Raw genomic sequence first — 43,313 nt, 5'->3', positions numbered from 1 at the left:
TAAGCTTACCAGCAGGAAGGATTACCCGTTACTTAGATAAACTGGCCGAATATAATGGGTATCCATTAAAAATACGAGTCGATAATGGACCAGAATTCACCGGAAACACGTTTACTAATTGGGCAAAAACACATGGTATAACTATAGATTACATCAAACCCGGTAGCCCTTATCAAAATGGTTACATTGAACGATTTAATCGGACTTATCGAACTGAAGTGTTAGATTTATATCTTTTTAACAACCTAGCGCAAGCAAGGAGAATAACCGAAGAATGGTTAACGATTTATAACACCGAAAGGCCTCATGAAGCACTAAATAATATGACGCCGATCAAGTATAAAACATTAAAACAGGCAGCTTAATTTTCTACGTGAGTTGTGTATTAAGTTTGGGGTATTTACAAAATCAACAGTATGTTTTGAAAGGTATTTATCTTTATTACCCAGATTTTCACTCATCTAAAAGTTATTATTTTCCTAAAATAGATACAGTTAAATATATTCCTATTTTTTATAATAAAATCGATATAAATAAACTAACAGGTTATAAAGATAGATAGATAGATAGATAGATAGATAGATTTATTTACGTTGAACCTTTAAAACTTGATATTGAAACAGATAGGTTTGTTGACTCTTCTTCTAAAAAACTGTTAGTCAAAAATAGAGTTTTCAAAACAAGTGTCTGGTTTAAAAATGATAATTTTTTAGAAAAAAACCGCTAAGTGAGGAGGGAAAAACTGATCTTTTTGATCAATTCACTGTAGAAAAATCTAAATATTATAATAAGATAACCATTCAAGACTCGATGCTAAACTGGGCTAATATTGATGATACATCTGGTTCTTATTATAAAGGTAAAACATTTGAAATTTTAGAACTGAAAGGGAGTCTGTCAACATATGGTAGCTGTGAGAAATGGGTAAAACAAGATGAAAAGTTAATACATATAACACATGATTTTTTGTCTATTTCATGTCTATATTTTTCCCTTCTACAAAATGTTAAAAAATAATTTTTTAAAAATTATGATCAACTTAATTATGTTTTTCAACTAGATAGGCTACATTAATTAATACCAGTTTTATAAGGTCATTGGTTAGTTTTGTTTTTTATGTATATTCATTACATTAGTTTCTCAAATTACTTTAAACAACACGAGTAATTCCTACAATTTAACAATTCAAAAGATAAAAAATAAAAGTTTAAGGATTTTATGTAGCGATAAAAAAACATCAAAGATGGTACACCGTTTTAAAACTAGAAGTTTGAAATAAAATGATTTATGATAATAAATAGTGACAAAATTAAGTGTCACTTATAATAAAAATACACAAATACAGGATGAGGATATATTTTATGAAATTATGTAGGACAAAAAGAATTCTTCCCTTAATTTTACTGTTATTGGTTTATACATTTATCTGCACTGTCTTGTCTTATTACTATAGTAATAGTATTTATAGTATGTCTGCCAAATCTATTTTAGGAAATGTTTTTTTCTATATATCAACAACGACAACTTTATTTTTTATCATAATAATACATAATTGTATTTGTAGCAGTCATAAGCTTATTGTTGCCTTTGGCTTTTCATTATTATTCCTTTTTTTATCCGAAATCAACTATTTCATTTTTTATGGCGAAATGATATCAGACGGAGTACTCGATTCCATTGTCGAGACAAATTCTTACGAAGCCTTATCAATGTCTAAACAAGTTTTAATCATAACTGGTCCTGCATTTATTGTGGCTTTTCTTATTTTATTTATTCTTAAAAAACTTGTTCGTATTAAATTCAGACTTTTTATTCCCATAAGCATTTATCTATTTACGTTGCTCGCCCTTATTCATTTTCTAGTAAATTACACAGCATTAAGGCATGATTTTAAGCAAGGCTTCTATAAATCTGCTGCTAGCGTAATTCGTAACTTTTATCCTGCTGTAGTTGCTAATTTATCCTATATTTTGCTTAGTTATACTACAACAGATATCTATTCAGATACCCATGAAATTGAAAAATTTAATGAAGCTGTTCTTTTACCACCTAATAAACCTGATAACGATCTGATCATATTTATCATGGGCGAATCTTCTTTTGTAAACCGCTATAGCACATATGGTTATCATAAACATACTACGCCTTTTATGACCAATATTTTTAGTCAAAATGGAGGATGTATTATACCAAATAGCCACTCAGTTGCAGCCTTCACTCGGGATTCTATACCAATGACACTTTCATTCAATGTACCCGAAAGCGATAATAACTTATTCAATAATAAATCGATTATTGAAATGGCTAAGTTTAATCATTACAAAACCTATTGGTTAGCATCAGCTGCGCAACAAATTCAAGGTACATTTAATACTAAATTTGGTTTTATTGCACATAAAAACGATGTTATTTCTTTTTCTGATACCACTCTTGATATCAGTTTAAGCCAGCTATTAGAAGAAACTCTTCAAAAAGATAATTCGTCTAAAAAATTTATTTTGGTTCATTTGCATGGTAGTCATAAACCTTATAACAATTATGATGAAGTAGATAAACAAGCTTTACCTGATGCCGAAGAATATGATCTAACTATTCATCACACCGACCGTACAATCAAATCATTATATGATGTTATCAATAAATATAGTAACAACTATACCATTATTTACACTTCGGATCATGGCGAAATTGTGAATGTTGGGCATGGTATAGGTGACAACGTTGACCAATTTCTAATCCCTTTTATGTTTATATCAACCAATCAGCGATATAATTGCCAATTTATTGAATCATTTCGTGGACCAAATGGTTATTTAAGTGGGCTTATGAATAAATATATTCTTTCTAATCTTTTAGGGTATGAGATTGATCTGGCTATCCTTGACAAAGAAAAAAATAATGATCGAGTTTTTATGCCAAACAGTAGTGTCATGCCTTTTTCAAAATTACTTAACAAGCATTAATTTATTGCTTACTATATGTTGAGTAATTGATAGGAATCTATTATAGATTTTATACAACAATATTATAAGGGGGCGCATAAAATGTCCCCGTTTTGCCATTACATACTAGCCTATATTTTAAATTATTAAAGACATAACCTAAAAAAATTAATAGAAGAAAACATAATTATAGAGAAATGTTATAAATAATTTGTTTAAATTTGAATAAATAATATTCTTTATAATCAATTGTGATTATTTAATTTATCTCAATAAGAAATCAATATTTTACCTCATATATCGTTTGTAAAACGAGTTAATAACCAATACAATTAGTGACATATTTTTATTAGCAATAATAGATAGGACATTAATTCGTCATGCAAGAACAATATCGCCCAGATGAAATAGAAGCCATAGTACAAAAACATTGGCAAGAAAATAAAACCTTTCACGTTACTGAAGATTCGTCAAAAGAAAAATATTACTGCTTATCGATGCTACCTTACCCTTCTGGGCGTTTGCATCTTGGTCATGTTCGTAACTACACCATTGGTGATACCATTTCACGTTACCAACGTTTAAATGGTAAAAATGTACTACAGCCAATCGGTTGGGATGCGTTTGGTTTGCCTGCTGAAGGTGCTGCAGTTAAAAACAATACTGCACCTGCAAAATGGACCTATGAAAATATTGCTTATATGAAAAAGCAATTACAACTTTTAGGATTTGGTTATGATTGGGATCGTGAAGTTACTACTTGTCGTCCTGAATATTATAAATGGGAACAATGGTTTTTTACTAAGTTATATGAAAAAGGCTTAGTTTATAAAAAAACATCGGCAGTTAACTGGTGCCAAAATGATCAGACCGTACTTGCTAATGAGCAAGTGGTTGAAGGTTGTTGTTGGCGTTGTAGTACCCCTGTTGAACGCAAAGAAATCCCACAATGGTTTATTAAAATCACCGAATATGCCGAAGAACTACTTAATGATTTGGATACGCTTGAAAGTTGGCCAGAACAAGTTAAAACCATGCAACGTAACTGGATTGGTCGTTCTGAAGGGGTTGAGTTTGATTTTGCTGTTGAAAATTATGCTGATAAGTTACGCGTCTATACAACTCGTCCTGATACATTAATGGGTGTTAGTTTTGTCTCTGTTGCCGCAGAGCACCCTCTTGCACAATTAGCAGCTCAAAACGATCCTAAAATTGCTGAATTTGTTGCTGAATGCAAAAATACCAAAACAGCCGAAGCTGATATGGCAACCATGGAAAAGAAAGGTATTGCCACAGGATTTTATGCTATCCATCCTTTAACAGGTAAAAAAGTTCCTGTTTGGATTGCTAATTTTGTGTTAATTGAATATGGTACAGGTGCAGTAATGGCTGTGCCTGGGCACGATGAACGTGATTATGAATTTGCTTCAAAATATAACTTACCAATTAATCCTGTTATTTTAACTCAAGACGGTAACGCACCAGATCTTTCTGAAAAAGCATATACTGAACATGGCAAGTTATTTAATTCAGGCGAATTTGATGGTCTTGATTTTGATCAAGCATTTAATGCTGTTGCTGATAAGTTAATTACATTAGGTATTGGTAAACGTAAAGTTAATTACCGTTTGCGTGATTGGGGGGTTTCACGTCAACGTTATTGGGGTGCACCAATCCCAATGGTGACGCTTGAAAATGGTACAACCATACCAACACCAGAAGACCAATTACCAGTTATTTTACCTGAAAATGTTGAAATGAATGGTATTACCAGTCCAATTAAAGTAGATCCTAACTGGGCTAAGACAACCGTTAACGGTCAACTTGCACTACGTGAAACCGATACGTTTGATACTTTTATGGAATCTTCTTGGTATTATGCTCGTTACACTTGTCCAAACTACGACAAAAGTATGTTAGACAAAAAGGCGGCAAACTACTGGTTACCTGTTGATCAGTATGTTGGTGGTATTGAACATGCCATTATGCATTTACTTTATTTTAGATTTTTCCATAAATTAATGCGTGATTTTGGTTTAGTATCGTCAGATGAACCTGCAAAACGTCTACTTTGCCAAGGTATGGTATTAGCTGATGCATTTTATTATACCAGCCCAACAAATGAACGTATTTGGGTTTCGCCAACTGAAGTCAATATTGAACGTGATGATAAGGGTCGCATTGCTAAAGCTGTCGATAGTCATGGCAATGAGCTAGTTCATGCCGGTATGACCAAAATGTCAAAATCAAAAAATAATGGTATCGATCCGCAAGAAATGGTTGAAAAATATGGTGCTGATACCGTTCGATTGTTTATGATGTTTGCTTCACCTGCTGATATGACACTAGAATGGCAAGAATCTGGCGTTGAAGGTGCAAACCGATTTATTAAACGTGTATGGCGTTTAGTTTATGAGCATACCCAAAAAGGTGTAGCGGCAAAACTAGACGTTAAAGCTCTAGATAGTGAACAAAAATCATTGCGTCGTGAATTACATAAAACCATTGCGAAAGTGAGTGATGATATTGGCCGCCGACAAACGTTTAACACCGCTATTGCCGCTGTGATGGAATTTATAAATCGCTTACAAAAAGCATCGCAAGAAACTGAGCAAGATCTCGCTCTAATGAATGAAGCTTTAAATGCCATTGTTCGATTACTTTACCCAATGATGCCTCACGCTTGTTTTGTTATGTGGCAAGCTTTAGGTCACAACGAACCGATTGATAATACAACTTGGCCTGTTGCTGATCAATCGGCAATGGTTGAGAACGAGAAACTCATTGTCGTACAAATCAATGGCAAAGTCCGTGGTAAATTTATTGTACCTGCCGATGCCGATCAAGATTTTGTTTTGTCACAAGCAAAACAAGAGCCTAACATCCAAAAATATTTGAGTGATGTTGCTATCCGTAAAGTGATTTATGTACCGGGTAAATTATTAAATCTTGTTGTTGGTTAATATTGTTTGATAACTAAATTTAGGCGGTTATTGATATGAAAAAATATTTAGCATTAATTATGTTATTAACAATATCCTTAACAGGATGTGGATTTCACTTACAACATGAGACAGAAGTGCCAGAAAGTTTTAAAACGATGTCTTACATAAGTTATGACCCTTATGGCAGGTTGTCTCGCAATATTAAAGAGTTATTACACGATAATGATGTGACAATAACGAATAATAATACTTCCGGTCAGGTACCATTGTTAAAAATGGTAAGTGAAAATCTAAGTCGCAATACCATCTCGATTTATCAAGATGGTAAAGCTGCCGAATATCAATTAGTGTTAACGGTTGAAGCACAAGTTATTGTTGCTGGTCAACAGACTTATCCAATAAGCGTACGCGTGTTTAGAACGTTTTTTGATAATCCTGCTGAAGCTTTGGCTAAGACGGTTGAACAAGACTTGATTGAAAACGAAATGTTTAAACAAGCGGCTAAACAAGTCATCCGTAAATTAAAATCGATTCATACAGTAAATTAACGTTGACATGATTAAAATTAGCGCCGATCAAATTAACCATAAAGTGGGGTCACCCTATTATTTAATTTTAGGTAGTGATCCCTATTTACAGCATTATGTGCAAACTGAGTTACGCAAATCCTTTTTACAAAAAGGATTTGACGATCAACTTACTTTTGTAATTGATTATCAAACCGATTGGACAGCGATTTATGATAGCTGTCAGGCTATGAATCTATTTTCTGCAAATACTCTAATTTTTCTTGATTTTGGTGAGGGTTCATTAAACGCAGCTATCACTACCAAACTCAATACACTAAGTGAGGTTTTAACCCCTGGTATTGCGCTGGTTATTACACTTAACAAAATTACGAAATCGCAAGAAAATGCTACTTGGTATAAAGCGTTATCTGATAAATTGGTGGTTGTCAATTGCACTACACCCGATACTTTACAGTTGCCACAATGGATTAAAAATCATTTGCAACAACAACAAATGACCATTGAACCAAAGGCAATTGAACTGCTTTGCTATTGTTATGAAGGCAATTTACTAGCATTAACACAAATTATTGCACAACTTAAGTTGTTGTATCCTAATCAGAGCATTTCTTATGATGAAGTCGAAAATAATATAAATGATTCGGCAATATTTACACCATATCATTGGACTGATGCGATGATTGCCAATAAAACAAAGCGAGCCATTCATATTTTACAACAGTTAAAAATAAATGAATTTGAGCCGTTAATTTTATTGCGGATTGTTCAACGTGAATTGATATTGATGATCAATTTAAAAAAAGGATTGCAACAAAAATCATTAAAACAAGTTTTTGATGAATATAAGGTTTGGCAAAATAAAAGAACGATATATACCAGTTATCTAAACCGTTGCGATATTAATGACCTATTTAATTTATTAGCCAAATTGACAGAGATCGAAATCAGTTTAAAGCATAATAACCAAGCACGAATATGGGACGCAATGTTTAATTTATCGATGCAATTTATGGGATTAGATAAATGTTAACTGCATTATTAGGAGGAACTTTTGATCCGATCCATTATGGACACCTTCGCCCTGCTATTTCGTTAGTAAATGAAGTTGGATTAAAGCAAATTAGTTTATTGCCTAATCATGTCCCTCCTCATAAACCACAACCAGAAGCGAGTACTGAACAACGCTTGGCAATGTTAAAATTGGCTATCGAAGGTTTACCATTATTTGCGTTGAATGTAAGAGAGATCTTACCTGAAACTTCAACACGTCCTTCTTATACTATCGAAACGCTTCAAGCCTGGCGACAAGAAAATGGGAATAGTGAAGGATTGGCATTTATTATGGGACAAGATTCATTATTGAGTTTACCGACTTGGAATAAATGGAAAACGTTGCTTGATTATTGCCATTTACTAATTTGCCGTAGACCAGGTTATGCCCAAAAAACTGATAACATTGAGTTACAACAATGGATTGATGTGCATAATACCACAAATATTAAAGATCTACACAATTCACCACATGGTTATATCTTTTTTGCACATACACCACTTGAGGATATTTCAGCTACTGAGATCAGGCAAAATATTAACAACCAAGTCAGTTGTGAAAATTTGTTACCACCCAAAGTGTGGCATTATATTCATCAGCAAGGCCTTTATACTGCAAAGAAATAGTAGAAAGGGCTTTACATCTGACAGTTTTTTCGGCATTATTTCGCCGCTGTGTTTATTTATTTTAAACTCAGCTTTTTGTGTTTATACTTAATTTAACTTTACTTTGTCATCGAATAAAATACTTTCTAGGTGACATAAAAGCGCAACGCTATACCTTTGCATTATATGCATGCTTAGACGAGGAAAGTTGGTTGAGTATATTTAATTTGTACTTATTATTAAGAGGCCCCAATGGCAAAAGAAGATAACATTGAAATGCAAGGAACTATACTTGATACTCTTCCAAATACGATGTTTCGTGTTGAACTTGAAAATGGTCATGTCGTTACTGCACATATTTCTGGTAAGATGCGGAAGAACTATATTCGTATTTTAACTGGTGATAAAGTTACTGTTGAAATGACACCTTACGATCTATCTAAAGCACGCATCATCTTCCGAAGTCGCTAATATCGTTATCAGAATAAACTGTTATCGCTATATAACTGTTTATTTCTCTCTTTTTTAATAAAAAAACCGTCGACAAAAGTCGACGGAGAAGTGAGATATTCAAACTAAGCTAGTGAGTTAATCATCTTTAGAAAAGTTCATTTGATCGTATTTAACCCATCTTGTTTTTTTAACTATTTTATAGCCAAAGTAAATCATTAAAAATAATGGTAAACCGATATAGGTTGCAATTACACTATTCCAATCAATAGTATCTTGTAGGAAGGCTTCGTAATTTTGGCCAAGTGTTATTATTAAACATAATACGAAAGCAAAAACAGGGCCAAATGGGAAGCAGCTTGATTTATATGGTAATTGATTAACATCATGACCTTGCATAAGGTAACCCTTTCTAAAACGATAATGACTAATTGCAATTCCTAACCAAGCAATAAAACCAGTCATACCGGACATATTGAGCAACCACAAATAAACAACCTGATCTTTATACATCGACGTTAAGAAGCAAAGCATAGCCACAAATGTCGTTGCTAACAACGCTGCACGAGGTACGCCTGATGATGATAATTTTGCAAAGATTTTAGGTGCTTTACCTTCTTTAGCAAGAGCATAAAGCATACGGGTCGAAGCATAAAGTCCTGAGTTACCCGCAGATAAAACTGAAGTCAGTATAACTGCATTCATTAATGCCGCAGCTGATAATAATCCTGCATGTTCAAATACTAGGGTAAATGGACTAACACTTATATCGGTTTCATCATTACGTAGTAAATTAGGATCAGTATAAGGAATAATTAAACTGATGACTAAAATCGCAAAGATATAAAATAACAGTATTCGCCAAAAGACTTGTCGCATTGCTTTAGGAATATTTTTTTCTGGATCTTTTGATTCACCAGCTGCAATTCCAATTAATTCGGTACCTTGAAATGAAAATCCAACTACCATTGCTACACCAATCATTGATGAAAATCCACCTGCAAAAGGCGCTTCTTTGATGGTCCAATTTTGCCAGCCCGCACCTTCTGCACCATGGAAAATACCAATAATCATTAATAAACCAACAATAATAAAAACAATAACGGTGACGACTTTAATTAATGAAAACCAAAATTCAGCTTCACCAAAACCTTTAACTGAAATATAGTTTAAACAAAAGATGATACTTAAAAACAATAAACTCCATAACCAGCTATAAGAACCGGCATCAAACCAATAAGAAATAACTAGCTGAGCGGCAACTAGGTCAACCGCAACCGTAATTGCCCAGTTATACCAATAGTTCCAGCCAATGGCAAAACCAAACGCTTCATCTACATAACGTGAACCATAAGTTGCAAAGGTGCCTGAAACAGGTAAATATGCAGCAAGTTCCCCTAAGCTAGTCATTAAAAAGTACACCATTACACCTATAATGGCATACGAAAGCAAAGCTCCACCGGGACCTGCCTGAGCAACAGTTGCTCCTGAGGCAACAAATAGCCCAGTGCCAATTGAACCACCAATGGCGATCATGGCTAAGTGACGCGCCTTCAAATCTCGTTTTAATTTGTTTTTCATATCAATATTCTTCTTTGTTAAGGAGAGTAAATCTTATGGAGCATAACTTTTTATACTCCACATTATTTAACAGCCAAGTAGGCAGCTAAAAACTTATATTAATCATTACAGATAAATAAAATGAGTGAAAGTGTATCAAAAAAAAATGATGGCGAGATAAATAATTCTAATAATCGAACTGTTTTGTTAACTATATACAATAATTAACCTTTAGTTAGCTGTTCTAATTGAGTTAAATAATTCAATGCTTGCGAACGGTTATTACCACACATTTTGATACAAGGTTTTAATCGACCACAAACTGTCGGTCTTGATGGGTGAAAAAACAATTTACATTGATAATTGTTATCTAAATGAATACAAGCAATACCAGCTGGTTTGCCCTTAGGCATATCAGGGATAGCTGATGAAATTGAAGGAGCAATACAACAGGCACCACAGTTTTTTCGACATTGGAGTGAATCTGTCATGGTATTTCCTTTATTTTAAGTTTATTTAATAAATTTTGATGGTGACAATAGCAAGTTGGCGGTAAAATAGCGAGCTAATTTTTTAACCTTTTTTATTAATCATGAAGAATATATATTATGGCTAAAGCAAATGAAATAAAACGTGGTGACGCGGTCACCTATAATGGTAAATTATTACTTGTTAAAGATATTGATGTTCAAAGTCCAAGTGCACGCGGTGCCAGTACACTTTATAAAATGCGTTTTACCGATGTAAAAAATGGTGGGAAAGTTGAGGAACGCTTTAAAGGTGATGATATCCTCGAAACAATTGAACTATCCCGTCGACCTGTTAGTTTTTCGTATATTGATGGTGATGAATATGTGTTTATGGATAATGAAGATTTTACCCCTTATATTTTCAAAAAAGAACAAATTGAAGATGAATTATTGTTTATCCCTGAAGGCGGTATGAATGGTATTCAAGTACTAATGGCTGATGGTGAAGTTCTTGCCTTGGAATTGCCACAGACTGTTGAACTTGATATTGTTGAAACCTCGCCAAGCATTAAAGGCGCTTCAGCAAGTGCACGAACCAAGCCTGCCACCTTATCAACAGGGCTTGTTATTCAGGTTCCTGAATATATTGATAACCACGAAAAAGTCAAAATTCATATTGCTGAACGTCGTTACATGAGCCGTGCCGAATAACAAATAAAATTGTGATGAATACATATAATCAAAATAAACTACATAAACGATTGCGTCGCTTAACTAGCGAGGCAATCGCTGACTTTAATATGATCGAAGAAGGCGATCGTATTATGGTTTGCTTGTCTGGCGGTAAAGATAGTTATACTTTGCTTGATATTCTTATTAACTTAAAAATCAGTGCACCAGTACATTTTGATCTAATAGCGGTTAACCTAGATCAAAAACAACCGGGATTTCCTGAACATGTATTGCCTGAATATCTAAATTCGTTAGGCATTGAATATAAAATTGTGCAAGAAAACACCTACGGTATTGTCAAGGATAAAATCCCTGAAGGTAAAACAACTTGCTCGCTTTGTTCACGGCTACGCCGTGGCATTTTATATCGCACAGCGACCGAACTTGGTGCAACAAAAATTGCCCTTGGCCATCATCGTGATGATATTTTAGAAACACTATTTTTAAATATGTTCTATGGTGGCAAACTCAAAGCAATGCCTCCAAAGCTAATGAATGATTCAGGTGAACATATCATTATCCGGCCACTAGCTTATTGCAAAGAAAAGGATATCGCCAAATATGCTGAAATTAAACAGTTTCCGATTATTCCTTGCAATCTTTGTGGTTCACAACCAAATCTACAAAGACAAGTGATTAAAGAGATGCTAAATGGATGGGATAAAAAACATCCAGGGCGTATTGAGACCATGTTTCGTGCAACAAAAAATATCACCCTATCTCATCTGTGTGATACCAATTTGTTTGATTTCAAAGGAATTAAAAAAGGTGATCTTGCCGTTAATGGTGGCGATATTGCTTTTGACCGCGAAGATATCAAACCGATTGTAGGCTTTGATAGTTCAGATCTTAAAAATCAAGATTTGATTTTATGGAAAGAAGTTAAATAATTAAGCTTGTTAAAATATTAAAAACGCCGTTCTAGTCGGCGTTTTTTAATACTATTATTTCAGCCACTTTTGCCAACTTTGATTGACTATTTCTGTTTCTTGCTTAAACTGCGTGCTATCCACCGTACTTGGTAATAATTGCAATGCAAGTTGATGGATTTTATTACGCATATCAATATAAGCTTGCGTTAGTTGCTCTGCTTCGTGAATATCAATAATTTGATAATTTGTTGCTAGCTCTAAAATACGCACATTATCACTCCATTTTGTCATTTGAGGGTGCTGGTAAGCATAATTAAGTACCAAATATTGTGATAAAAATTCAATATCACCAATTCCGCCCTCATCAATTTTTAAATTGAATAAATTATCTTGAGTGCTACCTAAATGTGAGCGCATTTTTTTACGCATTTCACGCACTTCTTTCTTTAATACAACTTCATCACGCTTTTTACAAAGTACATTATGGCGAATTTGATTAAAACGATCGATTAATTCGACTTCACCATATACAGCTCTGGCTCGTACTAAAGCTTGGTGTTCCCATGTCCAAGCCTCATTTATTTGGTAATCTTCGAATGCATCTAAACTACAAGCAAGAAGCCCTGCATCACCTTGAGGGCGAAGTCTTACATCAACTTCATATAAAATACCAAAGCTAGTGCATACATTAAATAAATGAATAATACGTTGTACAAGGCGCAAATAAAATTGACGACTATCGATCTGCTTGTCACCATCGGTGACGCTATTAACAGGACAATCATGTAAAAAAACCAGATCGAGATCCGAACCATAACCCAGTTCACAACCGCCTAATTTACCATAGCCAATTACCACCAAGCCTTTATGATTATCAGCCAAATGCTCAGGCTTGCCATAGCGAGCAATCATTTGATTCCATGTCATTTGTACGACAAAATCTAATAAAGCTTCGGCTACATAAGTTAGATGATCGCTAACTTTCATAGTAGTTAACACATGCTCAACATCAGCTGCGGCAATATGCAGTAATTGCATCTGCTTAAATTGACGTAAAGCTTCAAGTTGTTGTTCTTCGCCATCAACTTCAATACGCAATAAATATTGATAAAGCTGGCTTTTATATTCATTTGGAGCAACAGTTTGATAAAGCGAATTGATATCAATAAGCTCATCTAACAATATAGGGTAATGAGCCAGCTGATCGCTAATCATTGGTGAAGCACTACATAAGCGAATCAATTGCTTCAAAGCAGTTGGATATTCAAGTAACAGTTCTAAATAAGTGGTACGACTAACAATATTAACAAGTAACGGCAAAATTCTTGATAACACGATTGTTACTTGCTTTTCACTACAGATAAATTCTAATAAACGTGGCATTAATTGATCGAGTATTTCACGCCCTCTTACACCAATTGTACGTTTACCAATATCATCACGAAATTGTATTAGCATTTGATGGATCTGTGCGATTTGTGTTTCTGAATAATTGGGTAGCACTGCGCTGACATCACTGATTTGAAGATCTGGCACCCAAAGATCATCAAATTGATCATTATAAGACTTGGTTGTTGAAGTAGATTTTGATTCGTTTTCGCCAATAAGTTCATTAAAAATTTGGCGATTATGTTGCATTCGTACTAATAACGCTTGTTCAAAATCATGCCAATGATTAAAGCCCATGCTTGTCGCTAAACGGGCTTGTTCCAGTGCATTATCTGGCAAGGTTTGGGTCTGTTCGTCAGCAATAGCTTGTAGAAGATTTTCACAACGGCGTAAAAATAGGTAATTTTCTCGTAATAACGATACTTCATTCGATGCAAGTAGCGATTCTTGTTCAATCACATTAAGCGCATTTAATAACGAACGAGTTTGCAACCCCACTACTCTTCCACCACGAATAAGCTGAAAAACTTGTACAATAAACTCTATTTCACGAATCCCACCAGCACCAAGCTTAATGTTATTTTTTAAACCACGACGACGCACTTCACGTTCAATCATGCTTTTCATATTACGCAATGATTGTAAAACACTAAAATCAATATAGCGACGATAAACAAAAGGCTTCAACATTTGATACAGTTCGCCTACATAAGGAGCATGCTGATCACCAAGAACTTTGGCTTTAACCATAGCATAACGTTCCCAATCTCGACCTTGCTCTTGATAGTAATCTTCCATAGAAGAAAAGCTCAGAACTAAAGGCCCCCCATCACCAAGCGGACGCAAACGCATATCCACACGATACACAAAACCATCTTCGGTAATTTGATCGAGCGCTTTAATTAAGCGTTGGCCTAATCGAGTAAAAAAGACAGCATTATCTAATTCTCGCCGACCACCTTTTGTTTGCCCATGCTCTGGATAAGTAAAAATCAAATCAATATCGGACGAAAAGTTCAGCTCCCCACCGCCCAATTTACCCATACCTAAAATCAGCAGTGGCTGCCCCTGACCTTGAGCATTACAAGGTGTTCCCCACTCTTTGCAACTAAGCTCATAAAGCCAATTACGAGCTGTAACAATAATCACCTCGGCCAATTCGGTCAATTGCAATAAAATCTGCTCATCATGACTTATTTTCGCCAATTGTGACCACTCAAGGCGCACTAGCATAAAATGCCGAAACAGCCTAAGCGTTTTCATAAAAATAGCTTCATCGGTCACATCTGTTAATTGCGCATCTAACCAAGATTGATAAAATTGCCGTTCATCGGCTCGCGGTGGGTTTTGTATTATGTCGGAAAACCAATTAGGGAATCGACAAAACGCATCGACCAAAAAGTCACTCTGTACCAAAATATCAAGGTGAGCTTGCACTTGAGCCAGATTGCATTGGTCAAGTTGAAGGGCGACTTTTTGCTTTTGTTGTTCAAGCAAAGAAGAAAACGACGAGTTAAATTCTGACATAGGCAAGCTCTCTTAGAATTCATTAACAATAATAAAAATCAGTGCTAGCTAATAAATAATTACATTTAGACTTAAATATTTTGATAATTTTTATCCATTTTACCAAATAGTTGTTTAACCGCTATTCTCACCAATACACAGCTTAAAATAAATAAAATTACTACCATCATAAAACAAATCATTATTATTTTTAAGTCACTTATTCTTCTCCAATATTGAAAATAACGTATTAATGAAATACTAAAAATTACTAATACGATCAATAATAAACAATTTAATAGAAGAATACCTATTGAACTAAAAACGAGCTTTTTAAAAGCGATAGTTTCCGTTACACCAGTAAAACATCACCTTAACAAAAAATAACCATGTAAATTCACAATTGATAAAAATATAGTTAAACCAACTATAGCAATAATGATTTTTTTAAAACTGTAATAAAATATAGGTGTAACAATACAATCGGCCAACAATATCGCCTAATGTAATTAATGCGGCAAATATAAACTATTAACAATATTTTTTTGATTGATTTGATTAATATTATATTTGTTCAATAACAATACGGAAATCGTAAATAGCACAAGTGTGCTAGGTAGCTGTAAAAAGAAATTGAGTAATATTTGCTTAATAAATTTTATAATAATCTGATGGGTTGTCATATCTGACGATATAAAAAAATATATCATCAAATCTAACGCTATAAGTAATAACAAAAACAATATTAAATATCCAATAAAATAAAACTAATGATAAAGATAATTTAAAAAATGACTTTTTCATCTATATATCCTTATATTTATATGTTAATTTTATTTATTGCAACAATTAGCATTAGTTTTAGCTTCGTATTTATCTCACTAAAAGCAAATTCTTTTACAGAATTAATAACCAACAATGTCGCTTGCCATTGAGCAAACTCTAGCTCGTTAGAAAGCGGTTTATTGGTTAACTGATCATTTACCTGATTTAAAGTTTGCTTGTAGTATTCTAAATCATCCACTTCTAACGCATATTCTTCGTTTTGTTGCCAAAACTCAAGCAATTTAGGCAAATCACATTGACTTGAAAGCGCATAATTGCACTTTTTAAGTGCCAAATTATTCAGTAAACGATACCCTCTAGAAGCTTTGCTTTGTGAAAAAAGATGCAAATTAAATCGACTTAGCTCAATAGCAAAATTAAGTAAATCGTGTTTATTGCCTTGCTTGATTTCAAGTTCAACTTCTTTAAAAGGAATAGATTGATTATTTGAACTAATTTGCCCTTGATCTAACGCAACTTCAATTTCACTACTTGCAAACGAAATTAACCACGCTTGCCGCTCAAAATTGGTGGTAAATAGAGGCTGTAAATCCCGTTGTAGCTGAGCAACATCACAGCTATTTGGCAATGCATGGCAAGGTAATACGGTTAAATCGGGGACTGAATTAGGTAAATCGACATTAAATTCTGCACGCTCATGCAACCCCGCAATCGATTTTTTGTCACGCTTTAATGTGATTTCAAAACGTTTTGCGAAATTATCATCACACCCTCTTACACGCAGCCCACAACCATGATTACGCAGGTAATAATCACTAGTATCGTAATAAGTATTGGTCAAGTTTTGTTTAGTAACATTACGTTTTGTTGATGATAATGCTAATGATGCCGAAAATTCGGCCTCGTCACAATCCGCCCATTGATCTAAATAATATTTTAAACTGGCAATATCATTGGTATTGATTTCAAATTTTAATTCGATTTCGTTACTCATTGTTCTGTTTTGTATTGGTTATTTTGCTATATCATATATTGAATATTTGAAGAAATACACTTAAACATGTATTAAAGTAGGGAGGGATAGGTGTTTATGGTTTGGGTGTTCAAAATAGAAATAGTGGTTATATTTAGATTGGGGAATTAGCGATTGACTAATGATCCATACTTTGGCTATTCGATACCAAAATAAGACAAATGATATAAATATTAGGTGGTTTTATAATATTAATTGTTATTAAAAACTGGCAAATAAAATCAATTAATTTTCTGATTACTTTTTACTACAAATGAAGTTAGTTATTTGAAATGAATAACACTTTTAGGTAGTTAACCACAATAACATTTCTCTAACCTAACTGACTTGGCTTAATGTTGAGGGGCTTCACTTATTGGTTGATTGACTTTCCAATTTGCACAATTAGCTCCCTACAGACAAAGAATTAAGAACTAAACGTTAAAAACTAAGGTACGGTGCAAACAGCATAGCCACCTCCAAAGGTGCCCCACTGATCCACATAACCATTACGGTGAATATATAAGTGAGTTGTATTTGATACCGCATCATTCGTCCAAATATCACCACGACCAAAACCTGCCACATCACCATAATAGGATACATCACTCCACTCACTTAAAAATCCTGCCCCTATTTGACGTTGGTAATATAGACTACCGGACGACGGTGTGGAGCCATCTATGTCGCTTATACATGGAAAATAAGCATTATCCACACCACATTTCGCATTGCTTAAATCTCTTATCTTCGAAAAACGATAACCCAAACTACTACACCAAGTTGCTTGCTCAGGAACAGTAGTATATTTCTCTCCCCGATGGACAAACCACTGCTTTAGCTCAAATCCATATTTAACAACCACACCACTACTATTCTTCCCTTCCAACACAAATAGTTGCGGCAAAGATGGCACAGTAAGTAGACTAGGATTACTTGATTGTATTTGGGTATTATTCGCCCTAGGGCCATTTAACGTTACTCGCGTTACGTTTTTGGATTTATCTGTAATCCAATCATCATATGTAGTAGTGCCCGTGCAACTTCGGCATGGAATGGTGAATGAGTCTGAACGAGGTTTTACCCAATTCACTGTTGCTGTTATCCCTCCGTGAGTTTGTGAAGACCACGTCAATTGACTTACATCCACCCCACCTATATCCAAATCAAAATATAATCCATCAGCCCCCGTAGTGGGAAAATTAAGGCTATAAGAAGATGGATTAATTGACTGTGTTAAAAAACCTTTAGTAGGATCCCATATGCTAGATGGACCCGCAAAGCGAGGATTATCTCCAGCAAAATTAGTACCGCCAAATATCAAACGAGGCCTTACATAGCAAACTTTAGGTTGCTGTGAATTTGGGTTGATATAATATGACACCATATTTCCGCTAAAAGTAATTCTATTTGGCACACCATACTTTGTTGCTAAAGTAGCATCCGTACTACTTAATGTTATCCTATAAGGTGCATTACAAATATCTAATATATCACTGCGACTAACGGCATTACCATTTTTATCAGTAAACGATACTGATATATTCCCTGTCGCAGTGACACTATTAGCTCCCTGTCCATCTCCATCATCATCTCCCCAATTACCTTGAGTTACTAAACTACTTGTACTTATCAAGTTAGTTGATGGGGGAACTATCATTTCAATATTAACAAGGGTATCACCGGCATTAGGTAACTGGATTGGAGTCATCGCTGAGTTATTATGTTGTGGACTGAAAACTTGACCGTTTGATAATTTAATACTTAATAAGTCATTAGTTGTAGCTAATTTGGTAACTCCACCATCAAGTGTCAAATATGGCGACGAGCCATGAATGACCTGAGATGTATGAGTGGACAATGCTTGTAAATCTACTGAATAGAGCAATAACAGTGGCGGTACAAAAGTTAAAGATGATTTGGATAACAAGTTAAAAATTAGCGACAACCTTGGCGGTTTCGTTTGACCTGAAGATAAAAATAAGAATGGAATCTGTTTTTGATTGCAGTCAAACTTAAATAGGTTTAGGGTACAGAAATACCAACACTTTTTATTATGATAACACACAATTTCTAATCTCCAATTAATTTGTTGTTTTAATTTTATAATTGCTCATTTTTTAATGAGATATATTTTGTCAAAAAACAGTCAAAATTATAGTTAACCAAATACTAAAACGTCAATTTTAGTTAATTAATTGTAAATTATTTTTAAATAATGTATTAAACTTTAACTTGAAAATTTTATAGCGGCATTTTGTTAGCGGTTTTGTTTTAGCTAGAAATTGTCATATAAAAAACATGATAAAATCAATATTTTTTTCTAGTTAGCTTTTAAACGAACCACTACAATACCTTGATTTAATATCGATTCGCGTTACAAACACATCGCTATTAGCAAATGAATTTAGCTCTAATCTCATCGTATTAGCATCATCAAAGACACAAACTGCCAGCAATTAGGTTCTTAAAAAGCACCTTATCAAATAATAAAAAAACGCTATTTAACAACTCGAAATGGATTAGGTTTTGGTTTAGATTGTTCAAGTTGTTGAGATGAAGACTCACGCTGTGCCTGATATTTAGGCTCATCTTCAAATCCCATACCAACACCGTTTTCACGAGCATAAATTGCCTCAATCGCTGCCATTGGTACCACAATATGTTGTGGCACACCAGAAAAGCGAGCATTAAATTCAATTTGTTCGTTAGTAGCCAAATATTGACCAACGGATTGTGGGGCTATATTCAGTATAATTTGATTGTTTTGGATAAATTCCTGCGGCACTAACACCCCATATACAGAAGTATTAACCACAATGTAAGGTGTTAAATCATTATCCAAAATCCAGTCATAAAAAGCCCTAAATAGATAAGGGCGACGTGGCGTCATTTGTTCAAGTTCCATCAAGGCTACCTTGGCTAAAATTATCGTAAATAAAGATAAATTTAATTGTTTATGATCTTATCTTTTTTTCTGCTTCAGTTAATGAATTAATAAAAGCAGGGCGTTCAAAAATTCTCGCCATATATGCTAAATAATTCTTTTCAGCTACTTTTGGTAATTCAATACCAAGCAATGGCAAACGCCAAAGTAACGGCGCAAAATAACAATCACATAATGTAAAATCATCACTCATAAAATAATCTTTTTCTTTAAACATAACCGAAACTGAAATAAGATCATCAAGAAGGTTTTTTCGTGCTGTTTTAGCCGCATCACTATTAGGATCAGCAATAATTGTTTCATATGCACTATACCACTCTTTTTTAATACGGTACATTGTTAATCGTGAATTAGCACGAACGATAGGATAAACAGGCATTAATGGTGGGTGCGGAAAGCGTTCATCCAAATATTCTAACGCAATATGTGGTTCATATAACGTAAGATCACGATCAATTAAAGTTGGAATTGAACTATATGGATTAAGATCCAATAATTCCTGTGGTAAATTATCTGCCGTTACAAACTCTATTTCCGCAGTTACCCCTTTTTCTGCCAGAACAAAACGAATCTGATGCCCGTAAATATCTGTTGTATCACAAAATAATGTCATTACAGAACGTTTATTAACAGCAACAACCATATCCACTCCAAATTTATAAAATTAAAATAAGTCTAGTTGCCGTCTATTCTAACAAATTGGATAACAAAATTGTTAAAAAAAATAAATTTTCTTTAATTCTTTTCCTCAAGCCCTAATCTTGACAAGCAGTTTCATAAAACATGTGCTTAAGTATAGGATTTATTAAATTAGTTAACCTAATAATATTAAATAATATTTATTTCCTAAATAATCTTAATTCTTAAAAATATTTAACCTACGTAGTTTAGCTTTTTAATTAACCAAATCAGCATAAAAAAACCCAGCATTCGCTGGGTTTTGAAACAAAATTGTAACGTTTTTGTAATATTGCTACTAACGTTTGCTGAATTGAGGACGACGACGAGCTTTGCGTAGACCCACTTTTTTACGTTCAACTTGACGTGCATCACGAGTAACAAAACCTGCTTGACGTAACGCAGAACGTAAAGTTTCATCATATTCCATTAACGCACGAGTAATACCGTGACGAATCGCACCAGCCTGACCTGAAATACCACCACCTTTAACAGTGATATAAAGATCAAGTTTATCAGTCATTTCAACTAACTCTAACGGTTGCATAACAACCATACGAGCTGTATCACGACCAAAGTATTGCTCTAAAGAGCGCTTGTTAATAACGATGTTACCACTACCTGGTTTGATAAATACACGAGCCGCAGAACTTTTGCGGCGACCTGTACCGTAATATTGATTATCAGCCATCTTTTATCCCCTTAAATATCTAATACTTGCGGTTGTTGTGCCGCATGATTGTGCTCACTACCAGCATAAACTTTTAGTTTACGGTACATTGCACGACCAAGAGGACCTTTCGGTAACATGCCTTTTACAGCAATTTCGATGACTTGTTCAGGATGACGTTCAATCATCTCTTTAAAAGTCGCTTCTTTAAGTCCACCGATGTAGCCAGTATGACGATAATAGATCTTATCAGTGCGTTTTTTGCCTGTTACAGCAACTTTTTCTGCATTGATAACGATAATATAATCACCTGTATCAACATGTGGTGTGTATTCTGCTTTGTGTTTACCACGCAAACGGCTTGCGATTTCAGTAGCTAAACGACCTAACGTTTTACCTGCTGCATCAACAACATACCAGTCGCGTTTAACTGTTTCTGGTTTAGCTGAAAAAGTACTCATTCGTAATTATCCAATTTTTAATTAATCTCACGTTAATAAATCATTTGATTTATTTACACTTTTTGATTGTTACCATTAATTAACTCACCCCTTCGAGCGGTTATACTAATATTGACAACCGAAAACAACGTTGGGAAGAACGTTGTCGTAACGTGGGTGGCAATATTATACAGAAATATTATAAAAGCGCTAGAGTAAAAATAAAAAATCATAGCGAGAAGGAATGCTTACTGATAAACTAAAATCAACATTAAATAACAAAATATTTAAATAAATGAACAATACAATTCAACTTTCAATAGAAGATTATATTAGCAGAGGATTGCACCGAAAATGTTATCGTCATCCAAATGATCCCAATAAGTGTATCAAAGTGAATTATAATGTTGGTGCTGAAGATGAGACTAATCGAGAAATTTCTTATTATAAACATCTAATTAGACGTAATGTTTCATTCGATGCAATAGCAAAATATTACGGCCCAGTTTCAACCAATTATGGCAAAGGTCATGTTTTCCAACTCATCCGAGATTATACCGGAGAAATAGCTACACCACTTGAAAAATACCTTGCTGATACAAAATTAACTAAGCAATATTACGATGATTTAGTTACTTCATTAAGAAATTTGAAATCAGCCCTATTAAAAGATCGTATTATTACAATGACAATAAAAAGCAAAAATATTTTGTTTCAGCACTTAAGTGCAGATAACAGTCGCTTAATTATTATCGATAATATCGGTAATTCAACTCTTATTCCTATTGCCAATTACATTCCTTTTTTTGCTAAAGCCAAAATTGAACGAACTTGGCAACGTTTTTTAACATCCATTATTAAAGAAAATAGCAACAACAAATTAATCACTCGTTTAGTTGACGAACTGAATCAGTAATTCTCAATTGTGCAATGGCAGCTTTTACATTATTAGGTCTATTTTTTAAGGTAAATAGACCTTGATGTAATTTAGCAATACGGTTCACTATACTTAAACCAAGCCCAATACCATTATGCTTGCGATCCATACGAAAAAAGGCTTGGATCATTTTTTCGCTTTTAGACTCATCAATGCCATTACCTTCATCTTCTACAGTAATAATGATATCTTTTTTAATTTTGTAACAACTTACCACGATTTTAGTGTTCTCAGGACTGTAGCGATAACTATTTTCAACTAAATTACGTACTAATAGTCTTATTAAGGTTGCATCACCATTAAAAATAAGATCTTTATCAGTCAAATGCCATTCAAGCTGTTGCTGTTTTTGTGAAGTCAATTCTGTTAGTTCATCAGACAGCGGAATCATAATATCATTATAAAAATTAATATGTTGATACTTTCCTACAGTAAACTTTTGACTAGTTCGAGCAAGCATTAATAGCTGTTCTACAGTATTGACTAATCGATCTATACGATCAATTAACTCTGTGCAATCAATGTTATTTTTATTTTCTAACAATTCTAGATGTAAACGAATGCCTGCTAAAGGTGTCCTCATTTCATGCGCTACGTCGGCGGTAAAAAGACGTTCTTGAGATAATGTTGTACTCAGTCTAATAAAAAGATTATTCAATACAGATGTAATCGATTTAATTTCACGCATATTGCTGATTGGCGCAATGGGTTTTAGGTTCTCCTCGGTACGTTGATTAAGATCTTTCTCTAAAATTTCCAACGGTTTTGTGATCCACTTGATCGCTTTGTACGCTAAAATTAGTGTTACTGCCATCATAGAAAAAGCAGAACAAAACAAAACGAAAATCGCTTCTAATTCTTCTTCTTCAACAACTTCATCAATTTTATTTTGACTTAGAGTCAAATTAACCAATACATCTATTTGTTCTTTACTTTCGTGCCATAACCAAAGAACAGTAATAATCTGACAAACCAACATGATAGAACCCAAGGTAAAAAATAGGTTCCAACTAATACTGTGGCGTATATTACTAAGTGATTCTGAAATCATATTTTAATTATCTAATTTAAATTAATCGATTTATCAACATCCATCATTAAGTTGATAACCATAACCTCGTATTGTGCGAATGAAATTTTTACCCAATTTATTACGTAACCCGTAAATATACACTTCTAAAACATTTGAGCTAGGGTCACTTTGCCAATCATAAAGATCATTTTGCAATAAGTCACGGTGGACCTTTTCGCCAGCTTTTAGCATTAATCGAGATAATACAATAAACTCTTTTGGTGTTAACACTACTTCTTGGTTATTAACAGTCGCTTTTTGTTGTTTTATATCAATAGTAATAGGACCATAACTGATAAGATTATCTGCGGTACCTTGATCTCGACTAATTAACGCTCTTACTCTAGCTAATAATTCAGTTAAAGCAAAAGGTTTAATCAAATAATCGTCGGCACCATTATCTAAACCTTCTACTCTATCTTCTATGGTATCGCGTGCAGTTAAAATCAAAACTGGCGTTGAAATATGATTTTTTCGCCAGCGAATCAGTAAGTCCAGTCCATCACAATCAGGTAATCCTAAATCGAGTATAATTAAACTAAACTGCCCAAATTGAATATAATCTTCAGCTTGTTTACCATTTGTAGCAACTTCACAAACATAACCATTTGACGTTATACCATCGTATAAACCTTTCTGTAGCAAGCTATCATCTTCAACAATTAATATTTTCATTGATGATTTACCTTATATAAATGTTGGAATCACTAAGAATTCTCAATCGTATAATTATCAGTAATTATATACTTCACGTTACATATCTAAAGCTATTAATTGCGCTCAATAAGAACATACTTATTAAGAAACTTGTTAATACTTATCCAATTTTTATTAATTAAATACGCCGATAATATACTTAAAATAAATCCGACAATAATATCTAATGGCCAATGAATCCCTAGATATATACGACTCCAACATACAAGTACAGCAATTAAAGCCAATAAATATAGATCTGTTCTAAAGCGATATGCATTATCAAAAAAAACAGCAAAAAACATCGTCCACACAAATACCGCATGTTGGCTCGGTAAAGAACTTGTTTTGTCATGAAAAAGATAATTAGTACCAACTTCAACCTCAAAAGGGCGTGGAGAATAAAAACAATAACGAATAACAAAAGTAACTAATAATGCTAACCCTAAACTAAATACTATTTTTAAAATTAATTGCCTATAAATAGGCCGAATACACCAACCGATTACCATAATAATAACAGATAGGTAAACCAAATATTTAGCACAAAAAATAGCAAAAAAGACAAATGATTTAGATGCATGATCTGAAGCGTTTATTAATAAAAAAATTTGCGTATTAAAATCATGCCACATAAGCTATCTCTCTAGATTCACCCAAATTATTAATAATTTAACGTATAAACCTTAAGAGAACCTTAATATAAACCTAGCCAATAATCGGGTAAATGAGCAAACAAATACAATTAAATGTTATTTAAAACAAAATAATTGGTATTTTGAGAAAAACGTAACTGCAAAATCAAGCGAGGTGCAGATGATAAAATAAACGACTATAACAAATAAAAAGATTTCTGTTGGATAAATCATACTACGATTATTAATTTGGGTTGCAATAAAAGTAAATTCCGCCACTCCAACAATATAGGCTAACGAAGTATCTTTAATCAGTGATACCCATTGATTTACAAAAGACGGCAACATCATTTTAAGGGCTTGTGGTAATATGATAAATATAATAACTTGCTTTTTAGTTAAGCCTAATGAAAACGCCGCTTGCCATTGTTCTTTAGCCACAGCAATCATACCTGCATGAACTGAATGTCCAATGTATGCAGCTCCTATCAAGGATAAAGCAAATATTACCGTTGCAATTGCTGGCACATCTACGCTAAGTAACACAGGTAGAAGAAAGTAAGTCCAGAAAATAAGCATAATGACAGGAATAGCTCTTAAAAAACCAAGTATACCAACTAAAAAATAACGCATAACTCCTTTTAAGACAGTCAACCCGACTCCAGCAAGAATACCCAAAAAAGTTGAAAATATAATTGCGGCAAAACTCATTAACAGCGTTAAAAAAATTCCTCCGGGAAAATTTCCCCACATCATATAACTGAAATTGTGGTAAATAACCTCTAAACCTTTAAGCTCCATAAATGATTACACCTTACCTATTTGCAATCGTTTTACTTGATAAATATTACCCAAAGTTCCAACAATCACTATCGCCAAAGTATATAATAAAGTTGCAATAGCAAAATCTTGAAAGGTTTTTAATGATTCGGTTTCAACTTGACGCGATACATAAGAAAGTTCTAACACACCAATAGCCATTGTTAACGACGAATTTTTTATAATATTCATGTACTGGCCAATTAAAGGCGGAAATGCAATACGAAAACTTTGTGGCAAAATAATAAATCGCATACTTTGCCACCAAGTTAAACCTAATGCCAATGAAGCCTGTTCTTGCCCCCGACTTACACCAGCTATACCCGCTCTAAATTCTTCGGCAATAAAAGCACTGGAATAACAAGTTAAACCAACTAAACCGATTATAAATTCAAATGATGGCATTTTCAGTGAAAAAAACAGCAACTGGATTTGCGGTTCGTCAAATAACCATAATTTAAATTCTATTGGTAATAAATTACCCACACCAAAATACCAAAAAAAGAGTTGAGGCAATAACGGAGAATAACGAAAAATTGCGTTATACCCCATTACTATAACTTGAATAAGTTTAATTCGACTTTGTTGAGCAATAACCAGCAAAAAACCTAGTGATGTTGAAAATATAATGGTTAGCAATGAGATAGCTAACGTAACTAAAAAACCATCCCATAACCACCACAAATAACGAGGCTCAAGTAATTGCTCATACATAACTACTGACCTTTGCCAATTTTAAAATCACCACGAGGCATCGCTGATGCAGTTCTAGGTCCAAACCAACGATTATAAATCGTTAATGCTTCACCTTCTTTTTCTAGTGTTAACAAAATTTGATTCACTTTTTCTTTCAAGCGATCCTCGCCTTTGGGTATACCAACAGCTTGATATTCTTGAGTAATACTAAATGGTGAAATTTCAAACACAGCTCGTTGCTCTTCTGGTAAATTCGCTAATAAACCGACTAATTTCGCATCATCTTGAGTAATTGCCTGTACAACACCATTACGTAATGCCGCAAACGCAAATGGTGTATCATCATAAGAAATTACTTTAGCTGTTGGGTATTTTTCTCGCAATGTAATTTCCATAACTGTACCTTTATCGGCACCAATACGAAGATTTTTCAAATCATCTGCTGATTTCAATACTCCTTTTTTTGCTACAAATTTCTGACCAGTCGCAAAATAAGGAAGGCTAAAATCAACGGTTTTTGCTCTTTCATCAGTAACGGTAAAATTAGCTACAATTAAATCGGCTTTTTGGGATGCTAATAATGGAATTCGATTAGCTGGATTAGTCGGAACAAGCTCAACATTAACCTTTAGTGCTTTTGCTATCTCGTTAGCATAATCAACGTCAAGACCAACAATTTTATTTGTCTTTTCGTCAATATAACCAAATGGCGGATTACTATCAAATACCGCTATTTTTATTTCTCCTCGTTTCGCAATATCATCAAGGCGATCTGCATAAGCAGAATTTGCTCCTAACAAACTACTTACTAATGCAACAACAGTTAGTGATTTAGTCAACAATTTCATTCCGATTTTCCCTCAGTCAAGGTTATGTTATATACCGTTAAAGTCTAGCAACAAAGAATCGAATGAATAAATAACAAATACTCACATGGTTATAACTAAAAGTTATATGTGGTAGTTTTCGATTAATGACATTAGAAAAACAAATACAAGCCAAAACAGCTTATATCACTGTATTGATTTATTTAATAATATTGATTTACCCTACTATCTCGCTATCAACAAAAAAATAAGCAATTTCTTTTTCAGCCGAGGTTAGAGAATCTGATCCATGTACGGCATTTTCGGTCATACTGTCAGCAAAATCAGCTCGTAAAGTGCCTGCGGCTGCTTTAGATAAATCAGTTGGTCCCATCAATTCCCGATAACGCTTAATAGCATTATCGCCTTCGAGAATCTGAACAACTATCGGCCCAGATATCATAAATTTAACCAACTTATCAAAAAATGATTTACCTTGATGCTCAGCATAAAATCCTTCTGCCTGTTCTTTGGTTAATCTAAGCATTTTTAAGGCAATAATGTTAAGTTTTGCTTGGCTAATACGGGTTTCAATTTCACCAATCAATTGTTTTTTAACGGCATTAGGTTTGATGATAGATAAAGTTCTTTCAATAGCCATAGATTTGCTCCTTGTTAGTTTAGTCAAGGGTAAATGTCATTCGTGAGATTTGTCCACTTTGATCTAATAAAAATAGATGATGTAAACCTTTATGAGTAACTGTCAAAGCTACCTTTTGATCGCCATACGTTTTCTCAATAAGTTCACCATCTAAAAACCACCATTTGTCACCAACACCACCTTGTGGAGTTAGATCGATAGTGACATCTTGCTGCCCAGGTAATCGTTTTACCAATTGCTTATCTTGCAGCCCAATAATATTGAGTGGCAAAAAGATATCTTTACCAAACACTGGGCAATGATTATCAACTTCAGGAATTAGCGATTGTCGACGTTCTTTGGGTAGTAGCCAATTTTCTAAAGCTATTGGCCAAAGTGCAACCTGTTTTTTATGTGCATTGCTACAGTCTGCTGACACACGTTTGCCGGCATCATTTACCCAAATAGTCACCCACCCTGAACGATAAATATTATTATTAAGTGCCGTTAGAGTATCAAGTGTTGGAGGTATCATATTATTTAATACCCATGCATTTTTTTGACGGTGGCAGTTTTCATCAGTTGCAGGTAACTTTTGTCCTGATGGCCAACAAATTTTTTCTAAGGTTACTGTTGTCGGTTTAGTTACTAAGGGAAGTGGGCGATTTATTCGTCGCTCTTTATTTAATAATAACGTGTTAACTTGTTGTAGTATCGGCACCGCTGTAATACTGCCATATTGACCAACAACGGGCGTTCCATCAGGACGACCGACCCAAATGCCAATCAAATAGCGAGGATTGACCCCAATCGCCCATGCATCACGATATCCATAGCTAGTGCCTGTTTTATAGGCAAGCTGATAATTATTAACTAGCATCTGTCTTGTGATCCATGCACTTCCATCGCTAATAAATGGCTTGCTTAGTAAGGGATCTGCTTGCGTAAATCGTAAAGGACTTACTTGCCCATGACGAGCAAAGGCACTATATGCGCTAACTAAATTATCCATTCTTAACGACGCACCACCCAAAATATACGATATATTAGGATCATTACCTTTAGATTGAAGCGGTAAGCCAATACTAAACAGCTTGCCAGCAAATCGTTTTGGTCCATAAAGCTCAATTAACTCAACAGCAGGTAAGTTTAATGAATTCTTTAATGCATCTGAGGCACTTATTGGTCCATAAAAATCTTCATCAAAATTCGTAGGTCGATAATCAGAACTGATTCTAGGTGTATCTTGCAATAACGATTCAGAATGAATCATGCCGTCATCAATCGCTAAAGCATACATAAAAGGCTTTAATGTCGATCCAGGAGATCGAAGCGAATTTATCATATCGACCTGACCGAATCGCTCTTTATCGTTAAAATCAACCGACCCAACATAGCCTTTTACGGACATATCCGTATGATCGACAACTAAAATAGCTAGTGAGTTTTTGGGAGGTAACTGATTTTTACGATTAGCTGCAATATCTTCAAGGCTATATTGAAGAGAAAGATCAATATTTGATCGAATAATATCAACATCAGGATATTGTTGACTTAACCTGCGAGCTAATAAAGGAGCTAATTGCGGCTTTTTACGTGGGTAAACCCATACTTCTTCTTTTCTAACTTGCTCTATAATATCAGGTGACCATACCTGATATTGAGCCAATCTTGCTAAAACTTTGTCTCGTGCTTGTTTGGCTCGTTCGGGGTACCTATCAGGACGCAAACGGCTGGGGGCTTGTGGCAATACAGCCAATAAAACTGCCTCACTACGTGTTAACGCTTTGGGCTCTTTACCAAAATATGACCAACTAGCAGCCCCTAAGCCTTCAATTGTCCCGCCAAATGGGGCGCGATTAATATATAAAGTTAAAATTTCATCTTTTGTAAAACGTAATTCAAGTTGTAGTGTTCGAAATATTTGTTGTAACTTTCCTGATATGGAGCGATCGTGTGGATAAAGCAATCTTGCAACCTGCATCGAAATAGTACTACCACCTGAAATAATTCTTTTATTGGTGATATTTTGCCAAGTTGCTCTCAATAAAGAGGCAGGATTTATACCAAAATGATCATAAAAATAGCGGTCTTCATAATTTAATAACACATCTAGGTAATCATTGGGAACTTCATCTAACTTGATAGGATACCGCCAAACACCATTTTCATCAGCAAATCGCCACAGAGGCGTACCATCTTGCGCAAGAATTGTTTGTGTCGTTTTATTTTTTGTTATTGATAAAGGATAAAAGTGATCGGCAACAAAAAAGCTACCTAATAACAAAAGGATAGAAAAAAATAAGAAAGCCAGAATTTTAAGTAGGCGCTTTTTCATTTTGTCAAAAAGTTTCAGGTAACACTATGTTTCGGTATAATATGTTTCAGTATAAATAGATGCCGCTAACAATTGTTAGCGGATAATCAATTTGTTTACATTTTAAAAATCAAATTTAATTGATACATACTAGTTATTGTTGTTTAGATTCATTGGGCTCGACATTGCGCTCAACAATAGACATTAAGTCAATTGATTGACCAATTGCAAACCGATCGGGGCGATACATAGATTCAACATAAGGGTATGGAATCATATAATTACCAGCCGTCACAGCTCTAGCCAAATAAGCAACCTGCGATCGATAAGTACCATCGCTCACATAGTGATTAATATCAACAGCTGCAACATATCTATCATCACGGAATTCTTGATATTTAATATCATTGCTATCTTCATCTTTCAACAAATTGGCAATTTCCGGTATTGCCTGTAGACTCACACTACTATTTGTGAGATTTTGATTTTCTAACTCAAGTCCAGCAGGTAAAAAATCAACAATTAACGCATCGTGAACGACTTCTTTATGTGCCTTAACATCCAATAATACCACCACTAAATCACCCACTTTCAAGTGATCAGGTTGAATTTTGTTACCTTTCAAATCGTAATAGGAACGATTGATAGTTAAAACATTTTCATCACTCGTTGGTGCAGGCGCTTTCTTGCCATAGCCTGAAACGGTAAATTTAATATAAAGTGGTTGTGCATTTTCTGGATTAGAAATCGTTAATCTATTGGCTAAATTAGCAAAACCAAAAGAGCGTGATAAAGTCGAATCAACCTCATTTGACTGCTCGTTGATCACCACATTAAATTTATGTGAAGATTTATGTTGTTCTAATGACCAGCCAGCCACAAATAATGCGTTAAGTTCCTGAGTTGAAAAATAACGAGTATCATTAAGCAAATCAGATAACTGAATTAAATAATCAGCTTGCTTATCAACACTTAAATTATTTTCTACCAATAAAGATAAAACTAATGCATTATCACGAATAGCACTACCATATTCGCCTAACCAAGAATAGCGATTATCATAACTTGTTGTAAATACTCGAGGCATCAAATTATTATAGATATTATCAAAACCAGCCAGCTTGGCGGAAAGCGCTAACTGAGCAACTGGTAATGGTGACAATACTTTAAAATCACTTTCAGTGATCTGTTGATACATCCGATTAATTTCATTACGCATAGGCACAGTGATTTTATTTTGCCTTGCCAACACAGCTAAAGCATAAGCTTTAGTTGCAAATTGCGTATAATTGCTTGCTTGTGAATTATCATAGTAGCTTTGTAACCCATTAAATGCATTGGCATCATAAGTATATTGGCTAATGCGGGTAATTGCGGCATCAAGCGCTTTATTATTGACATTATAACCACGCTCACTTGCTTGGATTAAAAAATCAGTCGCATACACCGTTAACCAATATTCCTCGGCACTGTCTTTGCTCCATAAACCAAAACTACCATTATTACGTTGCATTGATAAAATTCGCGAAATACCTAGTTGTACTTTTTCACGTCGTTTGTCATCTGATTCAGTTTTAATCCCCAATGCAGAAAGCTGCTCTTGGTTTGCATATAACGATGGCATTAAACCACTAATAGTCTGTTCTAAACAACCATATGGATAAGAAAATAACTCTTTAATATATTGAGCAATATTTAATGGTGGTTGATTAGATACAATTAATTTACCCTCAACGGTATTATCAATCATATCAACAAGACTACCTTCTGGCAACGACCAACTTTCACCGCCATTTATTGCCATGGAATAATATTGTGTAGTTGCGGAATAAGCTGGTCTAACACCGACTGTCCACGATCGTTTGATTTGATAATTTGAGCCATCATCCAATAAAATGCCTGTAACATTAATTGTCACTGTACCTTGTCCATAGCCATAATCAGCAACAACTGGCACTTGAATAATCTGTCTTTGCTTACTATCAAGTGTTATTTTTGTAGACTCAACAGCATTTTGATGAATCAAACCATCCGTCGAAACATCAACCTGCATTGTTTGCGTTTTTTCGGTTAGATTATTTAGATCCAGTGCCAAGATAGCCTGATCACCACCCGATAAAAATCGCGGTGTAGATAGCTCAGCAACTACAGGCGATGCAACTATCATGGCTTGTTCAGCTTTACCATAACAGCTATCATCCCATGCTTGAGCCATTATGCGTAATTCGCCATTAAAATTAGGCAAAGTAAGATCAACAACGCCTTCACTGTCATCATTAAGGTTAATAGTTTGCAATTGTTGAGCCACAATTTTAACTTCGTTTAATGGTTTTTTACCGCCTGCGCCAGATTCACCAAGCATAGCATCACCACCAAAGCTTACATGCAAATTGCGACCTTTACCTTCAATTAATTTTCCATACACATCGTAAAGATCAACTTCATAACGTTTACGACCCAAAAATGCGCTATAAGGATCAGGTGTTGCAAAATTAGTAATATTTAAAACACCGGAATCAACAGCCGAAACCAATACTGAGACTTTATTATCCTTTTGGATTGCACTTTTATCTATTTTGACCTTTATTGGAATAGTTTTTTCAGGCTCTGTCTTTTTAGGAGCTTCAATGCTCAAGTTTAATTGACGATTTGAAGTGTCAATCGGTAAATAAAGTAACCCAATTGCTCTTTTAATTGTTTGTACTGCCGTATCAGTTGATGGGCGAATAATCATCGCACTAATATAAATATCATGACGATTCCAATCTTGGATTGGAATTTCAACATCAATGCCTTTTTCATCAACAGTAATATCTTTTTTCCATAACAGACCATCATTGGTTTCAAGTGAGATATAACCTGAGCCTGCCACTGGTGCTTGTACATGTATTTTAGCAGTATCACCGACCGAATAGGCAGTTTTATCCAGGCTCAATTTGACCTGTTCAGGGCGAACAGCATTGGTACCATTGGTATTATCTTCCCAATTGTAACCACTTCTAAAACGTAAACTACTAGTAATATTATTTTTAGAATCAACAATTTCAATACGATATGAGCCATAATCATCAGTTTGGTAACTCACCTTAGCTGTACCATTGACTTCAATAGAAAGTGGTTGTTCTTGTACAACAAACTCACTTGAATTATATTCTTGATGCCATCCAGCATATTCAGACCAGCTCCAATAATAATTACGACGTTCACGAATAATTTTTGCCTTTAAATGGCTAGCAGCCAACTTTTGTCCATCGCTATTGACATAAGCCACTTCAAATTCAGCATTAGCACCTTTATCAACTGTCGGACTAGTTTCATATTTATCTGATGACCAATCATAATAAGGTGATTGAGAAAACAGTGCACGCACAGCAGGCATTTGCTGATTTGGCCAAATAGCCTGGCTGGCATAACGAGTAACAGGACGTCCCCCTGAATCAAGTAAACTGGCCTGCAAAATAAGTTTAATAGGAGAACTCAACTTGCCCCAATCACTAGTATCAATTCCAACTTGTGCATTGCCATTTTTATCTAATGTCGTCTCAATATTATCAAGTTGTCTAGCTATATTATTGTCGGTCACATCACCAATTTTATAATCAGCAAGTTCTGGTATTGAATCAATTTTTTTAAGATAAATATTACCTTCTAAATTATTTCCTGCTGCTGGAGCACCATAAAGATACCAACCTTTAACATCAAAATTGACACGTTTATCAAGCATAATAGGCTTATTGGATGCAGCCCTAATTTCCATTGCCATGCGCTCTGGTAAAAATTCTTCCACACGAAACCACGCATAACGGTAATTATCGTCGCCTAAATTAAAGCGAAATGCCCATTTACCCGTTGCTGCATTAGCTGGAATAACATATTGCCATTGATATAAACCGTTAGATTTTGCTTTAGCATCGACAGTAAAATTCTCAACAACTTGATTATCTGGTGACATAACATCAACAACAACAGGTTGCAACGGCAATGGATAACCATCAGCATTACGCAAAAGTGCATTAAAATAGACCGTTTCTTGAGGACGATATAAATCACGAGGTCCAAAAGCGAAAAATTGTTTTTGATTAAAAGTAGAACCCGTTAAATTATATTCGCTTAAATTTAATGCACTACGATCCAAATTCAACAAAGAAATTTGATTGCCATCACTTGCAGTAAGTAATGCATAATCCATGCCTTTTGGCAAAGTGACTTCAGCATAACCTGTAGCATCAGTCTTAGCTGTAATGGTGGTACAATTTTTATTACTATCTCGAATACTTTTGTTACATAAAATCGATATATTTACATCAGCAAATGGTTTTCCATTATCAAGGCCATGAGTAATAACGGATAATTTACTATTGTTATAAGCATGAACCGCAACACCAATATTACTGATCGAAAATAGTGATGCAGGATTTGCATAATCATAACTTCCGGCTTGATTCATAACAGCTAAATAAATCCCTTCTTGTTGAAGTTGCGGAATGGATGATAAGTTAAGTAATACGGTTTCTTGCGAATTACGCTTAGGATTAAGATCAAACCGAGACGTATAAACTAAATCAGCAAATTTATTAATATTCTTTGAATTCCAAGTTGACACTTGGTTAATAAAACCATAATCAGCGATAAAATCAGATAACTGTTCTGGTTTAATTTTAAAGAAATTAACATCAATTTTATTAACATTAAGCGTAGTAACAGGTAAACCAGTCATTGATTTGCTTGGCAACAAAAAACCATTACTAGCAAATCCCACCATCGGCAGGCGATCTTGAGTTTTAATTTCTGCTTGGTAGACTTCTTTTAAACTGTTGCCATTAATTGCAGATAACATCTTATCAATGGTGAGATCTAATTGACGATTCGGTTCAAGATAGCGATGTCTTAATTCTAATCCGTTATCCGACAACTCCCAAGCCCCGTCAACATTGCCGGTTTGGCGATCAACTAAACGAAGTAAATTAGAAAAATTGAGTTTAGGATTTAAAGGAACCGAAAAGGTAATAACTAAAGTACTTGAACCATCAAGAATGACTTCTGAACTATCAATAACAGTTAATTGTTTACCGCGATACTTTTCAACTAATTCTGGTGTGGGGTTAAAGGCTGGTTTTGACGATTCATTTTGTACGATATTACCTTCGTCACTAGGATTGCTAATATCAGCTGTTGTATTATTATCAATAACTTTTGTTACTAATTGTGTTGTTGCCTGCTCATCGCTTGCGTTTTGCTTAGTGTCTTTATTGTCGCAACCTGTTAAAGCTAGCAACAGACTCAATACAGCCAGATGCTTTACAAATCCCATCTTATTATTACCTCGACCTTATATATTTTTATGTGTAATTGCTGTTTTTTAACTTTATTTTTGATTATATTTTGACCGCATATTATGCACTGCTATTTGTCTTTTAGCAAAGAAAGTTTGATCGCATTTAAAGAATTTGAAAAAAATAAAATCAACACTTTTTATGATTTTTAAACTGGTCTTGATAACTATTTAAAAGATTGTTTAATTAATCTAGATTTAGAACCTTTTAGCTTTTAGTAAAAAAGTAATAATTACCACGTTCAAGTCTATTTTTTATGCGATATCAAAAAATGACTCATATCATCAATATACTGGTATCTTCAAGACCTTTTTCTCTTAACTCAGATGCTCATATTTTTTCAAGAAAGCATCAGATGTTGACAAATTCTAGCAGGATAAATGCCAATAATAACATTTATATGTTGTAAAAACAGGTATGCATTTTTATGGGTGGTTTTTCAATATTGAACATAAAACTCATTTAAAATAATTAATGAGTTTTATGTTTATTAAGATAATTAAATAAAAGATTGATTATAATAATTAGTTACTTTTAGGCATTGCAACTAACTTTTTTAGGATAAAATTGAGAATGACACCATAAAGTGGCAAAAAGAATAATCCGCAAATTAGAATTTTAAAACTATAGTCCATTAACGAAATTTCGATCCAATGATTTGCCATAAATTCATCGTTACTTTGATAAAATGCAATAGCAAAAAAGACAATAGTATCAATACCATTACCAAATATTGCTGATGCTGTTGGGGCAACCCACCATGATTTGTTTTTTCTTAAATAGTTAAAAACAGTAATATCCATTAGTTGTCCAACTAAATAAGCGGCAAAACTAGCCAATGCAATTCGAAATACGAAGCTATTAAATTCCGTCAATGCTGATAATCCAATCCAATGGGTTTCAAAAAATAGTACCGAAATCAGGTATGAAAATAACAATGCAGGAATCATTACAACAAAAATGATTTTTCTGGCTAAACTAGCACCATAAATTCGAATAGTCAGATCGGTAGTTAAAAAGATAAACGGAAAAGTGAATGCCCCCCAAGTTGTTTGAAAACCAAAAATTTCGAATGGGATTTGGACTAAATAATTGCTTGAAGCAATAACCAATATGTGAAAAAAAGCCAACCAGTAAAGCGCTTTTTGCTTTTGTTTACGGGTAAAACTTTTTTCTATCGATTCTGAATGAGCATTTAAGTACATCTTTTTTCCTTTTTAATGGGGGTGAGAGAACCCAATGATGAATGAATTTATTTAGCTTGAGCCATATATTCTTGTAGGCCCTTATTGCGCAATAAACAACTTGGACACTTACCACATCCCCCTTCAACACCGTAATAACAGGTGTGGGTATTTTTTTCAACATAATCAAGATAATCTAGTTTATCAGCCATTTCCCACGTTTGCGCTTTAGTCAAATACATCAGTGGCGTGATGAGATTAAACGCATAGTCCATGGCTAAATTCATTGATACATTCATTGATTTAATAAAGACATCACGGCAATCTGGATAACCACTAAAATCGGTTTCACAAACTCCAATAATAATGTCAGAAATTCCTTGTTGCTTAGCATGACAGCCAGCCAAAAGTAAAAAAAGCATATTACGCCCATCAACGAAGGTATTGGGGTAATCGCCATCTTGAGCGGCTTTAATTTCTTGAGCGTCATCAATCAACGCATTATTTGTAGTTTGTTTGATAACTGATGTATCAATGACAGTTTGCTTAATACCAAGATCATCAGCGATCCATTTGGCTTTTTCAAGCTCTATTGCGTGGCGTTGACCATAGCGAAAACTGATTGCCTGAACGTTTTCACGTCCATAATCAGCAATGGCTTGCAGTAAGCAAGTGGTTGAGTCTTGCCCACCAGAAAATATAACTAGTGCTTTACGAGTTTGCATTAATGTTCCTGTTAAGATAGATTAAATTAGCGATTATCCACTTTTTCTGGATACATGTCGTGATTGGCTAATCGATTAGCCGCAACTTGTTCCCAATGAGTACCCAATTTGCCATAATTGGCATAAGGATCAATCGAAATACCGCCACGAGGTGTAAATTTCCCCCAGACTTCGATATATTTAGGATCCATTAATTTAATTAGATCTTTCATAATGATATTAATGCAATCTTCGTGGTAATCGCCATGATTCCGAAAGCTGAACAGATAGAGTTTTAATGATTTACTTTCGACCATTTTAATCTTGGGCACGTACGAAATATAAATTGTCGCAAAATCAGGTTGCCCCGTGATAGGACAAAGACTAGTAAACTCTGGGCAATTAAATTTAACAAAATAATCGTTATTCGGATGTTTATTATCGAACGTTTCGAGTATTTCAGGACAATAGGTTGTTGGATAGCGAACAGACTGATCGCCTAGTAGTTTAATTTTACTCATTATTTTTCCTTAGTTTTTTAGCGTGGGAGGTTCACGAACCACGTAACAAGGCGCACACCATACTCTTTTTGCTTAAAAAAGTCTAGTACAGCAAGAGGATTATACAAAATATAAAACTAACACCATCAACAATAGCCATCGATGGTGTTAATGATAAAAATGTCGTTAGAAAGTAAGAAAACTGGAAAATAGCCTAATCATTATAGCTTACTTTGATCCCAATTCTTTATAAAAATCAGATAATTTAGTTTTAGCTTCATCAAGTTCCATTTCGGCATCAGCTAATTTTGTTTGTTGTTTGATAATTTTCTGTTTATTACCTTTTGCTCTTGCTTGTTCTAATTCTTTAGTCCTTTCAGCCACTTTATTTGATTTTTCACTAATCCTTTTGTTATATTTGGCTTCTAAATCATCATTTGAACAATGCTCATTTACTTCGCTTAATGCTTTTTCAAGCCCTTGGATTTGATGAGAATTATTATTTTTTTTAACATAACCAATCTGTTTTTCAATGGACTGTTTTTTGCTTTCACACGTTAGTCCCTCTGATTGACCATTTGAGGCATAAGCACCAAATGAAAATGAAATAGCCAAAGTAATAATACTTAATTTACAGACCAACCAATTTACTGATTTCATATAAATTTTCCTTAAGTTTATTTTCTTAATTGGACACAATCAACTTTATGATCTTTACCTTTAGTTAGAATAAGACTCGCTCGTTCTTTTGTCGGTAAAATATTTTCAACTAAATTTAATTCATTAATTTCTCGCCAAATACGGTTAGCAATATTTGTAGCTTCATGTTCTGGAAGTTTTGAGTAGTGATTAAAATAAGAGTTAGGATCGCTAAATGCACCCTCCCTAAATTTTAAAAACCGATTTACATACCAGTCATGTAATAATGACACATCAGCATCAACATAAATTGAAAAATCAACATAATCCGAAACAAAAACACGATTATTCGCTTGTGGATAATTCAGCGTACTTTGCAGTACATTCAAACCTTCAAGAATCAAAATGTCAGGACTATCAATAACGATTTCTTCATCTTCGACAATATCATAAACTAAATGAGAATAAACGGGTGCTTTAACTTGTGCCTGTCCTGATTTTATATCAGCAACAAAATTAAGCAATTTTTTTATATCGTAAGACTGAGGAAACCCTTTTTTATTCATTATTCCACGTTCTTCAAGGCATCTATTTGGATATAAAAAACCATCGGTTGTCACCAAAGCTACCTTGCGATGTTCAGGCCAACGGGTTAATAATGCTTGTAGCACTCTGGCGGTAGTACTTTTACCTACAGCAACACTACCTACAATGCCAATAATGTAAGGCGTCTTTTGGCTTTTACCTAAGAATTTAGATAGGATAGCTTGCCGATTAAAATTATTGCTGATGTAATAATTAAGCAATCTAGATAAAGGTAAATAAATTTCACTCACTTCATCCATGGATAAATCTTCATTAAGACCTTGTAACGAAACTAATTCATCTGCAGTTAAAGTCATTGGTACAGTATTACGTAAGCTAGCCCATTCTTGACGATTAAATTTCAGATAAGGGCTTAAGTGATTTTTCATTTTATATTGTTCTCTAATTCGATTTAACAAATTTATTTGGCTCAGATTATACATAAATTTCTTTTTTTACAATCTTAAATTAGCATGACGTCATCATCATAGCTATATTTTGGACTTACTGATAAAATACGTTTGTAAAATGATTAACCCTAATATTAGACAGAGATTTTATGTTAAAAAATAAATCAAAACAGAAAGCTAAAAAAAGCCGTCAAGAGATTAATGAAGAATCTCGGGAACTGAAGCGTAAACGCAAACACAAAGGTTTACCAAGTGGCTCTCGCTTTAATAAACTAGATAATAGTAAAAATAAAAATTCGACAAAAACAACCAAAGATCCAAGAGTGGGTAGCAAAAAACCTATTTCTTTAATTGTTGAAGATTCTAACAATGTAGAAAAACCTGTTAAACAATCTAAAACAATTAAAACGATTTTATCGCCACAACAAGAATTAGAACAGTTAGAAAACGATCCAAAATTAGATATGTTACTTGATCTAGTCGAGCAAAATGTCAAACTCACTAAAGATCAACAAATTTATCTTGATAGTAAATTGAATCGTATCGATGAACTGATGCAAGAGCTTGGTTATACTGATGACGACTTTGATGATTCTGAAGAATTAGATGAAAAGAAAGAAGATATTGTTAGTTTATTAAAACGAAACTAATGATAGTAAAATATAATCGGCAATCGTGATAGTATGTGTCTTGATATCAGTAGGAATATAATCTATTGGATTATATTCCTACTGATAATTTAAACTTAAAATCCATTATTTTTATTCAGTCAATTAATAATTAACAGTGAGCAAATCATAGTGCCAATATTAATTATGTTAAGTTTATATTTTGGGTTGTTGATTTGCACATTGTTATATTTAAATAAAACTAATCGAATCAAAATTAAAACCAAAATCAATAACCAACAAAAAGCAATACTAAAAATTCATAAAAATAATAACACTAAAAATAGACATAAGCGGAAGTAAAAAGTATGACTGATACGCAATTATGGGATCAAGCGTTAATTGAAAAATATAATTATTCTGGCCCAAGATATACCTCTTACCCTACTGCACTTGAATTTAACGAAAAATTTAATGAGCAGGAATTTTTATCGGCGGCAACTCGTTATCCTACAAAGCCGTTGTCGCTTTATGTACATATTCCATTTTGTCATAAGCTTTGTTATTTTTGTGGTTGTAATAAACTTATAACTCGCCAAACACAAAAAGTTACCAAATACCTTGATATTTTAGAAATTGAAATTGCTGAACGTGCAAAATTATTCAAACATCGCACGGTAACACAAATGCACTGGGGTGGTGGTACACCAACTTTTTTAAACGATGCTGAAATTACTCGATTGATTACCTCGTTAAAAAAACATTTTAATTTTGTTGCTAATGCCGAACTATCCATCGAAATTGATCCGCGTGAAATTACACCGCAAACGATTGACCATTTAGCAAGCGTAGGTTTTAATAGGCTAAGTATGGGAATTCAAGACTTTAATCACGAAATCCAAAGTCTAATTAATCGCGAACAAGACGAAACATTAATACGGTCTCTTATTAATCAAGCACGTAAAAATAATTTTCACTCAATTAGTTTAGATTTAATTTATGGCCTACCAAAACAAACCATTGAAGGTTTTGCCGAAACGCTTAATAAAGTGATTGAGATTTCTCCCGATCGTTTAAGTGTTTTTAATTATGCCCACTTACCGAGCCGTTTTGCTGCCCAACGAAAAATTAAAGATGATGATTTGCCTAATGCCAATCAAAAATTACAGATCCTACAAACGAGTATTAAAAAGTTAACCGAAGCTGGTTATCAATTTATCGGCATGGACCATTTTGCTAAGCCTTATGATGATTTAGCTATTGCTCAACAAGAAAATAAATTACATCGTAATTTTCAGGGGTATACAACTCAAGGTGATACTGATTTACTTGGGCTTGGTGTATCGGCCATTAGTATGTTAGGTGATAGTTATGCACAAAATCAGAAAGATCTAAAAAACTATCAAACTCAAGTTGAGAAAAAAAGACATGGATTATGGAAAGGATTCACCTTAAATAGTGACGATAAGATTCGTCGTGATGTGATAAAACAGCTTATTTGTCATTTTCATTTAGATAAAAATGTCATTGAACAGCAATACCAAATTCAATTTGATGATTATTTTTCCGAAGATTTAAAATTACTGGCGCCATTGCAAAAAGATGGATTAGTGACAATCAATAATAATATGATTGAAGTCCAACCTAAAGGACATTTATTGATACGCAATATCTGTATGTGCTTTGATATTTATATGAGAAAAATAGCACGGCAACAGCAGTTTTCTAGGGTTATTTAATTTGAAATCTTTTCTCTAATTACTGTAAACAACAGATATGATTTCTACAAAGTAAATATTATGATAAGTTTTAGTGAAATTTAACAAAAGAAAGTAATAATTTATTTATTTATTTTTGTTGTGATTAAAGGTTAGCTTTTAAATTCACAATTTTCAGTCTTTAGGCATGAAACTAAAGCAAGAAAGCTCATTTCATCAAATAAGAAGAATATGTGTGGCAATTATTTTCTTTGTGTTAGCTATGTTTATAGCACTGAAAATTATCCTAGATTAATTGATGATTATAAAATATCACACAATCCAGATGTGGTTGACTATCATGCAAGAGTAAAATGTCATCTAAGAGGTATTGTTGAGAATTGTTCAATGAAAATTATCACTAATACAGGACAAGTTATTAAACGTGATTCCCTCGGTGGGATAAAAAACAATCAAGTTGTAACTGTGGCTTCTGCCGATGATCCTTCACTAGTAACATTGTTTTAGCTATTGATAATATGCTGAGTCAATTTGTGATTACTGTAACTATCCCCTAAAATAGTACAGCAAAAAAGTAGAAAATTCTCTATGATAAAAATAAAGGGGATTTAATTATGAAAAAAATGACTGAACATTAAATCGTGGCTATTTTAAAAGAAGCTGAAGCGGGTATTCCGGTTAAAGAACTCTGTCGTAAATATGGCATGGGTAATTCAACTTTCTATAAATGGCGGGAAAAATACGGCGGAATGGAAACTTCGGATATCAAACGCTTAAAGGAGCTGGAGGCTGAAAACCGTAAGCTTAAACAGATGTTTGCCGAACTGAGCTTAAAATCCCAGCTTCAGGAAGAAATCATAAAAAAGCTGTAGTGCCCACAAAAGCACGTAAAACGTGGGCACAGCAACTACAACAAAATCATTCGGTTACTATTGCTATGAGTTGTGCCATTGTTGGCTTAAGCCGTTGTGCTTACTATTATCAACCTAAGTTACCGGATGATTCGGTGATTGTTTCGGTGTTGAATGCTATCACTGACCGGCATTTGCGCTGGGGCTTTCCTAAATGCTTTAATCGTATCAGAAAGCTCGGCTATAAATGGAATCATAAACGGGTGTATCGGGTGTATTGTGAGTTGAAACTTAATCTCAGGGTAAAGCGTAAAAAACGTATCCCCCCACGAACTCCAGAAAAGCTATTGGCTCCTAATAAACAAGGTGAATGTTGGTCAATGGATTTTATGAGTGACAGTAGCCGTAATCAACGTCGCTTTAGGACATTCAATGTCATTGATGACTTTAATCGTGAGGCGTTAGGGATTGATATTGCAATAAGCTTACCAGCAGGAAGGATTACCCGTTACTTAGATAAACTGGCCGAATATAATGGGTATCCATTAAAAATACGAGTCGATAATGGACCAGAATTC

General features: G+C 34.1%; 38 protein-coding genes and 1 riboswitch. Of the genes, 15 read left to right on the top strand and 23 right to left on the bottom strand.

Annotation, left to right across the window (positions count from 1 at the left end; all coding sequences use genetic code 11):
• The 7 genes from A9G43_RS02210 to infA form a co-directional block, all read left to right on the top strand.
• A partial coding sequence (locus A9G43_RS02210; RefSeq protein ID WP_141673998.1) for an integrase core domain-containing protein occupies positions 1–365 on the top strand: 365 nt, incomplete at its 5' end.
• 1,284 nt (positions 366–1,649) lie between these two features.
• Positions 1,650–2,963 (top strand): sulfatase-like hydrolase/transferase, encoded by a 1,314-nt coding sequence (locus A9G43_RS02200; protein ID WP_176701680.1) that lies wholly within the window; start codon positions 1,650–1,652, stop codon positions 2,961–2,963.
• A 359-nt stretch (positions 2,964–3,322) separates the two neighbouring features.
• Positions 3,323–5,905 carry a leucine--tRNA ligase gene (gene leuS / locus A9G43_RS02195; protein ID WP_065606249.1) on the top strand — a complete coding sequence of 861 codons (2,583 nt, stop codon included), beginning with the start codon at positions 3,323–3,325 and terminating at the stop codon, positions 5,903–5,905.
• Between the two features lie 35 nt (positions 5,906–5,940).
• The gene (lptE, locus tag A9G43_RS02190; RefSeq protein ID WP_065606247.1) at positions 5,941–6,435 is read left to right on the top strand and encodes an LPS assembly lipoprotein LptE; all 495 of its coding nucleotides are present in this window, start codon (positions 5,941–5,943) and stop codon (positions 6,433–6,435) included.
• A 7-nt stretch (positions 6,436–6,442) separates the two neighbouring features.
• Positions 6,443–7,447 (top strand): DNA polymerase III subunit delta, encoded by a 1,005-nt coding sequence (gene holA, locus A9G43_RS02185; RefSeq protein WP_065606245.1) that lies wholly within the window; start codon positions 6,443–6,445, stop codon positions 7,445–7,447.
• Complete coding sequence (gene nadD, locus A9G43_RS02180) at positions 7,441–8,094, top strand: nicotinate-nucleotide adenylyltransferase (RefSeq protein ID WP_065606244.1); 654 nt, start codon at positions 7,441–7,443, stop codon at positions 8,092–8,094. The genes holA and nadD overlap by 7 nt, the downstream gene beginning before the upstream one ends.
• 231 nt (positions 8,095–8,325) lie before the next feature.
• Positions 8,326–8,544 (top strand): translation initiation factor IF-1, encoded by a 219-nt coding sequence (gene infA / locus A9G43_RS02175; RefSeq protein ID WP_025315083.1) that lies wholly within the window; start codon positions 8,326–8,328, stop codon positions 8,542–8,544.
• A gap of 117 nt (positions 8,545–8,661) precedes the next feature.
• Here infA and A9G43_RS02170 read toward each other — a convergent pair whose 3' ends face one another.
• Both A9G43_RS02170 and A9G43_RS02165 read right to left on the bottom strand, forming a co-directional pair.
• Positions 8,662–10,104, bottom strand: coding sequence for an amino acid permease (locus A9G43_RS02170; RefSeq protein ID WP_065606243.1), 1,443 nt, complete (start codon positions 10,102–10,104; stop codon positions 8,662–8,664).
• Between the two features lie 203 nt (positions 10,105–10,307).
• On the bottom strand, positions 10,308–10,574 hold the full coding sequence (locus A9G43_RS02165) for a YkgJ family cysteine cluster protein (RefSeq protein ID WP_034911309.1): 267 nt from the start codon (positions 10,572–10,574) through the stop codon (positions 10,308–10,310).
• Positions 10,575–10,691: 117 nt separating this feature from the next.
• Here A9G43_RS02165 and yeiP point away from each other — a divergent pair, with 117 nt between their 5' ends.
• Positions 10,692–11,264, top strand: coding sequence for an elongation factor P-like protein YeiP (gene yeiP, locus A9G43_RS02160; RefSeq protein WP_034911308.1), 573 nt, complete (start codon positions 10,692–10,694; stop codon positions 11,262–11,264).
• A gap of 14 nt (positions 11,265–11,278) precedes the next feature.
• Positions 11,279–12,175, top strand: a complete 897-nt coding sequence (ttcA, locus tag A9G43_RS02155; protein WP_065606241.1) for a tRNA 2-thiocytidine(32) synthetase TtcA — start codon at positions 11,279–11,281, stop codon at positions 12,173–12,175.
• Positions 12,176–12,229: 54 nt separating this feature from the next.
• Here ttcA and glnE read toward each other — a convergent pair whose 3' ends face one another.
• The 7 genes from glnE to rplM all read right to left on the bottom strand — a co-directional run bounded on the left by glnE (position 12,230) and on the right by rplM (position 21,606).
• On the bottom strand, positions 12,230–15,073 hold the full coding sequence (gene glnE / locus A9G43_RS02150) for a bifunctional [glutamate--ammonia ligase]-adenylyl-L-tyrosine phosphorylase/[glutamate--ammonia-ligase] adenylyltransferase (protein WP_065606239.1): 2,844 nt from the start codon (positions 15,071–15,073) through the stop codon (positions 12,230–12,232).
• Between the two features lie 799 nt (positions 15,074–15,872).
• Positions 15,873–16,832, bottom strand: a complete 960-nt coding sequence (locus A9G43_RS02145; protein WP_065606237.1) for a CYTH domain-containing protein — start codon at positions 16,830–16,832, stop codon at positions 15,873–15,875.
• Between the two features lie 466 nt (positions 16,833–17,298).
• A complete protein-coding gene (locus tag A9G43_RS02140; RefSeq protein ID WP_141673996.1) occupies positions 17,299–18,798 on the bottom strand; it encodes a hypothetical protein in 1,500 nt (499 codons plus the stop codon).
• Between the two features lie 552 nt (positions 18,799–19,350).
• The gene (locus A9G43_RS02135) at positions 19,351–19,758 is read right to left on the bottom strand and encodes a ClpXP protease specificity-enhancing factor (RefSeq protein ID WP_065606235.1); all 408 of its coding nucleotides are present in this window, start codon (positions 19,756–19,758) and stop codon (positions 19,351–19,353) included.
• Between the two features lie 49 nt (positions 19,759–19,807).
• Positions 19,808–20,440 carry a glutathione S-transferase N-terminal domain-containing protein gene (locus A9G43_RS02130; protein ID WP_065606234.1) on the bottom strand — a complete coding sequence of 211 codons (633 nt, stop codon included), beginning with the start codon at positions 20,438–20,440 and terminating at the stop codon, positions 19,808–19,810.
• Positions 20,441–20,773: 333 nt separating this feature from the next.
• Positions 20,774–21,166, bottom strand: coding sequence for a 30S ribosomal protein S9 (gene rpsI / locus A9G43_RS02125; RefSeq protein ID WP_034915459.1), 393 nt, complete (start codon positions 21,164–21,166; stop codon positions 20,774–20,776).
• An 11-nt stretch (positions 21,167–21,177) separates the two neighbouring features.
• Complete coding sequence (gene rplM / locus A9G43_RS02120) at positions 21,178–21,606, bottom strand: 50S ribosomal protein L13 (protein WP_034901369.1); 429 nt, start codon at positions 21,604–21,606, stop codon at positions 21,178–21,180.
• Positions 21,607–21,880: 274 nt separating this feature from the next.
• Between rplM and A9G43_RS02115 the strand changes: the two genes are divergently transcribed.
• A complete protein-coding gene (locus A9G43_RS02115; RefSeq protein WP_065606233.1) occupies positions 21,881–22,501 on the top strand; it encodes a YrbL family protein in 621 nt (206 codons plus the stop codon).
• On the opposite strand, the gene pmrB is transcribed toward A9G43_RS02115, so the two are convergent.
• From pmrB to coaA, 14 genes are all read right to left on the bottom strand, one after another.
• Entirely contained in the window at positions 22,470–23,573 is a 1,104-nt protein-coding gene (gene pmrB, locus A9G43_RS02110; protein WP_065606232.1) for a two-component system sensor histidine kinase PmrB, read from the bottom strand. The genes A9G43_RS02115 and pmrB overlap by 32 nt on opposite strands.
• Before the next feature lie 33 nt (positions 23,574–23,606).
• Positions 23,607–24,269, bottom strand: coding sequence for a response regulator (locus A9G43_RS02105; protein ID WP_065606231.1), 663 nt, complete (start codon positions 24,267–24,269; stop codon positions 23,607–23,609).
• Positions 24,270–24,364: 95 nt separating this feature from the next.
• Complete coding sequence (locus A9G43_RS02100) at positions 24,365–24,925, bottom strand: undecaprenyl-diphosphatase (protein ID WP_065606230.1); 561 nt, start codon at positions 24,923–24,925, stop codon at positions 24,365–24,367.
• A 117-nt stretch (positions 24,926–25,042) separates the two neighbouring features.
• A complete protein-coding gene (locus tag A9G43_RS02095; RefSeq protein ID WP_065606228.1) occupies positions 25,043–25,726 on the bottom strand; it encodes an amino acid ABC transporter permease in 684 nt (227 codons plus the stop codon).
• 6 nt (positions 25,727–25,732) lie between these two features.
• Positions 25,733–26,458, bottom strand: a complete 726-nt coding sequence (locus tag A9G43_RS02090; RefSeq protein WP_065606224.1) for an amino acid ABC transporter permease — start codon at positions 26,456–26,458, stop codon at positions 25,733–25,735.
• A gap of 2 nt (positions 26,459–26,460) precedes the next feature.
• A complete protein-coding gene (locus A9G43_RS02085) occupies positions 26,461–27,294 on the bottom strand; it encodes an ABC transporter substrate-binding protein (RefSeq protein WP_442903308.1) in 834 nt (277 codons plus the stop codon).
• A 190-nt stretch (positions 27,295–27,484) separates the two neighbouring features.
• Positions 27,485–27,907 (bottom strand): nucleoside-diphosphate kinase, encoded by a 423-nt coding sequence (gene ndk, locus A9G43_RS02080; protein WP_034911074.1) that lies wholly within the window; start codon positions 27,905–27,907, stop codon positions 27,485–27,487.
• Positions 27,908–27,926: 19 nt separating this feature from the next.
• Complete coding sequence (gene pbpC / locus A9G43_RS02075) at positions 27,927–30,224, bottom strand: penicillin-binding protein 1C (RefSeq protein ID WP_065606216.1); 2,298 nt, start codon at positions 30,222–30,224, stop codon at positions 27,927–27,929.
• Positions 30,225–30,357: 133 nt separating this feature from the next.
• Positions 30,358–35,514, bottom strand: a complete 5,157-nt coding sequence (locus tag A9G43_RS02070) for an alpha-2-macroglobulin family protein (RefSeq protein ID WP_065606214.1) — start codon at positions 35,512–35,514, stop codon at positions 30,358–30,360.
• 546 nt (positions 35,515–36,060) lie between these two features.
• The gene (locus A9G43_RS02065; RefSeq protein ID WP_065606213.1) at positions 36,061–36,741 is read right to left on the bottom strand and encodes a 7-cyano-7-deazaguanine/7-aminomethyl-7-deazaguanine transporter; all 681 of its coding nucleotides are present in this window, start codon (positions 36,739–36,741) and stop codon (positions 36,061–36,063) included.
• 47 nt (positions 36,742–36,788) lie between these two features.
• Positions 36,789–37,445: a 7-cyano-7-deazaguanine synthase QueC gene (gene queC, locus A9G43_RS02060; RefSeq protein WP_065606212.1), complete on the bottom strand. Its 657-nt coding sequence runs from the start codon at positions 37,443–37,445 to the stop codon at positions 36,789–36,791.
• 26 nt (positions 37,446–37,471) lie between these two features.
• Entirely contained in the window at positions 37,472–37,945 is a 474-nt protein-coding gene (gene queF, locus A9G43_RS02055; protein ID WP_065606211.1) for a preQ(1) synthase, read from the bottom strand.
• Positions 37,946–37,948: 3 nt separating this feature from the next.
• Positions 37,949–37,993, bottom strand: a riboswitch (PreQ1 riboswitch).
• Between the two features lie 159 nt (positions 37,994–38,152).
• The gene (locus A9G43_RS02050) at positions 38,153–38,584 is read right to left on the bottom strand and encodes a DUF1090 domain-containing protein (protein WP_065606209.1); all 432 of its coding nucleotides are present in this window, start codon (positions 38,582–38,584) and stop codon (positions 38,153–38,155) included.
• 17 nt (positions 38,585–38,601) lie between these two features.
• Positions 38,602–39,537, bottom strand: a complete 936-nt coding sequence (coaA, locus tag A9G43_RS02045) for a type I pantothenate kinase (RefSeq protein WP_065606253.1) — start codon at positions 39,535–39,537, stop codon at positions 38,602–38,604.
• Between the two features lie 170 nt (positions 39,538–39,707).
• Between coaA and yihI the strand changes: the two genes are divergently transcribed.
• The 5 genes from yihI to A9G43_RS02020 form a co-directional block, all read left to right on the top strand.
• Positions 39,708–40,208, top strand: coding sequence for a Der GTPase-activating protein YihI (yihI, locus tag A9G43_RS02040; protein WP_065606207.1), 501 nt, complete (start codon positions 39,708–39,710; stop codon positions 40,206–40,208).
• A 326-nt stretch (positions 40,209–40,534) separates the two neighbouring features.
• A complete protein-coding gene (hemN, locus tag A9G43_RS02035; RefSeq protein ID WP_065606205.1) occupies positions 40,535–41,905 on the top strand; it encodes an oxygen-independent coproporphyrinogen III oxidase in 1,371 nt (456 codons plus the stop codon).
• A 210-nt stretch (positions 41,906–42,115) separates the two neighbouring features.
• Positions 42,116–42,391 carry a hypothetical protein gene (locus A9G43_RS02030; protein WP_065606203.1) on the top strand — a complete coding sequence of 92 codons (276 nt, stop codon included), beginning with the start codon at positions 42,116–42,118 and terminating at the stop codon, positions 42,389–42,391.
• Between the two features lie 134 nt (positions 42,392–42,525).
• The gene (locus tag A9G43_RS02025) at positions 42,526–42,756 is read left to right on the top strand and encodes a transposase (protein WP_176701678.1); all 231 of its coding nucleotides are present in this window, start codon (positions 42,526–42,528) and stop codon (positions 42,754–42,756) included.
• Positions 42,756–43,313 (top strand): DDE-type integrase/transposase/recombinase (locus A9G43_RS02020; protein ID WP_065606197.1); only part of this gene is annotated, 558 nt, incomplete at its 3' end. The genes A9G43_RS02025 and A9G43_RS02020, both read left to right, overlap by 1 nt.

It is taken from the genome of Gilliamella sp. Occ3-1, from assembly GCF_001690655.1.
GTDB classification, from domain to species: Bacteria; Pseudomonadota; Gammaproteobacteria; order Enterobacterales; family Orbaceae; genus Gilliamella; species Gilliamella apicola_P.
The sequence above is the reverse complement of the archived record's forward strand: the minus strand, read 5'-3'. Positions and strand labels throughout refer to the sequence as shown.

Bases quoted from the DNA above. Each gene is read 5' to 3' on its own strand.
- A9G43_RS02050 (WP_065606209.1), bottom strand. From the start codon at position 38,584: ATGAAATCAGTAAATTGGTTGGTCTGTAAATTAAGTATTATTACTTTG.
- ndk (WP_034911074.1), bottom strand. From the start codon at position 27,907: ATGGCTATTGAAAGAACTTTATCTATCATCAAACCTAATGCCGTTAAA.
- A9G43_RS02100 (WP_065606230.1), bottom strand. From the start codon at position 24,925: ATGTGGCATGATTTTAATACGCAAATTTTTTTATTAATAAACGCTTCA.
- A9G43_RS02145 (WP_065606237.1), bottom strand. From the start codon at position 16,832: ATGAGTAACGAAATCGAATTAAAATTTGAAATCAATACCAATGATATT.
- queF (WP_065606211.1), bottom strand. From the start codon at position 37,945: ATGAGTAAAATTAAACTACTAGGCGATCAGTCTGTTCGCTATCCAACA.
- A9G43_RS02105 (WP_065606231.1), bottom strand. From the start codon at position 24,269: ATGAAAATATTAATTGTTGAAGATGATAGCTTGCTACAGAAAGGTTTA.
- A9G43_RS02165 (WP_034911309.1), bottom strand. From the start codon at position 10,574: ATGACAGATTCACTCCAATGTCGAAAAAACTGTGGTGCCTGTTGTATT.
- infA (WP_025315083.1), top strand. From the start codon at position 8,326: ATGGCAAAAGAAGATAACATTGAAATGCAAGGAACTATACTTGATACT.
- A9G43_RS02170 (WP_065606243.1), bottom strand. From the start codon at position 10,104: ATGAAAAACAAATTAAAACGAGATTTGAAGGCGCGTCACTTAGCCATG.
- A9G43_RS02095 (WP_065606228.1), bottom strand. From the start codon at position 25,726: ATGGAGCTTAAAGGTTTAGAGGTTATTTACCACAATTTCAGTTATATG.
- A9G43_RS02030 (WP_065606203.1), top strand. From the start codon at position 42,116: ATGTGTGGCAATTATTTTCTTTGTGTTAGCTATGTTTATAGCACTGAA.
- A9G43_RS02070 (WP_065606214.1), bottom strand. From the start codon at position 35,514: ATGGGATTTGTAAAGCATCTGGCTGTATTGAGTCTGTTGCTAGCTTTA.
- A9G43_RS02135 (WP_065606235.1), bottom strand. From the start codon at position 19,758: ATGGAACTTGAACAAATGACGCCACGTCGCCCTTATCTATTTAGGGCT.
- A9G43_RS02065 (WP_065606213.1), bottom strand. From the start codon at position 36,741: ATGTACTTAAATGCTCATTCAGAATCGATAGAAAAAAGTTTTACCCGT.
- yihI (WP_065606207.1), top strand. From the start codon at position 39,708: ATGTTAAAAAATAAATCAAAACAGAAAGCTAAAAAAAGCCGTCAAGAG.
- A9G43_RS02130 (WP_065606234.1), bottom strand. From the start codon at position 20,440: ATGGTTGTTGCTGTTAATAAACGTTCTGTAATGACATTATTTTGTGAT.
- lptE (WP_065606247.1), top strand. From the start codon at position 5,941: ATGAAAAAATATTTAGCATTAATTATGTTATTAACAATATCCTTAACA.
- queC (WP_065606212.1), bottom strand. From the start codon at position 37,445: ATGCAAACTCGTAAAGCACTAGTTATATTTTCTGGTGGGCAAGACTCA.
- A9G43_RS02200 (WP_176701680.1), top strand. From the start codon at position 1,650: ATGATATCAGACGGAGTACTCGATTCCATTGTCGAGACAAATTCTTAC.
- glnE (WP_065606239.1), bottom strand. From the start codon at position 15,073: ATGTCAGAATTTAACTCGTCGTTTTCTTCTTTGCTTGAACAACAAAAG.
- yeiP (WP_034911308.1), top strand. From the start codon at position 10,692: ATGGCTAAAGCAAATGAAATAAAACGTGGTGACGCGGTCACCTATAAT.
- pbpC (WP_065606216.1), bottom strand. From the start codon at position 30,224: ATGAAAAAGCGCCTACTTAAAATTCTGGCTTTCTTATTTTTTTCTATC.
- ttcA (WP_065606241.1), top strand. From the start codon at position 11,279: ATGAATACATATAATCAAAATAAACTACATAAACGATTGCGTCGCTTA.
- holA (WP_065606245.1), top strand. From the start codon at position 6,443: ATGATTAAAATTAGCGCCGATCAAATTAACCATAAAGTGGGGTCACCC.
- hemN (WP_065606205.1), top strand. From the start codon at position 40,535: ATGACTGATACGCAATTATGGGATCAAGCGTTAATTGAAAAATATAAT.
- coaA (WP_065606253.1), bottom strand. From the start codon at position 39,537: ATGAAAAATCACTTAAGCCCTTATCTGAAATTTAATCGTCAAGAATGG.
- A9G43_RS02090 (WP_065606224.1), bottom strand. From the start codon at position 26,458: ATGTATGAGCAATTACTTGAGCCTCGTTATTTGTGGTGGTTATGGGAT.
- pmrB (WP_065606232.1), bottom strand. From the start codon at position 23,573: ATGATTTCAGAATCACTTAGTAATATACGCCACAGTATTAGTTGGAAC.
- rplM (WP_034901369.1), bottom strand. From the start codon at position 21,606: ATGAGTACTTTTTCAGCTAAACCAGAAACAGTTAAACGCGACTGGTAT.
- rpsI (WP_034915459.1), bottom strand. From the start codon at position 21,166: ATGGCTGATAATCAATATTACGGTACAGGTCGCCGCAAAAGTTCTGCG.
- nadD (WP_065606244.1), top strand. From the start codon at position 7,441: ATGTTAACTGCATTATTAGGAGGAACTTTTGATCCGATCCATTATGGA.
- A9G43_RS02115 (WP_065606233.1), top strand. From the start codon at position 21,881: ATGAACAATACAATTCAACTTTCAATAGAAGATTATATTAGCAGAGGA.
- leuS (WP_065606249.1), top strand. From the start codon at position 3,323: ATGCAAGAACAATATCGCCCAGATGAAATAGAAGCCATAGTACAAAAA.